Raw genomic sequence first — 57019 nt, forward strand, 5'->3', positions numbered from 1 at the left:
TTCTCCACAGGTTTTCCTTTGCCTCTGTTTCCCGTTCCATAACGTTTACCGGAACGTAACTTAAAATCTGTCAATTTGACAGGCAAGTCTAAAAGCCCGGTTTTGCGGAAAGAGGTATGGGGTCCGGCAGTCTGTTTTAGAGATGGAGCGCTGACGTATTGAGCCGGATGGTTTCAGAGGTGTTGCCTCTTTTCAGCGGCGCAAGGCCGCCAGGCCCTGGATGAAAAGGATGGCCGCAGAGCAGCCGAAGACCATGGAGGGCAGGAATTGAAGCATATACAGCGGATCTGTGGAACCGTTCCCGTAGGAGGGGAAGATAAAGGCCAGAATCAACGCGATCAGGGACAGCCCCCACGCCAGCCATGATGCAGCGGGAATCCGGCCTCCGGGGGCCGCGGGTGGCAGCTGCGGCAGACGTTCCTGCCGGATGCCGCGCTCGTCAGTATCGCGTCCGGAGAAGGACGGCCGCTTTTTCTTGACGGGAGGCAGGGAGGACTGCGTTTTCATGGCGTTTTCCGGTTTGCGGCCGGATAGTGAAGAGGGGGCTTCCCCGAAGGGAAGCCCCGTTGTGACGTGAATCAGAACGCCGCACGCCGTGCAGCGCATGCCGGTTTTGGCGTTCAGCCCGGCCGGGTAGGTGTACCCGTGGCCGCATTGGGAGCATGTGGCGGATTCTCTCATGGTCTGGCTCGGATAGATGTTAGTCGTCCAAGGGGAGCAGATCCTCCCGGTCAGCCTTGGTTTCGGGTCTCTGGCGGATTTCCTCAAGCTTGGCTTTCATCTGCTCGCAAATGTCCGGATGCCGGGCGGCTACGTTGTCAAGTTCCTTCGGGTCTTTTTCCAGGTCAAAGAGGCTTCCTCCTTCCGGGGACTTGCTCATTTTCGCGGAGGCCCCGTTGATGCCGTCGCGGATGGCAACGCCGGCGGGAATGAACTTCCATTTGCCGTGGCGGATCGCCAACGCTTTGCCGGTGCTGTTGATGACGTGGTAGTCACGGCCCTTGGCGGATTTGCCCAGAAGGGCGGGCATCACGTTTTCAGAGTCACGGAAGGAATTGGCCTTGCCGGGGGCCAGCAGTTGTTCCAGGGAAGCTCCCAGATCCATCTGGTTGAGCAGGGCTTTGCTTGTGGTTCCGGGGGAGACCACGCCGGGCCATTTGACGATGAACGGAATACGGGAACCTCCTTCCAGAATGCTGTATTTGCCTGCGCGGAAGGGGCCGGCGGGGGAATGGGCGGCATTGTCCCGGACGGCGAAATCCCTGTAGCCGTCATCCAGCACGGGGCCGTTGTCGCTGGAGAAGATCACCAGGGCGTCTTTTTCCAGACCGGCCTGTTGCAGAGCGTCCGTGATGCGGCGCACGCAGTCGTCCAGTTCCACGGTCACGTCACCGCGCACGCCGTGCCGGCTTTTGCCTACAAAGCGTTTTTCCGGGCAGCGCGGCACGTGGATGTCATGCGTGGCGAACATCAGGAAAAACGGTTCCTTGGCTTTGGCGCTCTTCTGGATGTATTCAATGGCTTTATCCGTAATTACATCGGCGTTTTCCTCATCCTTCCACAAGGCGCTTTTGCCTCCCTTCATGAAGCCGATGCGTCCAATTCCGTTGATAATGGCCTGATTATGCCCGTGGCTCCACATGAGTTTGAGCTGGTCCTTATTGTCCTTGCCATTGGGAAGCCCGGGGAAGTTGTGCTTGTAGGATACTTCAATGGGGTCGTTCGGGTCCAGATTGCGGACATTGCCGTTTTCCAGAATCACGCAGGGAACGCGGTCGCCCGTAGCGGCGAAGATAAAGCTTTCGTCAAATCCGATTTCGTTCGGGCTGGGAGAGATATGCCTGTTCCAGTCAATTTTCTTCCCCTTTTCCCCCAGGCCCAGGTGCCATTTGCCCACCATGTAGGTTTTGTAGCCGTGGGATTGGAGCATCCTGGGCAGGGTGGGTTTCTTGGTATCGATAATGAGGGCGGCGTCTCCCGGCAGGATGCCCGTGCCTTCCTTGCGCCACGGGTATTCCCCGGTGAACAGGGCATAGCGGGAAGGGGTGCAGACGGATGTGGTGGAATAGGCGTCCGTGAAGCGGCAGCCCTGCTCGGCAAGCCTGTCGATAGAGGGGGTGGGAATCCCTTTGGCTCCATAGCAGCCTACGTCTCCGTAGCCAAGGTCGTCAGCGTAAATCATGACGATGGCCCTGGGAGGCTTGACCTTGGGCGTGACTGCGGCCGGGCAGGCCGCCGCCGCTGCCAGGGCAAGCATCAGGTGTAATGCGGGTTTATTCATGTTGCCAGGTGTGTGTGATGATATTTTCTGGAAAAGACGATTGGAAGGATGCGGCTGTTCAGGCGCGGGCCGGACTTTCGGGATTGTCCGGAGGCTGTTCGCCGGGCTGTTCCGGCGGAAGCACGGGTTCCGTCATGGGGCGCATGCTGGCATTCTGCCAGATGTACCGCTTGTAGAGGACCTTGATGGCTGCCGTCAGGGGGACAGCCAGCAGGGCGCCGACCAGGCCGCCCAGAATGAGCGTCCAGATCAGCACGGAAAACATGACCGTGAGCGGGTGGAGTTCTACGGAATCCCCCACGATTTTCGGCTGAATGACCCATCCGTCAAATTGGTTGACGGCCAGGAAGATGCCGGAAACAATCAGCACGTGCTGGAAATCTCCCCATGTGAACCAGGCCAGCAGCACCGCAGGGATAAAGGCGGTGATAATGCCCAGGTAGGGAACAATGCCCAGCACGCAGACCGCGGCGCCGATGGTGATGGCGTATGGCAGACCGAGCAGTTTCAGGCAGATGGCGATCAGAATGCCTTCAATGATGCTCACCAGCATCTGTCCGCGGAAGAAGGAAATCAGGTAGCCGTTGATTTCCTCCATGGTCTCCACCACGTCTTTTCTGAATTTGGAGACTTTCAGGGGCAGGATGCTGGGCCATTTTTCTTTGATTTTGTCCGCCTCCAGCAGAAAATAAAAAGCGAAGATAGGCGTGATCAGGATACTGACCATGATTCCTATGGTGCTGTACAGGGCTCGCCCTCCGGAAGTGAGCCAGCTCATCAGCTTGTCCTGGTAAAAGGAGGAGTTGATGGTCATGTAGGCTCCCAGTTTTTCCCGGGCGGTCCGGGCGTTTCTCAGGTCATGGATTTCCGCCTCCGTATAATGGCTGGTATTCAGTTCCCGCAGACTGGTTCTGTAAACACTGTCAATGGTGCGGGAAATGAAAGGTATTTCAATGGTGGAGTCAATTAGTTCGGAGGTTTTGTTCCATAGCTCCATCCGGTTGTCGATCAGTTCGTCCGTTTGCCTGATCAGGGGAGGAAGAATCGTGGCTCCAAAGCCTACCAGGACAGCCAGAGCCGCAAACATGACCGTGACTACGGCCCAGGAGCGGGAGAATCTGAAATGCACCAGCCAGGAAACGATGGGTTCCAGCAGATACGCCACGACGGCGGCAATCAGGATGGGCAGGAGCACCGGTTCCAGGAACCCCAGAACTTCCACTACTTCAAAAATGACGAAAGCCGCGATGCACAGCATCACCAGAATGGAGGCGCCTGTCAGGGCATGCCAGCAGGTTTTTTTCTGGAAGGGGGAAGGAATGGCGGGGACGGCGGAAGGCTGGGTATTCTGGTGTTGCGTGTTGTTCATGCCGGTGTGGAGAAAGGGCTGGTTGGCTGGTCTGGCTCAGGCAGCGGAGGCTTTGTCCGTTTTCCCGTCAGGTGCGGGAGCGGCTTCATCCGGAGTTTCTCCGGCAGTAGCCGGGGGCTGCTGGCCGTCTGCGGGTGGCTGGGTTTGTTCTTTTTTTTCCTGCTGCCTGACGTGTTTTTCGAATTCCTGTTCCGTAATGGCCTGGGGCGTGGGGTAATAGTCCCCTGCGGGGGGGGCGGCCGGAACTTCCCATTGGATGCGCACCAGCCTGTTCCTGCGCTGGACCACCACGCTGGCCTGGGCCCCCCGCTGGGTGGTAACGTATTCTACGAGGTCCGGATAGGGATTCTTTCTTCCATTAATGGAAATAAGCACGTCCCCCGTTCTGAGGCCGGCGTCCCATGCGGGCGACCATTCAGCCACGTAAGCTTTCATGGGGCCGTTCCCGTTGCGGTCCTGGATGAAGGTTCCTCCCATCAGGTTGAAGGAGGCGGGGGCGGGCATCCGGTGGCTGGTGGAGCTGAAATAAAGGGCGTTCCCCGGGCCGTCCAGCCAGAACTGGCGTGCGGCCAGAGCGCCGTAGCCCAGGATAATGTCGATGTCATCGGGGATACCCATTACTTCCGGGTTGGCGAAGCTTTCGCAGAGCAGGATGTTTTTTAATTCCAGGGGGCCCAGCTGAAAGGAGCTTACATGCATGCATTCATGGGCGTAAAAGCCGCCGGCGGCGGGGCTGTAGCCGGAATAGACGCTGACGAACGCGTCCGGGTAGGCCTGCTTAATGGCGTTCCAGCGTTTTTTGGAGATATAGACGGCGTGGGGGGCTCCCGTATCCAGAATGATGCGTCTTCCGTGCTTGTCCGCGATTTGCGGGTAGTCGGACCCGGGGATCAGGGAAAGCTTGTTCCAGTTTTTTATCCTGGAGGGAAGTTTATTGAAAAAACGGTGGGAGCGTTTGGGGTAGTTGATGTTCCACACATATTTCCGTATGCATTCCCAGCCCAGCAAACCGTCATACGGAGCCTGGTCCGCCATCACCACATCCTGTTTCCGGGAAATGGGTTCTTCGTCATCTTTCAGGGAAACGGGCACGTTGGCCGTGCGCATGGCTCCCCTGCCGCGAAGGCGGGCGCCGATGGATTCCACTGCGGGGGAGAAAAGCAGGGACGTCTGGACTGCTCCCGTGTCCACGCCCATCATTAATTGCGTTCCGGAACTCCACGCCAGCGCCACGGGGGTGCCGTCCAGGGGATTGGCCGCGTCAATGGGCGGGGAACTGCTGTCCTGGATAGGCCGGTGCGATACGCAGGAAACGCACAGCATGGTTGCCAGAAGCATGATGGAGGAACGGAACATAAAGTATTCCGTTCATAACAAACGGACCAGAAGCTGGCAAGGTTTCCTTCCTGCTTACAGGGCTTTTTGACGGCATCAGCATGTGAAATCTGCCGCCAGCCGGAGAGCATCCCGTGCAAAAGCCATGATATTCAGGATGCGGGCGCGTGCGTTTTTTAAGGTTTTGTAACATGGCTGGGCGTTTTTCCGTCTGCGGCGTCTGGTGTTTCAGCTCCTGCGGAGGTGCGGCCGCCTTCGTTTTCCCATGCTTTCCCTGAGGGAGGTTCTGAAGCCGGCGCGTTCCCAAAAATCTTGATTTTCACAGGGAGCCGTATAGGGTAGCGGCGAGCCGCTATGACCGCCCCTACGTTTGAAGATGCCGTGAGCCGTATTGTACGGAAGGATCCCCGTTTTGCGGAACGGGCGTATTCCTTTCTGAAAGATGCGCTGGATTTTACCATGCAGCGTGTTGAAGAGCGGGAAAACGGCTCTCAGAGGCATGTCAGCGGACAGGAACTGCTGGAAGGGTTCCGGGATTACGCTCTCGCCCAGTTCGGGCCTATGGCTTCCACCGTGATGAAGGAATGGGGGATTAGGAACGGAAAGAATGTGGGGGAAATGGTTTTTTTACTGATTGAGGAAGACGTTTTTTCCAAACAGCCGGAGGACTCTCTGGATGATTTCAAGGGGTTCATGAATTTCCGCAGAGCTTTTGAAGAGCCTTATGAATTTCAGGACCAGCCCAGTTAAACCGCCCGATACCGCCATGAACAAGGAACCCTATGTACGCTGGCCCGCTGAATGGGAGCCCCAGGATGCTGTCTGGCTGTCCTGGCCCCACCGCAGGGATTTGTGGCAAGGAGGGCTGGATGAATTGCAGAGGACTTATGGGAGCGTGGCCGCTGCCATTGTCCCGCATGCCCTTGTGTGCGTGAATGCCGCGGCGCCCCTTCATCCCGGCATCAGGCGGGCGATGCAGGCTGCCGGAGTGCGGGAGGAGCAATTCCGCCTGTTCGACCACCCGACCAACGACGTGTGGTGCCGGGACCACGGCCCCGTTTTCGTTCAGGATGTGAAGGACGGTTCCCTGATGCTGGCGGATTGGCAATTTAATGCATGGGGCGGCAAATTTGCTCCGTGGGATCTGGACAACGGAGTTCCCTCCCTGATTGGAGCGGCGCTGGGGCTTCCCTTGCGCAGTTCTTCCATGATTCTGGAAGGGGGGGCGATTGAGGGCAATGGGGACGGCTTGCTGGTGACGACGGAGTCCGTGCTGCTGAATCCCAACCGCAATCCGGATTGGAGCCGGGCCATGATTGAAGAGGAATTGAGGCGCATGCTGGGCGTCAGAGCCGTTTTCTGGCTCGGTTCCGGTATTGAAGGGGATGATACGGACGGCCACATTGACGACATGGTGCGTTTTGTGTGCCGGGATGCCGTAGTTTCCATTGTGGAGACGGATTCTTCCTCTCCCCATTACCGCGCTCTGGCGGAGAATAATGAACGCCTTCAGGATTTGAGATGCGTGGACGGCTCCGGCGTGGAGGTGATCCCCCTGCCGATGCCGGACCCCCTCCATGCGGAGGACTGGCGGCTGGACCAGCTCCCTGCCAGTTACGCCAATTTCCTCATTGTGAATGAGGCCGTCATTGTTCCCGTATTCAACCAGCCCCGGAATGACGATCGTGCCCTGGGCATTCTGCGTGAGTGTTTCAGCGGAAAACAGGTAATAGGGGTGGATGCCCGCAAGCTGGTGCTGGAAGGCGGCGCCATCCACTGCATCACCCAGCAGCAGCCCCGGCCGGGGAAGGAGGGACTGTGAGCGGAGGGGAAGGAATAACGGTGGATGTGATGCTGCCGATGGAAAAGGCCGGCAGCGAGCGCGCGCGCCGCGCCGCCGTGGCGCGGAAGCTGGGTATTTCCCCCTCCCGTATCAGGGATTTGCGGCTGGTGAAGGAATCCATTGACTCCCGGCAGAAAAAAATTCTCTTCCAGCTTCGCCTGCTGGTCGGGGTGGATGAACAGCTGCCGCCGGAACGTCTTCCTTCCCGGGACTATCCGCCCGTCCGTCCCGGCTCCCCTGTGGCGCTGATCATCGGGTTCGGACCGGCCGGAATGTTCGCCGCGCTCCGCTGTTTGGAGCTGGGCATAAAGCCTGTGGTGCTGGAACGGGGAAAGGACGTTTCTTCCCGCCGGTTTGACCTGGCTCCCATCCTGCGCCGCGGCACGGTGATGGAGGATTCCAATTACTGTTTTGGAGAGGGAGGGGCAGGCACGTTTTCCGACGGAAAGCTGTTTACGCGCGCGACCAAGAGAGGCCCCGTGCGGGAGGTTTACGAGATTTTTGTAGCCCACGGGGCGCCGCGGGAAATTTTAACGGACGCTCATCCGCATATCGGCTCCAACCTGCTGCCCAATGTCGTCAAAGCCATCAGGGAATCTATCCTTCGCGCGGGCGGGGAAGTTCATTTCAATACCCGTGTAGAGCATCTGCTCCGTTCCGCGGACGGTCGCCGCATACGCGGCGTGGCCTGTGCGGATGGCCGGGAATTCGCGGCGGATTCCGTTTTGCTGGCTACCGGGCACAGTGCGCGGGACGTGTACCGCATGATGCTGGCGGAGGGGCTGGCTCTGGAACAGAAATCCTTTGCCGTGGGGGTACGCATTGAGCACCCCCAGGCGTTTGTGGACGCGCGTCAGTACCACCTGAATCCGGAGCAGAAGCGTCCGGAGCAGCTTCCGGCGGCCCGTTATTCCGTGACGACCACCATTCAGGACCGCGGCGTCCACTCCTTCTGCATGTGCCCCGGCGGGTTCATCGTTCCCGCCGCCACGGAAAACGATGAGGTGGTGGTCAACGGCATGTCTCTGGCCCGGAGGGATTCCCCATTTGCCAATGCCGGTTTTGTAGTCAGCGTGCATCCGGAAGATACGGAACCGTTTTGCAGGGAACACGGAGCGCTGGCGGGCGTGGCGTATCAGAAGGCGCTGGAGACGGCTTCCTGCCGTGCCGGAGGAGGCATGCAGAAAGCCCCGGCCCAGAAGGTGGAGGATTTTCTGAAAGGGCGCGTTTCTTCTTCCCTGCTGCCTACCAGCTATCACCCCGGCATTGTATCCCATCCCCTTCATGAATTGCTCCCGGAAGGGATTGTCTGGCGCATGCGGGAGGGGCTGCGGCAGTTTGACCGTAAATGGCGGGGATTTGCCGGAGCTTCCGCCCAGCTCATTGGCTGTGAGACGCGCACCAGCTCCCCCGTGCGCATTCCAAGGGACCCTGCCACGCTGGAGCATCCCGGTCTGGAGGGACTGTACCCATGCGGCGAAGGGGCGGGTTACGCCGGAGGCATTGTTTCCGCCGCCCTGGATGGACGCCGTTGTGCGGAAGCCGTGGCGCAGCAGGCAGCCCGCTAGGTTTTTCCCAAGCGGTCGGCAGTCATCAGTGCGGTGCAGGTTTTCTGCTTTTCCGGATAGATGTACGCGCCTGCGTCCCCCCCCCTCTGTATTATACCGGAACCGGATCATCAGGCCGGGAAATGGAAGCCGGCTCGTTTTTTCCGGGAGGGAAGAATATTGTTGACCATGCGTAAAAGATTTCTGTAACGTGTTTTCATGTTAAATCTGTTCCGGTGGGGAATCCTTTCTGCGTTTTTGATGACGCTTTCCGGCATGTCCCAGGATATTGCGGCGCCCTCCATGGCTAATGTGGATTTGGAAATGGAGGAAGGGAAAAAAGTGGCGGCGTACAGGGAGGCTATAGCCAGACACTTGCAGCTGGGTATTATCTGGACGTGCATTGTGGAGTTGGAGGAAAAGGACAATCGTGCAGTGCTGGTGGCCACGCTCAAGTATATTCAATCTCCCGAATGGATTGGGATGCTGGATAAATGCCCTTCCGATTACCGTGCCATGCATCTGAAGATGATTAGGGAGTTCAGGAAATTGCTGGAACGGGTGGAAAAGGAGAAAATGACTGCGGATGAAATACTGAACGCTTACGGGGAGTGCGGAGGCCAATACATGAAGATGGGGGGAAGTATTCTGGAAAAATACCGGCTGGAGAATTGTTCCGTACAGTTTTCTTCATTCCTGATGCGGGAAACGGAAGGATTGGGTGAAGTGGAAAGGCTGAAGGCTCTTCACCGGATCAGGAAGGATATCCTCTCCGGAAAACTGAAGATTCCCGGAGAGGATGAAGGGACGGGGGAAGCCGGAATGGAGGAATGACAAGGATGCCGGGCCGGTTCCCCGGAACGGTTCCGTAACTCCGGCGTTTTCTTCTTCCTGTTTTTCATTTCCAACCGGGGCTCTTCATTTTTTTGCAGGTTAAGTCTTGCCAGGGCAGGGGGCTTGGGGTCATAATCCGCAAGTTTCACAACAGCACATACAGCCATGAAAGTCATCGTCATCTACGGCAGCCCGAATGATAAGCCCTTTATGGAACCGGCCCGCGAGTATTTTGCTCAGGAGAACGTTCCTTATGAAGAAACCGTTCTGTCCGCCCACCGCGACCTTCCGGAGCTGATTAGGTTTCTGGGGGATCTGGAAGCCAGCGGAGAAAAGGCGGTTATTCTGGCTGTGGCCGGCCTGTCCGCCGCCCTTCCCGGCGTGGTGGTGATGAGCTGTTCCCTCCCGGTTATCGGCGTGCCGGTTCCCGGAGGCCCCCTGAACGGTATTGACGCCCTGCTGGCGATTGCCCAGTGCCCCGGCGGCGTGCCCTGCACCACGGTTGGCCTGCATAAGAAAACCCCCGTCAATGCCGCCATGGCCGCCCACCGCATTTTAAAGCTGGCGGGGCTGTAACGTGAACTTTTTTCCCTATCCGGCAGATGACTCCTCCTTCACAGGAAATCGTATTGGACGGTCCGGGAATTTCCCGTGCTCTTGAGCGCATGGCCCACGGCATTGTGGCCCGTTTTCCAGGAGAACCCCTCGCCATCGTCGGCCTGCTCAGCCAGGGGGACGTGATTGCCCGGCGTCTGGTGGACAAGGTCAAGAAGCTGGGTGTGGAAGCCCAGTACGGCTCTATTGATATTTCCCTGTACCGGGATGATATCTTCAAGCTGGAAGCCCGGCCCTCCCTCCGTTCCTCCAATTTGCCGTTTTCCACGGATGACATGAGGGTGGTGCTGGTGGACGACGTCCTTTATACGGGACGCACCATACGTGCGGCCCTGAACGCCCTCTTCGACTACGGCCGTCCGGCCCGCATTGAGCTGGCGTGCCTGATTGACCGCGGCGGCCGGGAAGTTCCCATCCAGCCGGATTACACGGGACATGTGCTGGACCATGCCGGAGCCAAGGTCATCGTAAGCATGAAGGAGTCCGACGGCGAGGACTGCGTAGTCATTCCCTCCCACTGAAAATTTTTCAATTCATTCTCCATTTCCCATGAATCCCCGCAAGGATCTTCTTAATATCTCCTCATTGACTGATGAGGAAATTCATACGCTGCTGGATTCGGCCGGCCCGATGAAAGAGCTCTTTACCAAAAGCGTCAAAAAGGTGCCCGCTCTGAAAGGCAAGTCCGTCCTGACGCTTTTTTATGAACCCAGCACCCGTACCCGTTCCTCCTTCGAAGTAGCGGCGGAACGCCTGTCTGCGGACGTGACCAATTTCACGGTGTCCACCTCTTCCGTGGTGAAAGGGGAATCCGTACAGGACACGATCGCCACGCTCCAGGCCATGAAAGTGGATTATGTGATCGTGCGCCATTACAACAGCGGCTTGCCGAACGTGATTGCGCGCCATACCTGCGCCAGTGTGGTGAACGCCGGAGACGGAGCGCATGCCCATCCTTCCCAGGCTCTGCTGGATTCCTTTACCATCCGGGAGGTGTTTCCGGAGGTGAGGGGAAAGCGCGTTCTGATTGTGGGGGACATCCTGCATTCCCGCGTGGCACGTTCCACCTCCCTGCTGATGAAGAGGCTGGGGATGGAAGTGGCCTTCCTGGGGCCGGGTTCCCTGGTGCCGCGCACCGAACATTCCGGCATTCCCCGCTTTTCCGATTTCAATGAGGCGTTTGCCTGGAAACCGGACGTAATTTACCTGCTGCGCGTTCAAAAGGAGCGGCAGGACGCCCCCTTCTTCCCCAGCGCCCGGGAGTACAACAAGATTTACGGCGTTACGGAAGAACGCCTGAAGCGCATTTCCGGTGAAGGGCTGTATATCATGCATCCGGGGCCGGTCAACCGCGGCGTGGAAATCTGTGACCTGGCGATGGACTACGAGCGCTGCCTGATCAACCGCCAGGTGGAAAACGGCATCGCCTGCCGCATGTCCATCCTTTACCATCTCACTCCGCAAACCCAGCACTGATTGTTCATGAAAACTTCCGTACTTATTCGCAATGCCCGGCTGACGGACGGTTCCGCCCCGGCGGATCTTCTGGTTTCCGGGGGAGTGATTACAGCCAAAGCTCCTGCCGGAACGCTTCTGGAAAGCGCCGCGGAAAAGACGCTGGACGCTTCCGGAAAGCTTGTTCTGCCCGGCCTGTTTGACATCCATGCCCATTTGTGCCAGCCCGGCCGGGAGGACAAGGAGCGTGTGGCTACGGCTACTGCCGCCGCCCTGCATGGCGGGGTGACCGGATTGATGGCGATGCCGGATACCGAACCCGTGATGGACAATGCCGCCCAGATTACCACGTTCATGGAAATATGCCGGACGGATGCTCTGGTGGAGGTGATCCCCTCCGGGTGCCTGACTAAGGGGGACGGCGGGGAAGAGCAGGCCTCCTATGATTCCCTGCGGGCCAAGGGCGTCCGTTTCATTACGGACGGGGACCGCGCGCCGGACAACATGCTTCTGCTGTACCGCGCCATGCAGTACGCCAGCAATCTGAACCTCACTTTCGCCCTGCGCGGAGACGTGCCGTCCCTGACGGCCAGGGCGGCCATGCACCCGGGCACTACCTCCTACCGTCTGGGCTTGATGGGTTCCCCCTCCTGTGCGGAGGAAATAGGGCTGGAAACCATCATCCGCCTTTCCGTGGATACGGGCAACTCCCTGCATGTGCAGACCGTCTCTACGGCCGGCAGCGTGGATATCCTGCGCCGGTGCAAGCCGAAAACCGCCGGGCTGAGCGCGGAAGCGGCGCTTCACCATCTCCTGTTCACGCATGAGGACGTGGGCCGGTACGATACCTGCTACAAAACGTTGCCGCCCCTGCGCGACCAGTCGGATGTGGATGCCCTGATTGCCGCCGTGAATGACGGCACCATTGACTGCATCGTCTCCGATCACACGCCCTGCACGCCGTTTTCCAAACTTCAGGATTTCATTGTCGCCCCGCAGGGCATGATTGCGCTGGATACGTTCCTGCCCGCTATTTACCAGTATCTGGTGGAACCTGGAAAGATGTCCTGGCGGACGGTGGTGCGCGCCTGCAGCGACTCTCCCCGCAGGCTGATGGGGCTGGCCCCCGTCTCTCTGGAAGAGGGGGCTCCGGCCAATCTGGTGGTGTTTGACCCGGAAGGAGAAACGCCCGTCACGGATGAAACGCTCCGCAGCCGCGCCCGCAACACCCCATTCCTGGGCAAAACCCTGAAGGGGAAGGTGGATGCCGTAGTGCTCGGAGAACAGCTCCACTGCTTCTGATGAGAGCGTGATGGAGAAAGGCCGGCAATTATTAATGATTAACCGTCAGCTTCCGCTTGCAGCCCGTCGCCCGCGTCAGCACGTGTTATCCGGACAAATTTGGCGTGCCGCGCCAGAGCGGCCTGGTTCCGGGCGCGCGGGCGCGGCTGGTATTTGAGCCTCCGTTCCGTCATCCGGACGCCGTTCGCGGGCTGGAAGGGTTTTCCCATCTGTGGCTGGTCTGGGTGTTCAGTGAAAACGTGAATAAGGGGTGGAGCCCTACGGTCCGGCCGCCGCGGCTGGGGGGCAATGTGCGCATGGGCGTGTTCGCCACGCGTGCGCCGTTCCGCCCCAATCCCATCGGATTGTCTGCCGTCAGGCTGGAAAAAGTGGAACTGCATCCTCTGGACGGGCCGGTATTGCATCTTTCCGGCGTGGATTTGGTGGATGACACCCCCATTCTGGACATCAAACCCTATGTTCCTCTGGCGGACTGCATCCCGGGGGCGTCGGAAGGGTTTACGGCCGTCCCCTATGAACGGCTGGACGTGGAAATCCCCGATTCTTTTGGCAGTTCCATGTCTCCGGAAGAGAGAGTTGCGCTGGAAGATACGCTGTCCCTGGATCCCCGCCCCCAGTATCAGGACGATCCGGAACGGGTTTACGGCCTTTTGTTCTCTGGCTGGGAGGTGAAGTTCAGGGTAGAGGAAAAGCGGCTGCGCGTATTGTCCCTGGAAAGAAGGTGACATGGTTCCGGCTTTCTTAATTCTCTCCGAAGGAGGAGCCGGATGAAGTGGGAGCCGGGAAATGCCTGGCCGCTCATGCGAAAGACGAATGCTTACTTTCGCAGCCTCTCCCGGATGGGCTGCGCCGGAGCTTGCCTTCGGAGCCGGAGGGGAGTATGTTCCTGTTTGGACCCTGGGAGTAACGCCGGGCCTTTTAAGGGAATGAATGATTACCGGCAGATAACCGAAGCTTTTCAGGAAAACTTTCGTAATTACGGAGAATTGGGCGCATCCGTTTCTGTCTGGCAGGAGGGAAGGGAGATTGTTTCCCTGCATTCCGGGTTTGCCGCAGCGGATGAAACGCGTCCGTGGACGGAACATTCGCTGGTGCCTGTTTACTCCGCCACCAAGGGAGCCGCATCCGCCGCCCTTCTGCTGGCCCTGCACCAGCAGGGAGCCTCGCCGCAGATGAGCATGGGGGAACTGTGGCCGGAATTCCCGCTTCCTTATGCATCCATTGCGCAGATGATGTCCCATCAATGCGGTTTGGCGGCCTTTTCCCGGACGGCAAACGTGTTTGACCATGAGGATTGCGCGCGCGCCCTGGAGGAAACCGTTCCGGCGTGGCAGCCGCCGGAGCACGGTTATCATCCGCATACTTACGGGGTGATGCTTGATGAACTCATGCTCCGGCTGACCGGGGAACGCCTGTGGCGTTACTGGGAGGAATACATCCGCAAACCGTTGAATCTGGACTTTTACATCAGGTTGCCGGAATCCGAATGGAACCGCGTGGCGACGCTGTATCCCGGCAAGATGGACATGTCCAACATGGGGACGCCGTTTTATCTGGAATACATGAACAAGGGCACGCCCGTACACCGTGCGTTCAATACTCTGATAGGGCTGAACAGTGTGCGGCAGATGAACGCGCCGGAAGCGTGGGTGTCCGGAGTTCCGGCCTTCGGCGGCGTGGCTTCCGCCCGCGGCATGGCGCAGTTCTACCAGGCCTGCCTGGGGCTGGATGAACTCCGGGTATTCCCGTCCGCCGTGCGCGGCTGGATGCGGAACGTCGTCATTGACGGGCCGGACCTGACGCTGAAAACGCCCACCGCCTTTTCCTGCGGTTTCATGCACGATCCCGCAGATCCCGCCACGGGCCGCAAGCTGCGCCATCTGTTCGGTTCCGGCGGTTTCGGGCATGCCGGGGCGGGCGGTTCCCATGCCTTTGCTGATCCGGCTTACGGTCTTTCCTTCGGCTACGCGATGAACCGCATGGACCTGAATGTGCTGCCCGGCGTGAAAACCCGGAACCTGATCAGCGCAGTCATGAAAGAAGTGGCTGAAGAGTGTTCTTAACCTGAACCCTGGCTATCTGTTCAAATCCCCTCGGAAGTTTCCGGATAGTTTATTCGTTCCTACTCTTACGGTCTTTTTTAATCTGAATGTGAAGGGCGCGAAAGAATGATTCTTCAGTCATTTCCTTGCTACCCTATCCCCTGTTGAAAAATCAGGGTTCCGTTTACCGGGGATGGCGACCCCGACCCTTTGGAGGGAGCTGCCGGTTACCACCCTCCGCCCAGAGCGCGCGCGAGCTGCACCACGGCCTTGCGGATGTTCTGTTTCATGGTGACCAGGGATTCTTCCGAGCTGAGCCAGGAACGCTGGGCGGTGATCACGTTCAGGAAGTCCGTCTCGCCGTTGATGTACAGGGTGCGGGAGAGCTGGAACGCTTCTCTGTTGGCGTTGTTTTCCTTGTGCAGGTATTGCATCTGGGAAGTATAGCTGCCATAGGCGATCAGGGCGTCCTCCACTTCGGAGACGGCGGTGATGAGCGTTTTACGGTAAGTTTCCGCAGCTTGTTCCGCCGCGGCTTTCTGGGCGCGTACCGTGGCTCTCAGGGCTCCTCCCCGGAACAGGGGCTGGAGCAGATTCCCCCCCAGGGACCACGCGTTATTGTTTTCCCTGAAAAGCTGGCCGAAATCTCCGCCGCGGCTGGAAAGGGAACCCGTCAGGCTGAAGCGCGGGTACAGATCCGCTACGGCTACGCCCACGTTGGCGACGGCCGCGTGCAGGTCCGCTTCAGCGGCGATAACGTCGGGCCTGCGCCGCAGGAGTTCGGAGGGGAGGCCTACCGGAACGACGGGCGTTTTTTCAAAGACGGAAGCCTTGGGCAGCGTCAGTTCCACACGGGAATTGTAGGTGCCCAGCAGCACGGCGAGCTGGTTTTTAGCAGAGGCCACCTGTGCTTCCAGCGCGGGGATGCGGCTTTCCGTGGAGGCGACGGTAGAGGTGGCCTGCTCCACATCCAGGCGGGGAGCGAATTCCGTTTTGTATCGTTTTTCCGCAATGGTGAGGGTGCTGCGTTGGATTTCCAGTTGTTCCCGGGCGATGCGGAGCTGTTCACAGGCGGTAATCCAGTCAAAGTAGGCCGTAGCGACGTCCGCCAGCAGGGCCGTGCGCACGGCCCCTGCGGAAGCTTCCGTGGACATGAGGGAGGCGCGGGAGGCTTCAATGGAACGCCGGTTGCCGCCAAAGAGGTCCAGCTCCCAGGAGGTGGATGCTCCCAGGGAGAAATTCTGGGAAGAGGAGCTGCGGAAACCTCTGTCCGGAGACAGGCTCCATCCGGCGCTGGCGTCTGCGGCGGGAAGCAGGGAGGCCTGGGAGACGCGGAGCTTTTCCCTGGCTTCCCGGATGCGGAGCAGGGCCACGGTCATGTCCGGATTGTTGTTGAGGGAAGCGGAGACCAGGCGGTTAAGCTGGGGGTCTCCAAAGATATTCCACCAGGAACGCAAATCTTTATCCGAACTGTGGGGGGGCCTGTTCGCTTCCCACGTGGCGGGGAGGTCATTGGACGGCGTCCGGAAATCCGGGCCCACCATGCAGGAGCCAAGGAAACAGGCGGCCAGAAGGGGGAGGTGCTTGAACGTGGATGACATGGGAAAAGAAGGAGTAAGGAGTTATTCGTGTCTCAGGGCGTCAATGGGGTCCATCTTGGACGCCTTCCAGGAGGGGTACCATCCGAAGGCCAGGCCGATGAACACGGAGACGCCTACAGCCAGAGCCATGGCTTCCGGGGAGGAGGCGGTGGCCCAGTTCATGGTGCGGCTGACGATGATGGAGATAGCCTTGCCGAGCATGATGCCCAGCGCGCCGCCTACCACGCAGAGCAGAACCGCTTCCAGCAGGAACTGGCGCATGATATCCTGCGGACGGGCGCCCACCGCCATGCGCAGGCCAATTTCCTTGGTCCGTTCCGTGACGGAAACGAGCATGATATTCATGATGCCGACGCCGCCGACGACCAGAGAGATCATGGCCACGATCATCAGCAGATTGGTCATTACTTCCGTGGTGCTGCTCATGGCGCGGGACATTTCCGCCATGTCCCATACCCGGAAATCGTCCAGCTGGCCGTCCTTGAGGTTGTGCTTGGCGCGGATCACTTCCGTAATCTGGTCAATCGCCTCGGAGGACCGTTCCGGGTCTGAAATTTGCGCCATGATGAAGTCAATGTTGTTGAAGCGCCGCGGATGGGGAGCGTCCGTGTAGGGCTGGTCCGTAGTTTCCGTGTAATAATCCACGGAATTGGCGGTGTATTTATCCGCCCGGTTGAAGGTGGTGGCGCTTTTGCCGGAGGAAGCGGTGGCGGAACCGCCGCCCAGACCCTGGAGGCGGTAACGGATGCTCGTCCACGGGAGGATGATGGAGTCGTCCTGGTCGCGTCCCATCATATTGGCCCCTTTTTTCTGAAGGATGCCGATGACTTTGAACATGACATTTTTGATGCGGATATCCTTGCCCAGCGGGTCTTCCTCCCCGAAGAGTTCCTTGGCCACCGTCTGGCCGATGACGCATACGCGCCTGGCCTGTTCCACATCTTCCTCGGAGAAGGGCTGGCCCCGCGCCATGTCATACCAGCTTTTGATTTTCAGGTATTCCACGGAACCGCCCTCTACAGTTTCCGGGCTCCAGTTCTTGTTGCCGTAAATGACCTGGCCGCTGGCGCGCACCACAGGCGTAGCCCGCAGAACCATGGGGCAGTCCTTCGCGATGGCTTCGCAGTCCGCGTTGGTCAGGGAGGCCCGTCCGCCCGCGCCGGTATTGACTCCGCTTTTGGAGATGGCTCCGGGGCGGATATTCAGCGTATCCGCCCCCATAGAGGCAATGGTATTTTTAATTTGAAGCGTGGAGCCCTGGCCGATTTCCACCATGGCGATTACTGCGGCAATGCCGATGATGATGCCCAGGATGGTGAGGGCCGCGCGCATGGGATTGCGCACCAGGGCCCTGATGCAGGTTTTAAGGAGAGGAAGGAATTTCATACGTCGTCCTTGCTAAGCATATCGGAAATCCCTTCGCAGATAAGACCGTCCGCCATGTTGACGGCCCTGTCCGTGAAGGCGGCTATTTTGGGGTCGTGCGTCACCAGGATGACTGTGATTCCCTGTTGGCGGTTCAGGTCCTTAAACATGTGCAGCACTTCCTTGGAGGTAGTGGAGTCCAGGTTTCCCGTTGGTTCGTCCGCCAGCAGGATGCTGGGGTTGTTGATGAGGGAACGGGCAATGGCTACGCGCTGCTGCTGCCCGCCGGAAAGCTGGGCCGGGGTGTGGTCCATGCGGTCGGAAAGCCCTACCAAATTCAGCAATTCCACGGAACGTTCGCGCATGGCTTTCATGCTGAGGGCAGGGTGGGCATATACGGCAGGCATCATCACGTTTTCCAGGGCCGTGGTACGGGAGAGCAGGTTAAAGTTCTGGAAGACGAATCCGATGCGCTTGTTCCGGAGGGTAGCGCGCTCTGCGGCGTTGAATTTGGCGACGTCTTCCCCGGCAATATAGTAATGGCCTGAGGTCGGGCGGTCCAGACAGCCCAGGATATTCATCAGGGTGGATTTTCCTGAACCGGAAGCCCCCGTGAGGGAGACGAATTCCCCTTCATTGATATCCAGAGTGATGCCCTTGAGCACTTGAAGGTCTATTTCTCCCAGGTGGTATACCTTGGTTATGTCACGTAAGCGGATCACGTTGCTGTAATGCTTGATGCGGTAAAAAAAGAGTAATTAAGCGGTCGAATGAAGACGGTTCCCCGGGTTAGGGAGGCGGGGGAGGGCCGCCGTTGCCAGCCGGGGCGGGCGTCTTCGTGTTGCCTGTGCTTGGCTTGCGGCGCGGGGGCATCTTGGGCGCGAACGGATTTTCCCCGCCGGCGGAGGCGGAAGAGCCGTCTTCCGAACTGTCGGAGCGGTTCAATATCTGCGCTGTGGAAACGATTTTCATTCCTTCCCGGAGCGTTTCTCCCGCAATGGCCGTCAGCATGCCGTTGCTTTCCCCTTTGGTGACCAGGTGGGGATAAAGAAGATTGTCCCGCAATTCCCAAACCACGGCTTTTTTCTTCTGACCGTCCCGGACGGGAGCGGCTAGTTCCGGCTGCATCCGGTCAAAAGCCGCTTTTTGTTCAGCGCTGACCAGTTCTGTTTCCGGGCGGAAGCGGAGGGCCGCATTGGAAACGAGGAAGGCGTTTCGTATGTCTTCCACCACGAATTGGACATTTGCCGTCAGATAAGGGATAAGAAGCTTGTCCGGATTGGGAACATCAATGTCCACGATGTAAGTGACTACATTGGACGTCATGGTTGCGTCCAGCCGTATCTTGTCCACCGTTCCCTTGAATTTGCGGCAGGCGAAAGCGTCTACGGTGAACAGTACCTCCTGCCCCTTGCGAATGCTGCCGATGTCCGCCTCGTTCACGGCAGCCCAGATTTTCAGCTTGGAAAGGTCTGTAGCGATGTAAAACAGGCTGGAGGCGCTCATGCTGGAAACCACCGTTTGGCCTATGTTGACCAGGCGTTTGACCACGACGCCGTCCACGGGGGACTTGATGGTGGTGTATTCCAGGTTGCGCATTTCCTTTTTCAGCGCGGCTTCCGCCTGTTTCAGGGAGGCTTCCGCTTCCTGCAGGGAGGCTTCCGCCACGGCTACGTTGGCGCGGGCGGTTTCTTCATCCGCAATATACTGGTCATAGCTGGATTTGGACAGGGCATCCCCCGGCCCCAGTTTTTCCGCGCGTTCCCGGTCCAGTCTGGCCTGCTGGTGCTTGGCTTTGGCCTGCTGAATGTCCGCCTTGGCGCGGGCGATGCCGGCAATGGCCTGCGCTTTGGAGGCTTCCGCCCTCTGAACGTCCAGCTGTACGGGAAGTTTGTCGATTTCCGCGAGTATTTGACCGGCCTTTACAGGGCTGGAATAATCCACCACCTTGCCGTTCAGGTCCTTGCCGAACTCCATGATGATTCCGCTGACCTGGGCGCCCACGTCTACCAGTTCATCAGGCTCCGTGACGCCAGTCGCTTCAATGGTGATCATCAGGTCTCCCTTTTCAAGGGGCTCTGTCTGATAGTCCACCTGGATGGCTTCATTTCCTTTCCACTGTTCCCAGGCAAACCAGAGGCCTCCGAGAACGGCAATGACAATGATGAGTTTGATGAATCCCTTCACGACTATATTATACTTCGCAATAATGAAAAAGTTGCACGGATGTTAAAAACTTTTCCGCAACAGAGCGTGATCCTATCATGATTTCCGGAAATGTCTAAGGGATTATTATGTTTGTTAACAGTTGCTGTTTATTAACTAATAATATTGCGTTCTTTGCCCTTTTTCTTTCTCGTCCAGTGAGACGGAAAGAACGGGAATGGAAGCTCCCGAAATATCTGAAGGAGGCAGTTGTCTCCGCCCGCATTCAATCTTGAGACATGGCTTCTTTGTGTCTGCAAATGCTGCAGAGTGAAAAGAGCGGGAAAAGGCGGTTAAATCTGACGACCGGGAGTATTGCGCCAAAGGGGGGAGAATCCCGGCTGTTTTGCAGAGAAAAAGGAAAGACACCGCTGCACCGTCTCTGGCTGTGAGCCACGTTCCCGTGCCTCAATAGAGCGGGGACTTCCGCCGCTGTTTTGACTTTTCCGATATAGGACGTAGTCAGCCCTGCGTCGGGGCTGCCCCCATTAGGTTGTAATATCGGTCCGGGCCACTTTGCCAGGCAATGACGAGTGCAGCAGCCACCGCCTTGTATACCTCATGGAGGAAAATGTTCCAAGGTGTTTTTGCAATCTTTTCAGACATGGGCGGGGACTTTTCCTCGGAACGGCTGATTTTGAAGGGAATGCGCTTTCAGCGGTGTTTTTCCAGCCATTCCGTTAACACAAGGCGGTCCGCAGGCGCCCAGGGCAGTTCTTCCAGCGTACTGCGGGAGAAGAACCCCAGGTTTTCATGTTCCAGGGGGCGGGGCAGGGAGCAATGTTCCAGACGGCACAGAAAGGGGATGAGGCGGATAACGCGTTTAGGCTCCTGGTGCCGTACAGGGGTGAGCCTGCGGACGGGGACAACGGCGCATCCCAGTTCTTCCCGTATTTCCCGTATGACGGCATTCCGGGCGTTTTCTCCGGGTTCCACTTTCCCGCCCGGGAATTCGTAAAGAAGCCCGTTGGACTGCCCCGTTTTCTTTTTAGCGCCCAGAAGGAGGGGGCCCCGGGCGGTGGGCAGTTCAATCAGGGCGCAGCAGACGTCCAGCGTGTTCATGGCTCGTGAAAATCCAGGGTATGCAGGTTGATGGTGCGGGTTTCCGTATCCAGAACGCCGAAGCCGATGTGCCCGGTTCTGCCCTGGAGTTCTCCGGGATTGGCCAGCAGGCAGCTGCCGTATTTTTCGCTCACGGCCTGGTGGGTGTGGCCGTACAGGGCGACGTCGGCGCCTCCGCTGCGCGCTTCCCGCAGGGCGTATTTGGGGTAATGGGAAAGGGAAAATTTCATGCCGTACCGGGTGATAAGGGCATGTTCCGGATGCAGGCGCGCCGCCGGGGAACCGGCGGCCATCCGCCGCATGATTTCCACATCATAGTCATTGTTGCCCGGAACGGCGTCCAGAGGAAAATCCTCCGTCAGTTCAATCAGGCGCCGGAAACTCTCCGGGGTGGTGCAGTCGCCCAGGAAGATGAAATGCCCGCAGCCCAGCAGGCGCATCCGGTGCATGGCTGGTTCCAGATGGTCTGTGCGGTCGTGCAAGTCGGAAAAAATGCCTATCTTCATCTTTTTTCAGCAATTCATGGCATGAATGGGCCATGCCTTCAATTCATCCGGCAGGGAAAGTGGGAGCGGATGGCCTCCCTCCTTGCGCAGCAGACAGGTGAAACCGCCCGCTCCTGCTCCGTGAAAGGGCATGAGCCGGTAGCAGGCTTCCTGCGTCAGGGAGGAACGGAAATGTTCCAGCTCCGGCACGGTTACGGTGTGAAGGTCCGGATGGCGCTTCAGCAGGTACAGGACATTGCGTTCATTTTCCTCCGGAGCGTAGGTGCATGTAGTGTACAGCAGGAAGCCGCCGGGAGCCAGACACCGGAGGGCGGCCAGCAAAATGCCCCGCTGCCGCTTGGCGTTGCCTCCGGTGACGGAGGAATTGAAACAGCCGGGGTTGGGAATTCCTTTAGCCAGCAGGGACTGCCCGCTGCACGGGGCATCCGCCAGGATGAGATCGAAACAGCCGGGGGCCAGTTCCGCCCACTGGTCCGGGCGCAGGCGCTGGGTGTACAAATTGGTGAAGCCGCAGCGAAGCAGGTTATGGCGTAGAATGCCCAGGCGCTTCGGATGCACCTCATTGGAAACATGCTCCTGAGGAGATACCCGCGTTTGCGCCAGAATGCTTTTTCCTCCCGGCGCCGCGCACATGTCCAGGCAGCGTCCCGGACGAAACGGAAGATGCGCCAGAGGGGCCGTTTCCCAGACGGACGAGAGATCCAGCGGATAGTAATAGCCGCATTCGTAATCCGGCAGGGAGCCGGGTTTGGTTTCTGTCTCTCCCGGCGGGAGCTCCAGAATGGAGGAATGCCCCCATTCCTGCGGCGTGTTTTTTGCCGGCAGGGGCGGCTGGTAGCCTTCCGGAGCCTTCGGTGTAATGACCAGCGCGCTTCTGGAACGGTTCCCGGCCTGCATGGCGTCCAGAAAATCCCGTTCCTGTTCCGCCGTCAATTCCAGTTTGCGGGCGAGTTTGAGTATTTGGGATGAAGACACGAGATCAGGCCCGGAATGTTTCTCCGAAGTGGGTGTTGAGGGCCAGATGGGCGGCCCCCAGGATACCCGCTTCCGTACCGAACTGGGCGGAAAGGATTTCAAGATATTCCACCAGAGGGGCGGCGAGCTGGGCTTTCATGATTTCCTGAAGGGGCTGGAAAAGCAGGGTTCTGGCCTTGGCCACGCCCCCGCCGATGATGATGGCTTCCGGATTCAGGAGATAGCAGCAATTCATCAGGGCGCAGGAGAGTTTTACGGCCAGGTCCCGCCATACTTGTTCAGCCACTTCATCACCCGCCAACGCGGCCCGTTCCAAAGCGATGGGGTTGCAGTCCACAATGGCCTTGTCAATGCCGTGGCTGGCGTAAAGCGTGCGGGCATCCGCAGCTATTTCCCGGTTGCCCACATAATCCTCCAGGGAGCCGCGGTTGCCGTAATGGCCCAGGCGCCCCCGGTAGTCGATGCTCGTCTGCCCCAGCTCCCCGGCGGAGCAGGTAGCCCCGCGCAGAAGTTCTCCGTTCACGATCAGGCCGCTGCCGACGCCGGTGCCGAGGGTCAGGCAGACCAGATGCCTTTTTCCTTTTCCGGCGCCCAGCTTCCATTCCGCATAAGCCATGCAGTTGGCGTCGTTTTCCACGTATACGGGCAGTCCGCAGGCCGCCTGGAGCATGTCCTTTACCGGAACGTTGTTCCAGCCGGGAACGTTGGTAAGCGTGTAAACGGTCCCCTGGTAAAAATTGACGAACCCCGGCATTCCCATGCCGATGGCCTGCACTTCCGGGTGGTTCAGCCGCAGCATATTCACGAACTGGGCTATGGCTTCAATCAGTTGATCGGGATTGCCGTATTCCTGAGTGGCTATCGAAGGAGCGTGGGCGATTACTTCCGCGCCCTTGACGACCCCCATTTTGATGGAGGTGCCTCCGAAGTCAATGCCGATGGAGGGAATGGTTGAAGCTGTCATATAATGCCAATATAGAATTTTACCGGGCATTGAAAAGGTTAAAAGAGGTATGTTTCCCCTAAAATCCCGACAGGGGAATAACGGGTGCGGGAAGGGGAAAAATGACTTGTTTCACAGCTGAATTTTCTTGAATGAACATTTGGGCGTTTGTAATGTCTCATAGTCTAGTCAGCGGGGCTGGTTCCGCCCTCTGTTCGTGAAATATTGTCAACCTCAGCCCATAGAGATACCTCCTATGCCTACTCCCAAGAAAACCAATAGCAAGACCGTCGCCAAGGAAGTTCCGGATCCCAAGAAAAAGACCTGCGGGAAGTCCGGTTGCAAGACCGCTGTAGACCTGGAGGCTCCCGCCAAGAAGAAGTGCTGCAGGAAAAAGGCGTCTGAGCCGGAAAAAGCCGCCAGCCCCGCCAAGAGCAACGCCTCCGCCGCGGTTGAGGTGGAAAAAAAGCCGGCGCCGAAAACGGTCAAAAAAGCTCCGGTTAAAAAAATCGCTTCCGCTCCCGTTGCCCCGGTTCCGACTCCCGCAAAAAATGAATTGACGGACGAACAGGCGGAAGCCATTGCCGCCGCCAAGGCGGAACTGGCCGCCAATCCTGAATGGGAGCCCTTCGTGCAGATGCAGCGCCAGCATCTGATGGACTTGCGCGACAGGGCTTTGGACAGCATGAGCGGCGTGGCCCGCGACACTCTTCGGAATCATCCGGAAGGCAGTGAGGCTTCCGGCTCCGGGGAGCACCAGGCGGATGCCGGCAGCGACGCCTATGACCGTGATTTTGCGCTCAGCCTGCTTTCCAAGGAGCAGGACGGCCTGTATGAAATCGAACAGGCGCTTGCCCGCATTGACAACGGAACATATGGCATCTGCGAAATGTCATACAAAGTCATTCCCATTCTGCGCCTGGAGGCCATCCCTTTTGCGCGGCTTACTGTGGAATGCCAGGCCCAGTGGGAAAAGGAAAAAGGCCAGAATGCCAGGTTCCGCCCCAGAGTGGCCCTGGGCTTTGCGGGAGGACAAAATGATGTAGATTTATCTGTTTCTCTTGACGATGACGAAGAATAGTGTATAAATCCTCCCCCGTAACACATTTTCATCATGCCAAGAGACATCATCATCCTCGAATGCACCGAGGCCAAAGCCGAAGGAAAGCCTACGTCCCGCTACGTCACCACGCGCAATAAAAAAAGCCTGCGTACTCCCGGCCGCCTGGAAAAGATTAAGTACAATCCTTTCCTGAAGCGTCGCACGCTTCATCGTGAAATGCGCTAACCGCGTTCGGCTTATCGATTATTTTCATTATTATGTCCACTGAACCCAAGACTGTAGAACGCCGTATTCGTTTCCGCACGTGCAATCGTCAGATGCCGCGCCGTCGTCTCGACATCCCGATGGATCAGGTCAACCTGCTCAACCCTGATTTCCTGTCCAAGTTCACCTCTGAAACCGGCAAAATTCTTCCCCGCCGTGTGACTGGGCTGTCCGCTAAAATGCACCGCAAGGTAACCCGTGAAATCAAGCGGGCCCGTTCCATCAACCTTCTGCCGTAACAAGCCCCAAGGAAAATCTCTTTCGGTAGAATTGTCTTTGCAGGCGGGAGTTTGTCCGGTAACAGGGCAGACTCCCGCTTTATTTCCACCCATCATTCTCTTTCCCCATGCAGGAACTGAAAGATACCCAGTCCGAGGCGGATACGCGCAATATTTCCATTGACCGGGTGGGCGTTAAAGGGCTGCGCTTCCCCATCCAGATACAGGACAAGCTCAACCGCATCCAGTCCACCGTGGCGACGGTTTCTCTGGCGGTGGATTTGCCGGAAGAATTCAAGGGCACCCATATGAGCCGTTTTGTGGAGGCGTTGCACCAGCATGGCCCCTTGCTGGATGTGCATACGGCCCTGGCTATTCCGCGGGAACTGCTTCGCCGCCTGTCCGCCCGCCGTTCCCATGTGGAAATGGAATTCCCGTTTTTCCGCTCCAAAAAGGCTCCTGTGACCGGAATTGAAGGGCTTATGGATTACGTCGTCCGGTTTGAGATGGAGGCGGAAGCGAACAACAAACTGGCTGATTTCAAACTGACAGTCATCGTCCCCGTGACGACGCTCTGCCCTTGCTCCAAAGCTATGAGTTCCTACGGAGCCCACAACCAGCGCGGGCTGGTCACTTATTCCGTGCGTTTTGCCTCCAGGCCCGTCTGGATTGAAGACCTGATTGACCTGGTGGAATCCTGCGCGAGCTGTTCCCTGTTCAGCGTGCTGAAAAGGCCGGATGAAAAATGGGTGACGGAAAAGGCTTACGAAAACCCTGTCTTTGTGGAAGACCTGGTGCGCAACGTGGCGTTGAAAACGCAGAGTCATTCCGCCTTCAGCTGGTACCGGGTGGAAGCGGAAAATTTTGAATCCATTCATAACCACCAGGCATACGCCGTCATTGAACGCGATCTGCGTTCCTGAACCATTTCCGCGCCGGATTTATGAACGATAACTGGTGGGCCATTGCCTCTCTCATCCTCTCCCTGGCTTTCACAGGGCTGGGATGGCGCCTGCTGGCTTCCGGACAACGGTTTTTATATGCCCATCTTTGGATGGCGTGCCTCTTTGTTCTCCAGACAGGGGCGCTATGCGTCAAAGCGTACCAAACGGGAATGTGCCCCATCCGCGGCGCTTCGGAGGTGCTTTTCTTTCTTTCCTGGAGCATCAACCTCTTTTATCTGATGCTGGGACGTGCTTACCGAATGTCCGTGCTTGGCATCTTTACGGCTCCGGCTATTGCCGTGCTGACGGCTCTCTCTCTGCTGATAGGCCGTGCCGGCGCGGACGTGCAGGGCACGCATGACTTCTGGGTGACGGCGCACGTGGGCATAGCCATGATGTCCTACGGAGCCGGCGGCCTGGCTGCTGCTGCGGGAGCGGCGTTCTGCATACAGAATGAATGTCTCAAAAGCCGCCGGATTCCCGGTACCTGCCGTATGCTCCCTCCCATCCGTACACTGGAAGCCAGCATGAAGCGCCTGATTCTTGTGGCATTCCTCCTTCTTCTGCTCGGGGAATGGCTCGGATGGCGGGGGCATCTCCCCATCAATGCAGCCAAGACCTCCATTGTCTCTCTTCTCACGGCAGGCTACAGCGTCCTGCTGTGGTTTATTTACCGCCGCGGCATGCCAGGACGGATGTTGGCGTGCTGTTGCGTGGTCCTCTTTATTGCATCCATGAGCATTTTCCTGGTAAGCTGATGAGAATGGTTTGTTTAGGCTTGAATCACCGGACCGCCCCTGTGGAAATACGGGAGCGGTTTGCCGTGCCGGCCCATAAGCTCCGGGAGGAGGGAAGGCGCATCCGCTCCCTTCCTGAAGTGGATCAGTGCGTTGTGCTTTCCACATGCAACCGCATGGAAATCTACTATTGGTCCAACGCTCCGGAAAATGCGCAGGAGCATATTCTGTCCCATTTCCTGGGAGACGGACGCGGGGAACTGGATATGGCTTCCTATTTTTACAGCCATCAGGGAGAAGAGGCTTTAGGGCATCTGTGTCGCGTGTTGAGCGGCCTGGATTCCATGGTGTTGGGGGAAACGGAAATTTTCGGCCAGGTAAAAACGGCCTACCAGACGGCTTTGGATGCCGGAGTAACTGCGGCCTGCGCCAACAAGACCTTTCAGAAAGCCTTCACGATCGGTAAAAAAGTGCGGACGGAAAGCCAGATTCATGCCGGGGCTACCTCCGTGGGATCTGTGGCTGTGGAGCTGGCGGAACAAATTTTCGGAGACCTTTCCGGCACCCGCGTCCTTATTCTGGGGGCGGGCGAGATGAGCCGCGTTACGGGGCGCGCCCTGCATGCCCGGGGCGCTGAGGGCATTTATGTGGCCAACCGCTCTTTTGACCGTGCGGTGGAGCTGGCGGGCATGATCGGCGGCCAGGCTATCCGGTATGACGTGTGGGGAAACTATCTCAGGGATATTGACGTGGTGGTGGCCGCCACCGCTGCCCCCCACTGCATCATCACCCGGGAAACGCTGCTGCCTTTGCGCGCCTCCCGTAAATACCGCTCCCTCTTTTTGATTGATATTTCCGTGCCGCGCAACATCTCTCCAGACGTGGCGGATATTGAGGAAGTGTATCTCTACGACATTGACACCCTCACCCAGCTGGCGGATGAAGCCAAGCGCAGCCGGGAGCAGGAGGTCTCCCGGTGCGAGGCCATCATCCGTGACAGCATTTCCAGATATTTTCCGGATTCCGCTCTTTATGACCAGTAAAAATACCCTCATCATCGGCACCCGCGGGAGCGCCCTGGCCCTGGCCCAGGCGGACATGGTCCGTGCTGCCCTTTCCCTCCGTTACCCGGAACTGGACGTGCGCCGTGAAATCATCCATACCATCGGCGATCGCCGCACGGATGTCCCTCTGGCGGATGTGGCCCGCGTTTCCGGCATGGTGGACAAGGGAATCTTCATTAAGGAACTGGAAACCGCTCTCCGGTCTGGCCGCATTGACGTCGCGGTGCACAGCCTTAAGGATGTGCCGAGCGAGCTTGCTTCCGGCTTCACGCTGGCCGCCGTTCTGCCCCGTGCCGCCGTGGAGGATGTGCTCATTACGAAGGAACCGGAATGGAACGGTTCAGGAACACTGGCTACCGGAAGCGTGCGCCGCCGCCTGATGGCGCGCACGTACTGGGGCTCCGGCCTGAGATTTGAAAACCTGAGGGGGAATGTGCCCACGCGTTTGGGAAAACTGGTGGAACAACCCGGTTGGGATGCCGTGATTCTGGCCAGGGCCGGTTTGGAGCGCCTGGGGCTGTACGCTCCGGAAACCCTTGTGGAGGGAAGAAAACTTTACATGCGTTCCTTGCCGGTGGAAGTTTTTATTCCTGCCGTGGGGCAGGGCATTGTTGGAATGGAATGCCGTTCCTCGGACAGGGAGACGGAGGAAATGCTGAAAGGAATCAATGATCCGGAAGCTTTTGCCTGTGCGCTGGCGGAACGGGCTTTCCTGGTGCGTCTGGGTGCGAACTGTTCTACGCCTGTGGGTGTTTACGCCCATCTGGATGGAGAGGAACTGGTTTTGCGGGCCGCGTATTATGCTCCGGGCAGGGAAGAGCCTTTCGCCGTTGTGGTGCGCGGAGACCGGAAAGCTCCTGAAGCGCTTGGCCTTCAGGCTTTTGAAGAATTGGGCCTGCGTTGATGGCAAAAGCCTGCCTCTTGTTCCGGGTACGGAGAAAGATAAAAAAAGGATCCGGACTCCGGTCCGGATCCTGAATCAGGCGGAAAACTCGCGGACATTAATGTTTTTCCTTGGAGCCTGAGCTTTTATCGCTCATAAACTGCCCGGTTGAAGCATCGCGTTTAACGCGCCGCCCGGTTTTGCTGGTGGTGGTCACAGAGCGTTTTTTGGAACTGCCCTTGTGACTTCCGCCCATGTGGGAACTGCTGGCCATGTTGTATTCACCTCCTTTCCATTTTCTTCGCTTATTCATGAACGAGAGAAGAAAGCCTGCCCTATCATAGGTTCCCGTGACAGCATTTGGATCTTGCGGATGGAGCTTGTGCAAAAGATGCTTCTGCTTATGAAGCGGACCGCTGCAGAAGGTAATCTCTCAAAGCCGCAGCTTCATTGTGCTCCGTATTTTTGGCGGAGTACAGCAGCGTAACCTTCCCTTTCCGCGCCAGCCGTAGCAGATGGGAAACGGCTTCTCCGTTCTCATCCAGCTCTTCGTCGTACTTTTTGCGGAATGCGTCCCATTTGACTGGATCATGGGCAAACCACTGACGGAGCGCCGTGGATGGAGCGATGTTCTTCAGCCACTCGTCCCAGGAAGCTTTTTCCTTGGAAATGCCGCGGGGCCAGAGTCGGTCCACCAGAACGCGGTAGCCGTCTCCGGGGGCCTTTGGGTCATAAATTCGTTTGATGGTTATGTTCATGCAAAAAGATTTGATAAAGGAATAGAGCCGGGAAAGTTTTTTTCTGTTGAGCCGCGTCGGGACATGCGCCTTACGGGGCAGCAAACAAAGGCGGTCTGCGGTTGGGGGGAAAGAAATAAACAATTCTGTTCCGGAGAGGCGGCCGCTTCCGGCGGAAGATAGCTGAAGCCGCTTAAAATTCCGGCGTAACGTCTGTACGGCCTTGCTGCGCCGACTGTCGGCTTTCCGTCTTTCTAGCTGCAGTCCGCTCTGTGTTCCGTGGACAAATAAGCTGACATGGAATCCGGTAAAAGAGAGACCGGACAAGACGGGGAAAACTGCTGTGTTCTTCTGTATGGAACGGTTTTCTTGAAAAAAGGGAGATAACGGTATCTGTTCATGGTTCCCTTTCGCCGGTTTACCGGAATGCTATTGCCGCCAGGAGGTGTCCGGGACCGCTCCGCGTGACTGAAGCGTCATGATGAGCATCTTGAGCTCATTGAGGCGCGAGTAGTGTTGTTTTCTGGCTTCGGGGTCCAGAGCCCCGTAATACAGCCACTGATTTGTTTGAGCGGACATCAGGCGTTGGGCCGTCATGGCCATGGACAGGGCGCGTCCGGGGGACTGGGCCGCAATGGCCGTACTCCAGGAATACAGCATATTATTGTAAATGGTGGTCCAGGCGAACATGCGGTCATCAAACCTGCCGGGGCTCTCTACGTACGGGCGGAGCAGTTGTTCCGCTTCCGTAAGGCGTCCCTGGAGGATATAAAGGAGGCTTTTGGCCGCCGTCAGACCGTGGTTCCCGGGGCTCAGGAGTTCCGCTTTTTCTTCCTGATATTCCAATGCTTTGAGCTGAACTGGGCTTGGGAGGGGAGAACTGCCTGCGGCATGCAGAATGTTGCGCCGCACCAAATCCGGATCCAGACTGCGGGAGGCGGCCTCTTCCAGCATGGGAAGCCGTTTGCTGGAGGAAGCCGGAACGGCTTGAAGAGAGTTTTTCCAGACCGGAAAAGCCAGAAACGCATAACACAGGGCCAATATGGCCAGAAGCAGTGCGGCGGACGCTTGAAGCCAGCGTCCGGCCCGGCGCGAAGCTTTCACCCTGGAAAGAGGGGCTGTGCAGGTAATGCCGCCGCATAGGGCGCTGGCTCCAAGCAAGGCAGGGTTATGCCAGATGAATTCCCCATAGGCATGGAAAGCGGCGATGCACAATACGCAGAACGCCGCCGGCCCCAGGGGATTGGACCGTTGATGTTCTCCCGACAATTTCAGAACGCTCCGGAGCCCGGAAATGAGGAACAGAGCCAGCAGAGCCAGCATTAGCCCCAGCCCGGCATAACCGTAGTCGCAGGCGGCTTGCGCATATTCGTGGTGGGCGAAATTGGGGAGGTTGGCTCCGGAGAAAAACTCCGTGGAAAGATTGGTGAACATCCGGCTGCCGTGCCCGAACAGCGGAGACTGGTCCGCCAGCGCCCAGGCCAGTTTGGACAGATCCAGCCGGTTGCCGAAGGAAAACGTATCCAGGAGGACTGCCAGCCTGCCTGCCCCGCGGGACAAATCCAACACGGCGTAGGACGTCCCCAGGAGGAGCAGGATAATAAACAGGATGGACGCCGTGTAAAATTTTCTGTTATTGCGGAAAACGCTGGAGGTATAAATAAAGAAGCACAGGGTTACGCCTGCCAGGGCGTTTGGGAAGGCGGACCGCGAGCCGCACGTGAAGGAAACGAGGATGAGCGCCAATCCCGTGAACAGGCGGATGCCCCATTTTCTGGCGGAAGCCATGCTGTATGCGCAAAGGAAAAAACCGGTGACGGACAGGAAATGGGCGGAAAAATTTTTGTATCCGAACAATCCGATGTTGTGGATTTCCGTGCCGAACAGGGAATAATCCGGTCTGAACCAGGAGGCTTCCGTTCCCGTTATGTTCTGATACCCCCACAACAGGGCATTCAGCAGCCCCAATGACGCAGCCAGTACGGGAAGAATGCTCTTTTCCCCGTTTCCGGCTCCGGCATACGTTCCCGCCGCGAACATGACGACGGCCGTGGCGATGAGGCCCAGATCCGCGACGCTCTCATAATAAAACCAGGGGGAAAACCATGCCCGGACAAGGAAATAGCCGCCTCCCAGCCCCAGGGCCAGCCAGCCCAGTAGTCCGGGGCTGGGAATCTTGTATCCCCGGAAAATACAGAAGCAGAACAGCAGAAGGGCTGCCGCCAGAAAGCAGGCGGGAAGGAAAAGGGTGTGCCATTCCCCGCCTGCCGCCGTCGTTGTCAGGAAGATGTAAAAAAGGGCCAGCAGGCCCGCCAGAATTTTCCCGGTGGCAGTTTCAGCGATGCGCGGAGTGGGGGAGGTACTGGGGGGAGAGTCTGGCATGGCTGGGAATTTATCTGGAAGACTGCAGTATAAACGCGGGAAACTTCCTTGCCAAGAGCAAGCTCCCTGTTGTGTGCAGGAGGGGACGTCCGAATGATAGAGTACTTGTCGGTCAGGGTAAATTAACCCGCCGTTGGCTGCATATTTTCCGTTTGCCGCAAAATCTTGCAACGCTTCAGCCTGTTTCCCGGAAAGTAAAGTTCCTTATGCCTGTATGCCGAATTTGCGTTTAATCTCCGGGATGGAATAATTCACCAGCGTGGGCTTGCCGCCCGGGGTGCAGTACGGCACTTCGCAGGCAAGCAAATCCTTCAGGATGGCAGGGGCCCGGTGAGGGGAAATGCGCTCCCTCCAGGCGGATTTTCTGGCAAATTCCCCAATGAAGGTTTCATAAGCCATACGTTTGGCATTCCGGCTGAATTCGGACTGGGTGAGACGGTCCACCAGCTCCAGGAGAAAAGCGCGTACGTTTTCCAATTCCAGCAGGGCTGGGATAGATTCTATTCTGATGGTATTCTGGCCAAAGGGCGTAACGGCCATGCCGGCCTGGTCAAAATGAGGGGCGAACTGCCGGATGACGGCAAAATCCCGCGGGTCCAGATCCAGCACCACCGGATCCAGAAGCTGCTGGGACGGCATGGGGGCTTCCCGGCGTGCGCGCAGCCGTTCAAAAATGATGCGTTCCCGGGCCGCCTTGGGATGCATCAGAACCAGGCCTTCCGGCGTTTCAAACAGGGCGAATTGCTGGCGGAGTGTTCCCAGATAGGAAAATCCGGCGGAGGCATCCCTTTCCGGAGCTGCGTTTTCATGGGCGTTTCGTGCTGTTTCTTCATCCTCCTGACGGTGAAAATCCAGTTTCCCCTGGGTGGCGGGAACCTGTTTCAGGGGAATGACCCGGAGGGCGGGGGGAGGGACAGGCCCATGGGATTGTCTGGCAGAGGAGGAAAGCGGCGGTTGGGCGGCGGAAGAAGCAGGGGCCGGTCTGGCGGCCGCCGGGAAAGCAGAACCTGGGTTGGTGGAACGGGCGGGTATTTCCCCATGCGGCGCGGTGGTAGAAGGGGCAGGAAGAGTTCTCTCCGGTTCCGGCGCGGCGGCAGCGTGGATTTCCTGCCGGGCGTGCTTTTGAAGAGTGTTGGCTATAGCTTCCACAATGGTATTGACCACGTCTGCGGAACGGCGGAATCTCACCTCCTTCTTGGCGGGGTGCACATTGACGTCCACCAGAGCGGGTTCCACCTCCATATACAGAAAGAGCGCCGGATGCAGTCCGGTGGGGAAGCCTCCATAGCCGTCCCGAATGGCCCGGTTAATGAGCTGATCCTCCACGGGGCGCGTGTTCATAAAGACGTACTGCCCTTTTCTGGTGCGTCTGGCTTCGGAAAGAGGAAGCAGGAATCCCGTGATGGAAATACCGGGGCCGATGGTTGTTTCTATCGGAATCAGGGCCGCTGCTGTAGAGGCGTCCGTCAGTGCGGAAATGCGGACGCGCAGATCCGCTGTGGCGGGAAGGTCGAAAACAAGCTGGTCGTCCCGCTTATAGGCAAATCGTACTTGGGGATAAGCCAGGGCATGCAGGCGTATCTGGTGCTCCACATGGGAGGCTTCCGTTTCTGCGGATTTGAGGAACTTGCGGCGCGCTGGAGTATTGTAAAACAAGTCGGCCACCTCAATGGCGGTGCCGGGAGAGACGCCTGAGCTTCTCGGTTCGTGCTCCAGGCCCCCGTCAATGCGTATTTCCCAGCCTTCCAGCTCCTGCTGCTGCCTGGTACAGAGTTTGAAGCGGGAAACGCTGGCAATGCTGGGCAGAGCCTCTCCGCGGAATCCCAGATGGGTGATTTCAAAAAGCTCCTCCAGGGAAGAAAGTTTGCTGGTGGCATGTCGTTTGGTGCATAGTTCGGCGTCTGCCCGTGACATGCCGCTGCCGTCGTCCGTCACCTTGATCATGCCCACGCCTCCGCGGCGTATCTCCACCCGCACGAATTTGGCGCCTGCATCCAGGCTGTTTTCCACCAGTTCCTTCACAACGGAGGCGGGGCGCTCCACTACTTCTCCTGCCGCTACTTGGCTGGCAAGAGTGGGAGACATGACGTGGATGGATGGCATGGCGATGACGGATTGGAAAAGACTGTTCCAAAAAGCGGAACCCCTAGCCGCCGGCGACGATGGAGACAATTTCCACCCGGTCGCCGGGAGAAACCGTCGCTTGGGAAAAATCCTGCGGCAGGAGCGCGGCCCCGTTGTGTTCCACGACAACGGGGTTGCCGTTCATGTTCAAAAGTTCCAGAAGCCGGGAGACGGAACAGGGTTCCGCCAGTTCGTACGGGGTTCCGTTCAGCATAATATCGTTCTGGGCTGCCATGACGGAAGCTACTGTACCACAACAGAAGAAAAAATCCAGAAACATCCCGTGGGGATGGCGTAAAAAAGATTCCGAATCAAGGCGGAAAGAAAAGAAAACTGGCATCGCGTACGGGACTCGAACCCGTGTTGCCCGCGTGAAAGGCGGGAGTCCTAGACCGCTAGACGAACGCGACTTGAACCGGTTTTGACAACATCTTGGAGGCGGGAGCGGGACTCGAACCCGCGAATTTCTTTCCTTCATCTTCCTCCTTCGCTTTTCCTGTTTCCGTCATCTACGGCTACGGTCTCCGCGTGATTTTCCTGCCTCGTGTTCCTTTCTTGTATTTCCGGTATAAGAAACCCCCGCCTGCCGTTAGGCAGACGGGGCCGTATCTCTGATTTCCTGCTATGCGTTTCTGCGGGTGAAGTTATTCATCATCCCCTTTCTCCTGTGACGGAGAGGGAGGATGAGGCATATCATTGTTGCCGCGGGCTGCTTTTCTGGCTTCCCAGCGCGCTTTCAGAGCCTTGGAAGCGTCAGCGTTGAGCTGGGACATTTCAGCCTCATTCAACTTTCCGTCCTTGTCGGCGTCATACTTTTCTTCAATCAGGATCCATCCGGCAGCCATGATTGGCGCGCGGTTGGGATCAAGCTGGGGGCGAGGTCCGTTCGGACGGTTGCCGCGGGGGCCCCGGTTGCCGTCTTCACGGCGTCCTTCACCGCCTCTGCGGCCTTCCGGTCCTCTGGGAGCGCGGGGGCCTTCAGCTCTGGGGCCACCCGGACGCCTCGGACCGCCCATTTTGGGCATTCCCGGTCCTTTGGGGCCGCCGGGAACGGCATGGTGCGGGCCGGGCTGGCCGTGATGGGGGGGCATGGCCAGCAATTCCTCCGGGGAAAGCTTTCCGTCGCCGTCTTTGTCAAATTTTTTGATCATGTCGGCGGCGTGGGCTTCCTGGCGGGCTTTCATTTCTTCCATGCGTCTGGCTGCTTCCGGGTGGTTTTTGGCCCAATCTTCCCGCATGGCTTTCTTTTCCTCGTCGGAAAGCTTTCCGTCTCCATCCTTATCGTACTTCTTAAGCATTTCGGCTTTCCTGGCTTCCTGGCGGGCTTTCATTTCTTCCATGCGTTTGGCCGCTTCCGGGTGGTCCTTAAGCCATTCTTCCTGCATAGCTTTTCTTTCCTCCTTGGAAAGCTTTCCGTCCCCGTCCTTGTCGAACTTCTTCAGAATGGCGGCTTTCCTGGCTTCCTGGGCCTTCTTGACGTCGGCCTGCAGAACGGCTATTTCCTCGTCGGAAAGCTTCCCGTCCTTGTCGGCGTCATATTTGGCCAATACCAGTTCTTCTCCGACAATCATGATGCCGGGGTCGATTCTCTTCATCTGGACCCGTTTTGGCCCCTGGCGGTCCCTGCCCCCGGCGTGATGGCGGTGGCCACCCCTTCTTTCCGGGGGGGCCTGCATTTCAGGTGCATCGGAAGGAGCCCCCGGAGCGGGAGGCGGCGGTGCGTCCTGGGCGAACGCGGAGCATGCGGCGAAAGCCGCGGCGATAATCATTTGCTTGCTCATATTTTTGAATGGTGAGGTTTGATGCGTTTCGGAAAGGGGCGTGCGCTGTGTGTCTCAAACAGGCGGAAACGTCTCCCTTTGCTAAAAGGAACCCCCGGAATTCATTCCAGTTGCAAAATAAAAAGGAGAATGCGTTGCAGAGGGGCTGCGTTACCGTTCTTATCACACCTTTTTTCTTTCAGGGTGAAGAAGGTGGAAGTTATTGATGATGAATGAAATCAATAAAAAAGGCCGTGGCCGGGCAGGGGTGCGCGCCGCCCGTGTCATAGCGGAAAAAATTATTCGCCGGAAATAAAACGGATGTAGGCCAGCCACCATTGGCTGCCGCCCAGCAGCCAGATCAGAGCGGCGCTGAGAAGAGCGGGGCCAAAGGGGAGGTTTCTGCCGAATCCCATGCGTGAGGCGGCAGCCTGTACAATCCCCAGCAGGGAGCCGAGGAAAAGGCAGAACAGGGCGCCCTGCCAGCCGCCCGCGCAGCCGGCCATCATCAGAATCCAGGCGTCGCCTGAGCCCATGGCTTCCCTGCTGGCATGAACATCCGTCAGATTTCCCTCCACGCTCTCCAGCTCTTCCAAAAGAAAAACGTCTCCGTTTTCCATTTCTATCCTGTCGTGCCGCAGCGTGACGGAGCAGGGAGGGTGCGTTTTCCCGTCAATGGTGACGGAGCCTCCGGAAAGAACAGCCTTGTCCGTAGACCGGTGGAAAAGCATGGACCAGTCGTGAGGCTGGCCGTTGATGATAAGCTGGAGTTCCTCCTGCTCGGATTCCGGCTCCCTTAAGTGCCACGGGGCGGGAACGTCAAAATGTTGCTTCCAGGTGCCGAACAGAAACTTCCCCAATTCAATCACCAGCCTGATGACTGCATACCCGGCCGCTCCTCCCAGCACGGATGCCGTGAAAGCGTCCGTCCAGGTCATGATATGGTTGTCCGGCAGGAGGAAAGGGTAAAGGGCGCAGGCCCCCGTTCCGGCCAGAGCGCCTGTCAAGGCCTGGGAGCGGAAGACAATCAGGTGTTCCGCGTCAATAAACATGATGACGATGGCGATGGCGGTCCACAGGCAGAGCAGGGCGGTGGCCCCCAGGGAAAAGTCCGCGTATTTCCAGCCGATAGCCGCGAAGAGCAGGGCCGTGAGCAGCTCCACAAAGCAATAGCGGAAGCTGATGCGCGTTCTGCAGCAGGCGGATTTACCCCGGAGAGCCAGCCAGCTCAGAACCGGAATATTCAGGAACCAGGGAATGGGTTTTCCGCATTCCGGGCAGAAGGAACGCGCCGGATCGTTGACGGAGACACCCCGCGGCATACGGTAGATAACCACGTTCAGGAAGGAGCCTATGCAGGCCCCCATCAGGCCGAAAACCACGGGAATCACCCATGCGGGAAAGGCGTCAGTCATGGGAAGGCGGGGAATAGGTCCGGCTGGGCGTCTGGTTGATGCGGTCAATCAGCAGTCTCAGCCTGCCGTAATTGCCGCGTTTGATGGGGAAGACAAGCCGGGGCAGGCGGTCCAGGTGCGGTTCGTCCGCTTCATCCGGCAGGGGGCCGCTCTGAACCATTTTCCCCCCGGGCAGAATCAGGTCTGAAAAGTCCCGTTCCAGATGTTCCATCCACTGGGCGGGAAGCTGCGCGTTCAGGCGGATGACGATGGAATCTCCGACAAAACGGTAGGAGTGGAAAATCCTGTAAAAACGGTCGATGTGCTCCATGGCTTCCGCCGGATTTTTAGTGACATGGATGAGATGGAGATCGTCTTCGGAAATCAGTCCGGAGTCCACCAGTTCCACGCGTATGAAGGCCAGCCAGTTCAGCCAGAAGGTTTTGCCGGGGGAATCCAGAAGGACGATCGGGTAAATGGTTGCTTTTCCAGTCTGGATCAGGGTGAGTGTTTCAAACACCTCGTCCATGGTTCCGAAGCCTCCGGGGAATGCCACCATGGCGTCGCTTTCCGCCACGAAATTCAGTTTTCTGACAAAGAAGTAATAAAAATTGATGAGTTTGTCGCTGTGGGCCACCACATGGTTGGAGGTCTGTTCATACGGCAGGGTGATGTTCAGGCCGAAGGAGCGTTGTTCTCCCGCCCCTTCATTGGCCGCCTGCATGATGCCCGGGCCGCCCCCGGTAATGACCATGTAGCCGTGTTCGCTGGCCTCTTTGGCGAATTCCCTTGCGGTTTCATACGCCGGTTCGTCGTTCCTGATGCGCGCGGAGCCGAAGACGGAAATCTTGCGGATGTGGCGGTACGGGGCGAAAACGCAGTTGGCGCGGTACATCTCCCGCCCGGAACGGATCAGGACGGTAAAGTCATGGTCCGAGGCGGCGGACTGGGCCATGTTGATTCCCGTTTTGATATACTCCTGGAGGTAGCGGGGATCGTGCCTGGTGGAGGCTGTTTCGGAAAGCTTTTTAACGGCGTTTTCCAGAGTCTGGTAGCTGGAGTCCATGGACATGGAGGAGGGGCGTTTCTTGTCTTCTCCTGTAAAATCCCTGTTGTCCAAAAAATCAGGATGCTTCATGAGTTGGTATGATAGGTTTGCCTTACTATGCCAGATGACGCGCGTTAAGTCACAGAAAATTTGCCGGCGGGCATGAAAAGAGTTGATTGTTGAAAACAGATCGTTACATTGCTCCCCGCACGGGCGTTCCCAGAACATGCCGTTGGTCCTTCAGGCGCATTGGCCGCCATGTCCGTGCTGAGGGGAAACCCGGTACATTACATATGATTATGTCGGAAAACGAAACCACTACTGCAGAAGAAACCGCCGTTACCACGCTGGCCCGTTTTGAGGTTCCCAGCCGTCTGGAAAAAATTGAAGATCCGAATGATGCGAATCATCTGACCTTTGTGGCGGAACCGTTTGAAAACGGTTACGGCCATACGCTTGGCAACTCCCTGCGCCGCGTTCTTCTGGGTTCTCTTGAAGGCGCCGCCATTACCTCCGTCCGCATCGCCGGCGCGCAGCATGAATTTTCCTCCCTGCCCGGTGTGGTGGAAGACGTGACGGAAATCGTGCTGAACCTGAAAAAAGTCAAATTCAAGCATAACGGCAAGGAACCGCGCCTGCTCTCTCTGCGCGTGCATAAGCAGGGCGTCGTGACTGCTGCCGATATTGCCGACGATACCGTTTACCAGGTGGTCAATCCCGATCAAATCATTTGCACTCTGGACCAGGACACCATGTTTGAATGCGAATTCCAGGTTCGCGTGGGCCGCGGTTTTTCCACCGGCGATGAAAACAAGGTGCCGGATATGCCCATCGGCGTGATTCCGATCGACTCCATTTTCTCCCCTGTTACCCGCGTGAAGTATTCTGTGCAGAATACCCGTGTGGGACAGATGACTGACTACGACAAGCTGATCCTTGAAGTCTGGACGGACGGCCGCATCGCCCCCGCAGACGCCATGCTCCAGGCTTCCGCCATTCTGCGCCATCACCTGGACGTCTTCGTCAACTATGACGACAAGCAGGTCAACTTTGAAGAAGCTCCTTCCGCCGTCCAGGACGAAGAAACGGCCCGCCTGCGCAAGTTGCTCAACATGAGCGTCAACGAAATCGAGCTTTCCGTGCGCGCCGCCAACTGCCTCAACAATGCCAACATCACGACCGTTGGCCAGCTCGCCATGAAGAGCGAAAGCGAAATGCTCAAGTACCGCAATTTCGGCAAAAAATCCCTCAACGAAATCAAGGACAAATTGCTGGAACTGGGCCTTTCCCTGGGCGTTCAGGTGGATCCCTCCCTGCTTACCGGCCCCGTGCCGCAGGCCAAGCCGCGCCTGGGTCTGGAAGAGGAAAGCCCCGTGGGCCTGGCAGACCTGATTGCCGCCAACATCGAAGACGACGACGACTAAATCTCACAAAACCAACACACATAGAAAAATATCATCATGAGACACGGTGTAAAAACCTCCAAGCTTCAGCGCAACGCTTCCCATCGCAGGGCTCTGCTCGCCAACCAGGCATGCAGCCTTATCCTCAACGGACGCATCACCACCACCCTGGCCAAGGCCAAGGCTCTGCGCCCCTATGTGGAAAAGCTGATTACTCTTGCCAAGCGCGGTGACGTGCATTCCCGCCGCCTGGCCACCGCCACCATTCATAATACGACTGCCGTTAAGCGTCTGTTTGATGAAATCGCGCCTCTCTGCGCGGAGCGCAAGGGCGGCTATACCCGCATCGTCAAGCTGGGTCAGCGTCTGACTGATTCCGCTCTCGTGGCCATGATCGAAATTATCGATCTGCCCCGTGAGGCGGCCGAAAAGGAAGAAGCTCCCGCCACCACGGAAGCTACCGCCTAAGCCGCGCTTCTGGAACGTCCTGTTAATACCCCCGCTCCGGCCTTTGATGAGGCTGGAGCGGTTTTTTATTGGGAATAAGGGAGTTATGGTGATAATATCGCTCTTGCTTCTTTCCTGCCGGAACGTTATAATCCAACTTTAACTATGGACGCAGTATTATTGTTTTCCGGACAAGGTGCCCAGAAAGTAGGCATGGGCAAAGATTTGTATGACCAGTATCCCGCCGCCAAAGCCCTGATTGAACAGGCGGACAAGGCGCTTGGTGAATCCCTTTCCGCCATCATGTTTGAAGGCCCCGGTGAAGAACTGACGCGTACCTGCAACTGCCAGCCCGCCCTCTACGTTCATGGCCTGGCCTGCCTGGCTGTCCTGAAGGAGCTCGTTCCCTCCCTGAATCCCGTGGCAGCCGCCGGCCTTTCCCTGGGGGAATTCACGGCTCATGCCGCTGCCGGGACCTATTCTTTTGAAGAAGGCCTCCGCCTTGTCCAGAAGCGCGGCGCGTTTATGGAGGAAGCATGCAACGCCACGAAAGGCACCATGGCCGCCATGATCGGCGGCACGGATGAAAACGTCATTAAGCTGGCGCAGGAATGTGACGTGGACGTCGCCAATTTCAATTGCCCCGGCCAGACAGTCGTTTCCGGTACGGAGGAAGGGGTGGCCAAGGCTGTAGCAGGGGCGAAGGCCGCCGGCTGCAAGATTGCCAAGAAGCTCAATGTGGCGGGCGCCTACCATTCCCGTTTGATGCACAGCGCGATGGTAAAGCTGGCGGAAGAGCTCAAGAATATTTCCTTCGGTACGCCGTCCATGCCTGTTTACTGCAATTATGAAGCCCGGGTAGTAGAAGGTCCGGATGACATCCGCAGCATGCTGGAACACCAGGTATGCGGATCCGTGCGCTGGACGGCTTCCATGCAGAAGCTGGTGGACCAGGGCCACCGCCTTTTCATTGAACTGGGGCCGGGCAAAACGCTGGCCGGCATGATGGCTCGCATCTGCAAGGAGGCTACGGTCATTTCCATTGAAGACGTGCCCAGTTTGGAAGCCGCTGTTGCGGAGCTGAATAAATAATTTCCCTGAATAAGGAGTTTCAAGCCGCCGGCTCGTTACGGAGCCGGCGGTTTTTTATTGGGGCGTTATAGCGGGGTTTTGCCAAATAAGAAATATCCCATGGAACAGGGGAAATGCCTGTCGCCGTGTCAGCGCTCCTGCTCCTGCGCGGGCATTTCCTTGACGCCACCGGTGAGAAGGGGCATGTACATCAGCATTTTTCCCCATGAAAAACGCAATGGCGGGCACGAACAGCGTTTTCAACGCGATAATGGTATCATGAAGTACGCAGGGAAGCCATTCTCCCTGCATCAGGCATGAAAGGAATTCCGTCAAGAAACAAGGCGTTATGAAATAAAGATTCCTGATTTCTAAAGAAGTTCCTTCAGAGAGCGGATGATACTGGTCGCCAGGGAAAGATCCGCCTGCGCCGTCACCCTGTTTGGAACGGAGATGACTGGCATTCCTGCGCGGTATGCGGCTGTAGTGCCGTTCTGGGAGTCTTCCAGCACCAGGCATTCGGCCGGAGATTTGCCCAGGTTTTCCGCGGCTTTCAGGAACAGGGCCGGATCCGGTTTGACGGGGAGGCCGTCGTCGCGGCACACGACGGTTTGAAAACAGGATATGATGCCCAACCTGTTCAGCCAGCCGTCCACCCAGCGGTGGGAAGAGCTGGAGGCCACCCCCATAGGCGTTCCCGCTTCCGCCAGGTTCCGGATGAGTTCTCCGGCGCCGGGCAGGAGGCCGGCGTGTTCCAGATCCCGGACGATTTCCTCTTGGCGGCGGCTGTTGACGGTTTCCCAGTCGAAAGTGCGCCCCGTCAATTTCTCCAGATGTTCTCCGGGGTTCCAGTGGGTGTAGCCGCTGCCCAGGCACTGGTTGAACAAGTCCAGGGGAAGAGGGTGACCGCAGGACGCGAAAACCCGTTCCCAGGAAGAATAAATGGCATATTCCGTATCCACCAGCAATCCGTCAAAATCAAAAATAACGGCGTGTGCTTGCCGGAGCAGTGCGCGGGCTTTTAGAACGGCTTCCCGGGAACCGGCAAAATGATCAGGAAGGGTCATGGACGGGAGTCTTTTTCAAGCTTCTCAATATTTCCGAGAAGCTTCTGTGGGCCAGCTTGGTTTGAAAAAGGCGGATGGCGATGATGGTATAAATGATGTTGGGCATCCATGCTCCCAGCCAGGTGGGGAGGTAGCCTGCGGAGGCCAGGGTGGGGAAAAACTCATACAGGAACAGCATGGCTGCCGCCAGGAACAGCGCAATGCCGATGCCGGACATGGCGGAGCGTCTCTGGAACGTGATGGCGGAGGGAATGGCAATAAACGTCAGGATGATGCAGGAAAATATGCGGGCTATCCTGACGTGCCATTCCGTTTGCAGGCTTCTGAGATACCTGGCGTTTGTCGTTCCGGACTTGATGAGTTCCTGGAGAGCCGGAGTTCCCTGTGTATCCACGCGGACGTTGGGAGAGATCAGCTGCCAGGGCGTTTCGGGGTAACGTTCTGTCAGCGTTTGGTATTCCTGCCCGGCAAAAACGGGAACATCATGAAGCTGGCGGGGTTCCTCCTGGGAATAATTCCTTTTGATGGCCTGTCGGAAGGTCCATGTTCTGGAGACCGGATTCCAGGTGGCTTCATCGGCAAACAGCTCGTACTTCATCTTTCCGGGGGCGCTGAACTGTTCCACCCGCACCTGCCGGAACGGATCGCCGGGAGAATCAATTCCGGGAGGATTGCCCAGATACCAGATGCGGGATTCCGCATCATTTTTGTAAATGGAGCTCTGGGAAGCATGGTTGTTTTTGTTCTGGCTCAGGGAGGAGAACATCAGTTTCCTGTACAGGGCGGAGTTGGGCGCCCAGTGAAACCCGAAAATGCCGAAGTAGATGGAGGCAAAGACGGCGCCGATGATGATGGGGGAGTTGATTCGGAGCAGGGACCGTCCGGATTGCAGCATGCCGGTGATTTCTGAGGATGAGGAAAGCTTGGTAAGCGCCCATAGCGTACCTAGGAGAAGGGTATAAGGCAGAATCAGGTTCAGGATCATGGGCAATTGGCTCAGATAGAAGCGAAACGTGCCCGTGAGGGGGGAGTCCAGGTTCATCAGATCGCCCACATTGTCCGCAAAATCTCCGATAATGTAAATCAGCGTCAGGATGGCCGTGCACATGGTGAAAGCCGTGAACCAGGTGCGCGCCACATACTTGTCCAGGATGCTCGAACGGTTGTACAGGAACATCCCCAGCGCGGGGAGAAAGCAACCCAGAAGGATGAGCCAGGGCCGCAGGAGCTGGGAGAGGGGATATTCGGACGGCGTACCGGGAATTTCCCATTGCATCTGGGACCATTCCCGGGGCATCAGGAACCAGGCCGCCGTTCCTCCCAGCGCAAGCAGGAGGAGAAACGCGGACCATTGGCGGAAATGTCGGGCCTGGATTGCCATGAAAAGAGAGGGTAGGGCAAGAATGCCAGATCGGGAGCGGGAAATAAAGCGTTATTTGGCCTCCGGACAGGGATCAGGGGCTGCCGGAAGCGCGTATCCGTGTTTGATGCGTGAATCTCAGTATACGGTTCCGCTTCTTGAGGGACGGAAAGTCATGCGGGAGATGTTCCGCGTGATAGAAGTTGACTGTTGTCAACGTAAACTGGATGAGGTAAAATCTTTCTGACAACTGTTTCCCGGCAACAGTCTTTCCATGTTCAAACGTCTTGTTCAATTGTTTCTCCTGCTTTTTCTGGCTGCTGTGGGCGTTCTGGCGTGGTTTGCGTGGTACGTTTCCACTCCCCTGCTCATTCCCGTGGGAGGGGAGGAACCCGCTTCTTCGCCCGTCGCGGATTCCCTGGTGATGGAACCGGTTGAAGCCGTTTCAGCTGATGGCACGTCTGTTGAAGGTTATCTGGTGCGACCGGGCCGTCCGGAGGCTCTGTCCCCGCGACAGAGCCGTGTGCGGGATACTCTGAAACTGCGCGGGAAAATGCCGCATCTGGAGGCGAAACCGGAGCTGGTTGTGATAGCCTCCTCCTGGAACGAGGGGGTGGAAAGTTCCCTGCCTCTGGCGGAAGGGCTGGCCGGAGCCGGTTATACGAGCCTGATATGGAATCCGCGCGGAAAGAACAATACCCGTAAATTCTGCACGTACGGATTAAGGGAATATGCGGATGTAACGGCGCTTCTGGACGCCGTATCCAGGAAGCAGGGCGGATTGCCCCCCGTGGCCGCCGTGGGGCAGGGATTTGGCGCGGCCGTGCTGTTGAAAGCCGCGTCTGAAGATCCCCGCATCCGCTGCATGGTCAGCATGGACTGTTTTCCTTCCCTGAAAACCGTGGCTGTCCGGGAGATGGAGCAGGATTGGGGCAAGCCTCTGTGCTATGCCGCTTACTGGCTGCTGGATGCCGGGGTGGATTGGCGTGCGGGTTTCAGCACGTTTGACGTGGCCCCCGTGGATGACGCCCTGAAATTGGATTATCCGGTCATGGTGGTTTGTACGAACCAATACTTTTTCTCCACGCTGGAAGATTGCCTGAGCATTTACGATTCCCTGAAGAATGAGAAAAAACAGCTTTATGAATCCATCCGGGAAGGGGAACCGTATGGCACCCGGGAACGGACTTTCCTGCATTCCATTGAAGGAAAGAAGGGGGAAAAATTTGAAAAGGTCTATAAGGTCAACGTTTATGCGGGGGATGACGAGCTGCAGGCTGGCATTGCGGAATGGATTCATGAGAATACGCGCATGCCCATGCCCAGGGTGTTGCCCCATGAGTCTTACAGTGCGCCTGTTACGGGTACCGCTCCTTCCGGTTCATGAACTGTTCCTTTCCTTTTGCCGATGATCCCGTGAGTGCGAACCAGGACAACAACCGAGAACTTCGCGAAAACCGCCGCAGGCGCAGCCGTTTTATTCTGCCCGCGCCGAGACATCTGGCCGCTGTGGCGGTAGGGGCTCTCCTTGCCGCCGTGCTGGTGCATTACCTGGGGTTTATCATTCTGAGCTGGTTTGACCTGGGCATTCATGTGCACAAAGCCCCCGCTGTCCAGGAGGACAGAAAGCCTCTGCCTGAAAAAATAGTTCTGAAGGCGGACGACCGTCCCGCTCCGGATGTGGCGGAAGCCGTTGAAAAACCGGATATCGAGCAACTTGAGGAGATTCCCCCGGAATTGCCGGATTTAGAGGATATGCTTCCGGAACAGGTGGTGATTGCTCCGGGGGAAACCAGCTTTTCCGCGGATCAGGTGAGCCCTTCCCCCCCGGAATCCCTGACTCCGAAAATGCCGCAGGTGGACATGAAAGCCGTCGCGAAGGGGTTGCCCGAACCTTCCCCGCCTGAGATGCTGAAAGCTTCCGCCAGTCCGGTTACAATCAAGACGGTGGAACCGGACATGGTGAATCCGGATGAATGGTATAACAATAAGCTCAAAGGGGCGGGCGGGCAGGATGATTCCCATTTGCCGGATGGGAGCAAATCTCTTTCCCAGCTCATGGCCCAGTCCTCCTTGGGCAAGGACAGCGGGTACAGCAGGCTGGGAGCGGATCTTCTTTTTGAATACAACAAGGCGGTGATGAAAAATTCCGCCCGGCTGAGCATGCTTCAGCTTGCGGGGCTGATGATGAAAAATCCGGATACGATTTTCATTGTGGAAGGTCATACGGACAGCTTTGGTTCCGAGGAATATAATGCCGTGCTTTCCCTGATGCGCGCTAATGCCGTCCGCCAATGGCTGAAGGATAACGGCATAGCCCTGACGCGCCCGAATGGTGAATGCAGGTTGTACATACGCGCTTGCGGCGCTTCCCGCCCCGTCGTATCCATCAGGGGGGACCGGGATGCCCAGGCCGCCAACCGGAGGGTGGAAATCCACATGCGCAAGCCGGGAGAGGAAATACCCGCCGGGAGCCTGCCCCTCACGCATGCGGTGGATATGAACACCCCTGTCGCCCGCCAAGTGCGGGCCGGCGCGGGTTCCCGCTCCGGAATCCCCGCTTCCCCGGCGGAAAGGAAAGAGCCTCCCGCCGTGCGGCCATCTTCTGCAGCTCCGGAACGCCGGGAAAATCCTGTGCCGCGTCAGGAAATAATTCCTGACGCGGCACCCATTCCGGAAATGATTCCTTCGGCAGAGCCTGTGGAAGAACGCATCCCTTCGGCAGAGCCGGTAGAGGATGATATCCCGCTGGCCGAACCCGTCGTGCGTGCGGGGAGCCGCGGCTTAGTGAAGGGAGGGGCCGGACGGAGATGGATTTGATGCGTTTTCTGCCGGTCCGGGCGCTGCCGAAACCCGGACGGCTCCGGTATCTTTTCTCCTTTGATTTTGACGATACTCTGTTTACTCCTGGCGGCCCTGCGGAAGAAAGGAGCATTTTTTTCAGAACCATGCGCGTGCTCCGCGCGCAGTACGGCGTACTCTGGGGTGTTAATACGGGGCGCGACCCTGTTTATCTGAGAGAAGGTCTGGCGGATATGTTCCGGGATAATGCGGAAGCGTTTGCTCCGGATTTTACGGTGACGATGGAACGGAATGTGCACCTGGCGGATGCGGAAGGCAGGCTGATGCCCGGTGTTATGTGGAATGATGCCTGCGCAGTTGCTCATGACGACTTGTTCACCCGTTACGGCGGCGTCCTGGAATCATTGATGAACCAGCTGGAAGGCCGGTTTTCCGGGCTGGGACTCCGCAGGCAGGACAATGACGCCTTTTCCCTGGTGGTGAATGATGCCTGCGGCCTGGATGAAGTTTCCTGCGTTATTCAGAATGCGGTTGGTCCGTATAAGGAAATTGTCACGCAAAGGGCAGGCCCCTACCTTCGTTTCAGCCATCGTGATTACAATAAGGGAACATCCCTTTCCTTTGTTGCTTCCCGGTTTGGCGTTCCGTCCGCCCATATCGCCATTTTCGGCGACGGGCACAATGATCTGGACGCCATGCGGCACTTGCCGGAGGCATTCCGGTGCTGCCCTTCCAATGCGGCGCAGGAAGTGAAGGATATGGTTGCCCGCGGCCATGGGTACATTAGCCCGGAACCGCGCACCCGGGGCGTTCTGGACGGACTGGCGCATGGTGTGTTTCCCTATTTCGGGATGAAGGCGGTGGTTCCGCGGGAGGATATTTGAAAACCGGCTTTCAACATGTTTCTTTCATCAGGGCGCTCCCGGAAGAGGAAGAATCGTATTGACAGGGAATGCCTGCAATGCGGAAATGAGAAAGATTCGTTTCCACTCCCGATTGCATGAACACTCCATCTTTTTCCCGTAGCATTTCCAGAGGTTCCGCCGTAGGCTGGTTTTTAGTGGTGCTGCTGGTTTGCGGCGCCGGCGCCGGATATTATCTTTACCAGGATGACCTGGCAAAAAGAAAAGCAGCCCAGGAATTGACCGCTGAGCGTAAATTAAAGGAGAAGAAGGCCAGGGAAGCCGCGGAAAAACAGCGGATAAAACGGGAACGGGAAATCAGGGAGAGGAAGGAAAAGGAACGGCTGGCGGCCCAGAAGGCTTATGGGGAAGCGCAGGAAGAGAAAGCGCGGCAGGCTGCGGAAGCGGCCCGGAAACATCAGGAGCAGGCCGAACGCGAAGAGCGGGAAAAAAAGAGGAGGGAGGAGCTGGAACGGCGCGAACGTGAGGAAGAGGCCCGCAGACAGGAGGAAGATATTCCTGCGGAGGAAGAGCCGGAACCGGAAGGGCGTTTCCCTCAACCCGTGAAAAACCGGATGCCGGAGCTTTCCGTTTATTCGATTCCTTGCAGGGATGAAATCCAGACGGAAAAAGATAAGCCGCTGGAAACATGGTCCTGGGACAAGGCGGAGAAAATGGAGGGAATGGAGGAATTTCCCACAGGTTCTTCTCCGTGGGAAAAAGGGAAAGACGCCGGGCGCATGCAGGCGCTTCTGGGAAAATGCCGGGAATGGAATGACGCCAAGCTTGCCTCGCTGAAGGCGTGCCCGGCGGCGAAGGATTTTCCCGGCGTCCCGGAGGATGGAGCTCAGACGGTCAGGAGGACGGTGGAGATAGATTCCAATATTGGGGGCTGGCATAGTACGGGGCTGTATGCGCCGCCCGGGGCGGAAATTTCGTGTTCCCTGTCCGGCGCTCCCAAAGACGGTTCGATCAGCATCCGCATAGGATGCCATACGGACAGCCTTCATAAGCTGGATGAATGGAAAAGAGTGCCGGAAATAACCATGCAGGTTCCGGCTGGCCGGGGGCGCGTGAAAATGGTGAATCCGATGGGCGGCCTTGTTTATGTGAATGTAGGCCAGCGTCCCAGACGGGGGAAGGTCTTCAAGGTCCAGATTTCCGGAGCCGTGCCGTCGCCTCTGTTCGTAATGGGGAAGACCACTCCGGAACAATGGGCCGAACAACTGGAAAATACCAAGGCTCCGTGGGGGGAAATACGCATGCCCCGGCTTATTGTCACGATGCCCGTGGAACAGCTGAAACAGTGTCCGGAGGTTCAGAAGACGGCGGAGTTTCTGCAAAAAAACATGGCTCTTCAGGACTGGATTATGGGCTGGGATACCAAGCCGGACCGTCTGCATCATCCGATGCGTTTTGTCGTGGACAGGCAGATATCCGCCGGGGCCGGGCATTCCGGTTATCCCGCCATGGCTACGAAGGACTGGACGAATTCCATCGCCGCCGGTTCCATCATCCATTCCGGAAGCTGGGGCTTGTGGCATGAACTGGGGCATAACCATCAATCCCCTCCCTTCACGATGGAAGGCCAGACGGAGGTATCCGTCAACATATTCTCCATGGTGTGTGAAGTGATGGGGACTGGAAAAGACTTTGAATCCTGCTGGGGCGGCGGCATGGGGCCGTACGGCATGAGCGCGGAAATGAAAAAATATTTTTCTGGCACCCAGACTTACAATGAGGCGCCCAACAAGGTGCAGCTCTTCTTCTGGGTGGAGCTGATGTACCATCTGGGATTTGACGCCTTCCGCCGGGTGGCTCTTCAATTCCATGACAAGCCGTACGACAACGGTGAGTTGAGCGATGAAAAGAAATGGGAATGGGTCATGAACGCTTTTTCCAGGGTCACGGGAAAGAACATGGGGCCTTTCTTTAAGGTGTGGCGTACGCCGGTTTCCGAACGCGCCGCAGGCAGGATGAAAGACCTTCCCGTCTGGCTGCCCTCCAGGGATTATCCGGCCTGTTATACCGCAGAGGAATAAGAAGATCCCGGGACAGGGACGTTGCCGCACTCGTCTCTGGACGGTTCCGCCGGCTGGGGCTAGGATGGCGGAGCTGATGAGATGGCTGAATGACTGGCTGGGCTTCTTCAAGCCCCTTCAGGTGCGGAACCTGCAAATATTCTGGTCGGGGCAGGCCTCCGCCCTGATTGGAATGTGGTTGCAGGTGACGGCCATGGGCATTCTTGTGTATGATATTTCCGGCGGCTCCGCCACGGCAGTGGGGCTGTTGGCAGCTTTGAACGCCCTCCCTTTCTTTCTGGGCGGCATGCTGCTGGCCGGGCTGGGGGACCGTTTTGACCGGAGAAAACTTCTCATAGCCGTGCAGTGTGTCCAGTGGCTGGTGGCGGCAGCCCTGTTTTTGTTGACTGTGCTGGATATGCTTCAGTTGTGGCACCTGTACGCCGCCGGGCTGGTGATGGGCGTCAATCAGACGGTGGGTTTTCCCACGCAGCAGGCTTTTGTGGGCGACCTGATACCGCGCCGGCAATTACAGGAGGCCGTGGGCATGTATTCTCTGGTGTTTAATACGTGCCGGGCCATAGGGCCGGCGCTTGCCGGCTACATCATTGCGGAATGGGGCGCCGGAACCGCCTTTGGCGGCAACGTGGCGGCAAGTCTTCCGCTGGTTGGCTGCCTGGTTGCCTTAAAGGGACGCGTAGCGGATACCTCCGCTCCCAGAAAGCAGCGCGGCGCAGGAAGGAAAGCATCCGGCCTCAAGGCGGTGCTTGCCACGCGCAGCCTGCTCTTTATCATGATCAGCGCTCTGATTCAGAATATCTGCGGGCAATCCCTCTATCAGATTGTTCCGGCATTGATGCATGGAAATCCCAGGCATACCGGCCTCATTCTGGGAGCGGTCGGAGCCGGGGCCATGGCGAGCATCCTCTTTGTCCTGCCGTTTGCTCGCAAAAGCGACAGGGTGGGGGCCAAACTTTCCTCAGGTACCCTGTGGATGGGATGCGCGCTGTGCGTGGCCGGCGTCATCCCGGTGGTGGAAGTGCAGGCCCTCTGTTTCTTTTTTGCCGGGCTGGCCACTTCTTCCCTCTTCGTTACTTCTTCATCCGCCGTGCAGCTTTTGTCTCCCCCGGAACGCAAGTCGGCTATTCTGGGGTTGTTCAGCATCGTCACCATCGGAGTGCAGCCGCTGGCGGCCATGGGCTGGGGGGCTGTGGTGGATGCCTGGGGTGTCCAGACGACGATTGTCCTGGCGGGTGGGCTGGAAGCCTTGTTTTCCATTTGGATGTTGAGCGTTCCATTTTGGCGCCATTTCAAATTTTCTCCGGATGATTGTCCGGAGGCGACATAACGCCTTTTCTCCATTTGCGGCAGGGGAGGAAAAACGCCGGTCCGCATTCTGCGGGGAAAGGGGGCGCATGGGAGGCTTTTTCCCGTGGAAATTCCGGAATGCGGCCGGATGAGGGAAGAGGAAGCAGGTTACAGAAACGTCAGGCGCCGGTTGTTAGCTGTCCGTTTTTGCTTCGTGTTCGGAATAGCTGATGCCCAGCATGCAGATATCGTCGGCTTGATTGGTGCAGCCGGTGAATTTGGCTACGCAGGTAAGGGCCTGATGAACGAAATCCTTGGTGCTGTGAGGGGAGGAATTGTTGAAATAGTCAATCAGCCTTTCTACGCCCATTTCTTCCCCGTCCTGGTTGGCGGCTTCTGTCAGACCGTCCGTGTACATCAGGATGCGTGACCCCGCCAGAAGCGAAAACTGGGCATTATGGTATGTGGCGTCATCCAGCAGTCCCAGGGCGATTCCTCTGGGCAGCGGCATTTTGCGGGCGACCCCGTCCGGCCCCAGAATAATGGGATGCGGATGACCGGCTGTGGAGGCTGTCATGACCCCGGTTTCCAGATCCAGGTAAATATAAACGGCGGAGGCGAACATGGTGGTGTTCGCCCGTTGCAGGATTTTGGCGAGCTGGTGGTTGAGGGAAGTAAGGAAAGCCGCCGGATTATCCGCCAGGTGGGACAACTGTTCCATCAGGCCGCGGAGCATGGAGGCGATCAGGGCGGCGCGGATGCCGTGGCCCATCACGTCGCAAACGATGGCGCCAACGCCGGAATTGCCTACGGGAAAAGCATCGAACCAGTCTCCTGCAACCCCCTCCGAAGGAGTGAAAATATGGTGAAAATCCGCATGGCGGGTCAGGCCGTGTTCCGTATGGGAGCGGGAGGGAATCTCGTAGGGAAGCAGGGCGAACTGGATTTCCCTGGCCAAATCTATCTCCTTTTCCAGAGTTCTGTTGCGTTCCTCCAGAATGCGGGCCGTTTCCGTGGCCTTGATTTCTGTCTTCACCAGTTTGGTGACATCGCTGGAAATACCCACAATTCCCTTTAGCTCTCCGTTGCGTCCATACCACGGGAACTTGCTGTTCTGGCTCCAGGAATCATCCTTGTGCAGCCATGTTTCATGATGAAGGCGGGCGCGGATGGGGCGTCCGGTAACCATGATGTCTATTTCCTCCTTGCGGGAAATATCGGACATCGTCTGGTCAAAAAAGTAATCGTCCGTTCGTCCGGTCAGGTCTGCCGGCGTCGGTACGCCCAGCTTATTGGCTGTGGCGGTATTCGCCAGGACGAAACGTGATTCCCGGTTCTTGAAATAGATGCTGTCGGGAATGTGTTCAATCAGAGTATGAAACAGGTCCCTGTCCTCCGCAGCGCGCAGTTCCGCCGTTTTCCGCCGGGTTATATTGACCCATACGCCCACCAGCATAACGGGCCGGCGCTGCTTGTCCCTGCGGGCGAGGCCGTTGACGCGAACCCAGCTCCAGCTTTTGGAGTTCAGCTTCTTCATCCGGATTTCAATGCGCATGGGCACATGAGTGTGGCCATCCAGGTAACGGCGCACTTCCTGGGAAAAAAAGGCCTGGTCTTCCTCATGTATGGTAAGCTCCGGCTGGGTGAAAATATTGGGAGCTTTCTCCTTGCGGCTGGCCCCCATCATGGTCAGGCAGCGGTCCGTGTAATGGATGACGCCCGTTTTAATATTCCAGATGTAGAATCCTTCTTCCGCCGCCGCCAGGGCCATCTTGATTTTGTCCCAGGTAAAAACTCTCTGGGCGGAATGTCTGTTGCGTGAGGACGGCATTTCAGTTGCCGTTAATCTAACGATAAAACCGCTGTCTTGGCAAGAGGCAAAATAAAGGAATCCTTTCTGAAAGGAGGGCCGGCCGGCAGGTTTTGAGATGAACTCCTATTTTTCTTTTTCCTTTTCCTGGGATTGAAGAAATTGCAGTTCTTTCTTTAAAGCGCTTCCTACGCGGTGCTTTGCCAGATACACCTGGGCAATCGTGACTCCGAGCTGCCGGCGGACCTTGGCCGCGTCCCACTCCCGCAGGACATAATAGTCAAAAATCTGGAACTGCTTTGGCGACACTTTTGCCTTGACGCGTTCCAGAGCCGCCTGAAGAAGGTTATTCTGCCATTCCCGTTCCCATACCTGGTCAAAATTATTCTTCCCTTCATCCGGAATTTTGTCAATGGGGTGTTCCAACGTGCCCGGGGCATCCGGATTCATCAGCATGGCCGTGTCCTTTTTCCTTTTGCGGAACTGGTCGTTGATGCGCCAGCGGGTCATGTTCCAGAGCCAGAGTTTGAAGGAGCCCTGTTCCGGTTTGTAAATATTTTTCCTGCTTTGCTTGGCGATGGAAAGAATGGTTTCCTGTACCACGTCCCAGGCCTCGTCTTCCCTCAATCCGGCCTTGAGGGCGACGGAATAGATAAGGCGCCAATACGTCCGGTAAAATTCATCCCAGGTGCGCTGGTCTTCCCAGTTTTCCAAACGCGCGATCAGGCTTTTTCTGGTATGTTCCGCGTATTGGGAAAGTGTCTGCTCGTCAGGCTGGGATTCGTTATGGGGTTGCAATGGGGACACATTCATGGTTTATCATGAACTACGGATGGAAGTGAAGCGAAAGCCGAGTAATAGGCCGGAAAATTCTGTACGGTCCGGCTTGTTCATTCACTACGTCCGCCATGGAGAAAATCTTTCAGGGAAACGGACATGATCAGGAAAACGTCAAAACGCAGGGGAACCTCCGTCATCGCGGCCCTGGTTGCGTTGTGCGCGGTGGTGGGGTACGGTTTGACGGAGTGGGCTCCGCTGGATAATGAACCGCAGGCGGTTCCCGGCCGACAGAGGGAAGGGCGGCAGACGGTTCGGGAGAAGGTGGAAATTCCCGACAAGGGGGAGCCCGTTCGTCTGCTGACCATGAATGCCGGCAACTACTTTGTTCCTGAAGACCCCAGGAGAAGCAATTTTCAGGTAAAATACAAACCTGTGGAAGCCCGTGAAGCCGTGGCGGAGCTGGTTCGTCAATCGGGGGCGGAAATCGTGGGGCTGTGTGAAATGGGCGGGGAGGCTGCCGTTCGTGACTTGCAAATGCGGCTGAAGAGAAAAGGAGTTCATTTGCCGTACAAAGTTCTTGTCATGCGGGATGGGGAAGACCGTGGTTTGGCCCTTCTTTCCAAATACCGCATCGCGGATAACCGTTCCGTAGCGGACATGCCTGTATCCGGAGAGACGAAACGGAAAAAGACGATGCTGCGGGGCATTCTGGACGCCACGGTCAGCATGCCGGACGGACGGCTGTTCCGCCTGGTGGGCATTCATTTGAAATCGCGCCTCAGCCGTGACGGTTCCGCTGAGGACACGCGGAGAAGGGAAGCCTACGCCCTGCGGGACTACCTGAATGAAGCTCTTGCCTCTCAGGACGGCATGCCTCTGCTTCTGTACGGAGATTTTAATGACGGCCCGTCAGACAGCGCCGTGCAGGTCATCCAGGGACCAGTTAAAACGGAATATCGCCTGAACCGTTTGAAGCCCAGGGATTCCCGCGGGGAGACCTGGACCATTTACTATGAAGACGGAGATACCTACCATTCTTTCGACCATCTTTTCCTGAACAATACGCTGAAGAAGCGTCTTGGCCGCAAGCCCCCCATGGGCATTCTTGACTCTCCCTCCTCCTTCCAGGCCAGCGACCACCGCGGCGTGTGGGTGGAATTAAAGTAGATAAAAATTATTTATTATAAATAAGATGTTCGATGAATATTTGTTAGATTTTGTATTTGATGAAATTAGTATTTTTTATGATAATAAAAAATCATTTCCATAGGGATTTTTTGGTTCTATCCCTTGGTATGATTAGTATAAATAATTGATAACTATTGATTATCCTTCACATTTAGAAAATTAAAAAAATATTATGATCAGCTTAGACTCAAAAATTTTTATAAAAAAATATAGCGATGCCATTTTAGAAGGGGATGCTGCAATATTTGCGGGAGCAGGTTTATCTCGTCCATCGGGATATGTTAGTTGGAAGGAACTTTTAAGAGAAATAGCAAAAGATGTACGCCTAGATATAGATAAGGAAAATGATTTAATATCAGTAGCTCAGTTTTATAAAAATGAGATGGAGAGTAGAGCTGATTTAAATTGTAAAATAATTTCCGAGTTTACAAAAGGAGCGAAGAAAAATCCAACTATGGATATACTTTCAAATCTCCCAATAAATACTTACTGGACAACTAATTATGATAAAATAATTGAATCAACATTAGAAAATAAAGCTAAGAAAAAAGTAGATGTAAAAATAACTCAAGAAAATCTTGCAGAAAATAAGCCGAACAGAGACGTTATTGTATATAAATTTCATGGTGATGTAAGCCAGCCATCTCAGGCTATATTAACAAAAGATGATTTTGAACTTTTTCCTCGCACTCATCAACTTTTTATTTCTTCATTACAAGGAGATTTAATTTCAAAAACATTTCTCTTTATAGGATACAGTTTGAACGATCCTAACCTAATGCAGATTTTAAGCCAAATAAGAATACTTTTGGGAGAAAACAAGAGAACACATTATTGCATTTTTTCAGAATTAAATAGCAAGGATTTTCCTTCACAGTCTGATTTTTTATATGGAAAAGTAAAGCAAGAATTGGTTATAAAAGATTTAAAGAGATATGGAATACAGAGTATTCTTATAAATAAATATAGCGACATACCTGAACTTCTGAATCGTATAAAGGAACGTATAAACCAGAAGAATATATTCATATCTGGATCTTTTGATCAACCAACACAAGAGGAGGATAATTATTTATATGATTTTTGCAAATGTTTATCAATTTCATTAATAAAAAATAATTATAAAATTTTTACTGGATTAGGTAGAAAATTAGGTAAATATTTAACAGGTCATGCTGTAAGTTATTTAATTAGAAATGGCGAAAGACATCTAGAAAAGTATTTACAAATGCTCCCTTTTAATACAAATTTTTCTCCTTCTCAAAAGAGAAAACATAGAATGAGGATGATAGAACGTTGTAGAGCCGTTATTTTCATTTTTGGAAAAGGTGAAAAATATGACGAAAATGTTGATTCAAAAGGTGTTAGAGAAGAATTCGAAATAGCAAAAGAACTAAATAAAATTATTATACCTATAGGTTCTACTGGTTTTGAATCCAAAAGAATTTGGGAAGAAATCAATAATAATCGAGATAAATATTATTATTTAGAACGATATCTACAATCTTTAAATTCAGAAAAAAATCCGAAAATTATTTGTAAAACAATTATTTCTATTTTACAAGATATTGATTATTAATAATGATAAAAATAATACATCGCTCCATGATCTGAAGCTCTCTGTTATCTAATTTTATAGACAATTTTGTATATGATATAAGTCTATCAAAAATACATTCTATAAATTTAGGAATTTTTTGTAGACAGTGATATTTTATATAAAAATATATTGAAAAAAGAGTTGCTATTTTTGCATTTAAATTATTTTTATCTATTTTTCTATAAAATTCAACCATTGTTTTGAAATAAGAATCATCAAAATATTCATCCAAATCATTTTTATGAGATTGTAAATTAATATTATCTATTAAGTCACCAAGTATTTTGCATACTATTTGATGGCAAGTTGATAATGTACCTGTTCTTTTAGTAACTTCTCTATATTTTAATTTTTTTATCCATCTATATCTGTGCGGAAGAAGGTTTGGATTAATATTATAAAATATTGGAAATATAGTTATATTGTTGTTGTTTCTCTGATAGTAAATGAGATCTAGCTCCTTATTTGCCATTTTACTAGAAGAAAAATTGTCTGATAATATAACAACAGCATACTTTGTTTTCAAAATTCCGTTTTTAAAATTGCTTTCATATAAATCATCTCCTAATAATGTTTCATGGTAATCATACCATATATTCATTCCATAATTTTTTAGATGATGCATCATTGACTGAACTACCGTCTTTCTATCCTTACCAGAGAAACATAAAAAAATTTGTGGGGGAATATAATCCATAATCAATAGTTATCATTCTTTATTATAGAACGGAATTATATAGAATAGTCTTGTTGCAAGATTTTCAGAATATTCTGGCTATTGATATTCAGAAAATTGTTCCGACAACAAAGTCGGAAAGATCAACAAAACAAGACTAAAGTGAATAATTTAGTTATAGAATTATCTGCATATTTTTTCTTGGGTGAAAATCCTGAAGAATGGATCTTTGTTTGGCAGCACTGACGTGGGTGTAAATTTGGGTAGTGGCGAGGGAGCTGTGGCCGAGGATGGTTTGAATGTATTTTATGTCTACACCTTCTTCCAGAAGGAGAGTTGCAAAGGTATGGCGAAAGGTGTGTGGCGTTACGGGCTTGAGGATGCCGGATTTTAGGGCCAGTTTTTTGATCATGATTCTTACTGACTGGGAGGATAGATTGCGGCCTAGGCGGTTGATGAAAAAGAATGCGTTCTGCCCGGAAGAAGAAAGGCAAAGACGCTGATATTCCCGGAGAGCGTTCAAAATAGCGTCTTGGCATAGTTGAATAACACGTTCCTTGCCTCCTTTTCCATATACCTTGATGAAGCCGTGATGGAGGTTCACGGAAGCAAGACGCAAAGCGCATAGTTCGGATACCCGGATTCCTGTGCCGAACAGAAGTTCCACTACGGCAATGTTACGGACT

55 protein-coding genes and 1 tRNA gene (2 of these 56 only partly in view) are annotated in these 57019 nt (G+C 56.0%); 27 read left to right on the top strand and 29 right to left on the bottom strand.

Annotation, left to right across the window (positions count from 1 at the left end; translation table 11 throughout):
- From CI070_RS10145 to CI070_RS10165, 5 genes are all read right to left on the bottom strand, one after another.
- Positions 1–40: the 5' portion of a ferrous iron transporter B gene (locus CI070_RS10145; protein ID WP_094135673.1), read on the bottom strand. It extends 1211 nt beyond the left edge of the window; only the first 40 of its 1251 coding nucleotides appear in the window; it begins with the start codon at positions 38–40; the stop codon falls past the left edge of the window.
- Positions 41–192: 152 nt separating this feature from the next.
- Entirely contained in the window at positions 193–681 is a 489-nt protein-coding gene (locus tag CI070_RS10150; RefSeq protein ID WP_094135675.1) for a hypothetical protein, read from the bottom strand.
- A 19-nt stretch (positions 682–700) separates the two neighbouring features.
- Positions 701–2281, bottom strand: coding sequence for a sulfatase family protein (locus CI070_RS10155; protein ID WP_094135677.1), 1581 nt, complete (start codon positions 2279–2281; stop codon positions 701–703).
- 58 nt (positions 2282–2339) lie between these two features.
- On the bottom strand, positions 2340–3650 hold the full coding sequence (locus tag CI070_RS10160) for an AI-2E family transporter (protein WP_094135679.1): 1311 nt from the start codon (positions 3648–3650) through the stop codon (positions 2340–2342).
- Positions 3651–3686: 36 nt separating this feature from the next.
- Positions 3687–4988, bottom strand: a complete 1302-nt coding sequence (locus tag CI070_RS10165; RefSeq protein WP_143247168.1) for a PDZ domain-containing protein — start codon at positions 4986–4988, stop codon at positions 3687–3689.
- 351 nt (positions 4989–5339) lie between these two features.
- On the opposite strand from CI070_RS10165, the gene CI070_RS10170 reads away from it, so the two are divergent.
- The 10 genes from CI070_RS10170 to CI070_RS10215 all read left to right on the top strand — a co-directional run bounded on the left by CI070_RS10170 (position 5340) and on the right by CI070_RS10215 (position 14644).
- Positions 5340–5735: a Minf_1886 family protein gene (locus CI070_RS10170; protein WP_094135683.1), complete on the top strand. Its 396-nt coding sequence runs from the start codon at positions 5340–5342 to the stop codon at positions 5733–5735.
- Positions 5736–5751: 16 nt separating this feature from the next.
- Positions 5752–6807: an agmatine deiminase family protein gene (locus tag CI070_RS10175; RefSeq protein ID WP_094135875.1), complete on the top strand. Its 1056-nt coding sequence runs from the start codon at positions 5752–5754 to the stop codon at positions 6805–6807.
- A 29-nt stretch (positions 6808–6836) separates the two neighbouring features.
- Positions 6837–8396 carry an FAD-dependent oxidoreductase gene (locus CI070_RS10180; protein WP_179218330.1) on the top strand — a complete coding sequence of 520 codons (1560 nt, stop codon included), beginning with the start codon at positions 6837–6839 and terminating at the stop codon, positions 8394–8396.
- Between the two features lie 255 nt (positions 8397–8651).
- The gene (locus tag CI070_RS10185) at positions 8652–9209 is read left to right on the top strand and encodes a hypothetical protein (RefSeq protein WP_094153292.1); all 558 of its coding nucleotides are present in this window, start codon (positions 8652–8654) and stop codon (positions 9207–9209) included.
- A 165-nt stretch (positions 9210–9374) separates the two neighbouring features.
- Positions 9375–9785, top strand: a complete 411-nt coding sequence (locus CI070_RS10190) for an AIR carboxylase family protein (RefSeq protein ID WP_012419174.1) — start codon at positions 9375–9377, stop codon at positions 9783–9785.
- 26 nt (positions 9786–9811) lie between these two features.
- Complete coding sequence (gene pyrR, locus CI070_RS10195; RefSeq protein WP_094135688.1) at positions 9812–10345, top strand: bifunctional pyr operon transcriptional regulator/uracil phosphoribosyltransferase PyrR; 534 nt, start codon at positions 9812–9814, stop codon at positions 10343–10345.
- A gap of 28 nt (positions 10346–10373) precedes the next feature.
- On the top strand, positions 10374–11300 hold the full coding sequence (locus CI070_RS10200; protein ID WP_094135690.1) for an aspartate carbamoyltransferase catalytic subunit: 927 nt from the start codon (positions 10374–10376) through the stop codon (positions 11298–11300).
- A gap of 6 nt (positions 11301–11306) precedes the next feature.
- Positions 11307–12581 (top strand): dihydroorotase, encoded by a 1275-nt coding sequence (locus tag CI070_RS10205; RefSeq protein ID WP_143245533.1) that lies wholly within the window; start codon positions 11307–11309, stop codon positions 12579–12581.
- A 56-nt stretch (positions 12582–12637) separates the two neighbouring features.
- Entirely contained in the window at positions 12638–13306 is a 669-nt protein-coding gene (tsaA, locus tag CI070_RS10210; protein WP_094135694.1) for a tRNA (N6-threonylcarbamoyladenosine(37)-N6)-methyltransferase TrmO, read from the top strand.
- Positions 13307–13507: 201 nt separating this feature from the next.
- The gene (locus tag CI070_RS10215; RefSeq protein ID WP_179218316.1) at positions 13508–14644 is read left to right on the top strand and encodes a serine hydrolase domain-containing protein; all 1137 of its coding nucleotides are present in this window, start codon (positions 13508–13510) and stop codon (positions 14642–14644) included.
- A 206-nt stretch (positions 14645–14850) separates the two neighbouring features.
- Here the strand turns inward: CI070_RS10215 and CI070_RS10220 are convergent, their stop codons facing one another.
- From CI070_RS10220 to CI070_RS10255, 9 genes are all read right to left on the bottom strand, one after another.
- Positions 14851–16224: an efflux transporter outer membrane subunit gene (locus CI070_RS10220; RefSeq protein WP_094135698.1), complete on the bottom strand. Its 1374-nt coding sequence runs from the start codon at positions 16222–16224 to the stop codon at positions 14851–14853.
- A 21-nt stretch (positions 16225–16245) separates the two neighbouring features.
- The gene (locus tag CI070_RS10225) at positions 16246–17610 is read right to left on the bottom strand and encodes an ABC transporter permease (protein ID WP_094135699.1); all 1365 of its coding nucleotides are present in this window, start codon (positions 17608–17610) and stop codon (positions 16246–16248) included.
- The gene (locus CI070_RS10230; protein ID WP_094135701.1) at positions 17607–18311 is read right to left on the bottom strand and encodes an ABC transporter ATP-binding protein; all 705 of its coding nucleotides are present in this window, start codon (positions 18309–18311) and stop codon (positions 17607–17609) included. Before CI070_RS10230 ends, CI070_RS10225 begins: the two co-directional genes overlap by 4 nt.
- A 67-nt stretch (positions 18312–18378) precedes the next feature.
- The gene (locus CI070_RS10235) at positions 18379–19776 is read right to left on the bottom strand and encodes an efflux RND transporter periplasmic adaptor subunit (RefSeq protein ID WP_094135703.1); all 1398 of its coding nucleotides are present in this window, start codon (positions 19774–19776) and stop codon (positions 18379–18381) included.
- Positions 19777–20256: 480 nt separating this feature from the next.
- A complete protein-coding gene (locus tag CI070_RS13645) occupies positions 20257–20400 on the bottom strand; it encodes a hypothetical protein (protein ID WP_179219373.1) in 144 nt (47 codons plus the stop codon).
- 48 nt (positions 20401–20448) lie between these two features.
- Entirely contained in the window at positions 20449–20856 is a 408-nt protein-coding gene (locus CI070_RS10240; protein ID WP_094135705.1) for an NUDIX domain-containing protein, read from the bottom strand.
- Positions 20853–21362, bottom strand: a complete 510-nt coding sequence (locus tag CI070_RS10245) for a metallophosphoesterase family protein (protein ID WP_094135707.1) — start codon at positions 21360–21362, stop codon at positions 20853–20855. The genes CI070_RS10240 and CI070_RS10245 overlap by 4 nt, the downstream gene beginning before the upstream one ends.
- A 6-nt stretch (positions 21363–21368) precedes the next feature.
- The gene (locus CI070_RS10250; RefSeq protein WP_094135709.1) at positions 21369–22337 is read right to left on the bottom strand and encodes an RsmB/NOP family class I SAM-dependent RNA methyltransferase; all 969 of its coding nucleotides are present in this window, start codon (positions 22335–22337) and stop codon (positions 21369–21371) included.
- 4 nt (positions 22338–22341) lie between these two features.
- Complete coding sequence (locus CI070_RS10255) at positions 22342–23301, bottom strand: ROK family protein (protein ID WP_094135876.1); 960 nt, start codon at positions 23299–23301, stop codon at positions 22342–22344.
- A 235-nt stretch (positions 23302–23536) separates the two neighbouring features.
- On the opposite strand from CI070_RS10255, the gene CI070_RS14230 reads away from it, so the two are divergent.
- From CI070_RS14230 to hemC, 7 genes are all read left to right on the top strand, one after another.
- Positions 23537–24361 (top strand): TraR/DksA family transcriptional regulator, encoded by an 825-nt coding sequence (locus tag CI070_RS14230; RefSeq protein ID WP_094135711.1) that lies wholly within the window; start codon positions 23537–23539, stop codon positions 24359–24361.
- Between the two features lie 33 nt (positions 24362–24394).
- A complete protein-coding gene (gene rpmG, locus CI070_RS10265) occupies positions 24395–24568 on the top strand; it encodes a 50S ribosomal protein L33 (RefSeq protein WP_012419155.1) in 174 nt (57 codons plus the stop codon).
- Between the two features lie 32 nt (positions 24569–24600).
- The gene (gene rpsR, locus CI070_RS10270; RefSeq protein WP_012419154.1) at positions 24601–24846 is read left to right on the top strand and encodes a 30S ribosomal protein S18; all 246 of its coding nucleotides are present in this window, start codon (positions 24601–24603) and stop codon (positions 24844–24846) included.
- Positions 24847–24953: 107 nt separating this feature from the next.
- Positions 24954–25748, top strand: coding sequence for a GTP cyclohydrolase FolE2 (gene folE2 / locus CI070_RS10275; protein ID WP_094135713.1), 795 nt, complete (start codon positions 24954–24956; stop codon positions 25746–25748).
- A 20-nt stretch (positions 25749–25768) separates the two neighbouring features.
- A complete protein-coding gene (ccsA, locus tag CI070_RS10280; protein WP_094135715.1) occupies positions 25769–26527 on the top strand; it encodes a cytochrome c biogenesis protein CcsA in 759 nt (252 codons plus the stop codon).
- 20 nt (positions 26528–26547) lie between these two features.
- The gene (gene hemA, locus CI070_RS10285) at positions 26548–27549 is read left to right on the top strand and encodes a glutamyl-tRNA reductase (protein WP_256943521.1); all 1002 of its coding nucleotides are present in this window, start codon (positions 26548–26550) and stop codon (positions 27547–27549) included.
- A complete protein-coding gene (hemC, locus tag CI070_RS10290) occupies positions 27539–28474 on the top strand; it encodes a hydroxymethylbilane synthase (RefSeq protein ID WP_179218317.1) in 936 nt (311 codons plus the stop codon). Before hemA ends, hemC begins: the two co-directional genes overlap by 11 nt.
- Before the next feature lie 97 nt (positions 28475–28571).
- On the opposite strand, the gene CI070_RS10295 is transcribed toward hemC, so the two are convergent.
- The 9 genes from CI070_RS10295 to CI070_RS10335 all read right to left on the bottom strand — a co-directional run bounded on the left by CI070_RS10295 (position 28572) and on the right by CI070_RS10335 (position 37988).
- A complete protein-coding gene (locus CI070_RS10295; protein ID WP_143245534.1) occupies positions 28572–28841 on the bottom strand; it encodes a hypothetical protein in 270 nt (89 codons plus the stop codon).
- Positions 28842–28854: 13 nt separating this feature from the next.
- The gene (locus CI070_RS10300; protein ID WP_094135877.1) at positions 28855–29211 is read right to left on the bottom strand and encodes a DUF488 domain-containing protein; all 357 of its coding nucleotides are present in this window, start codon (positions 29209–29211) and stop codon (positions 28855–28857) included.
- Positions 29212–29619: 408 nt separating this feature from the next.
- A complete protein-coding gene (locus tag CI070_RS10305) occupies positions 29620–31572 on the bottom strand; it encodes an O-antigen ligase family protein (RefSeq protein WP_094135723.1) in 1953 nt (650 codons plus the stop codon).
- A gap of 204 nt (positions 31573–31776) precedes the next feature.
- Positions 31777–33675: a DNA mismatch repair endonuclease MutL gene (gene mutL, locus CI070_RS10310; protein ID WP_094135725.1), complete on the bottom strand. Its 1899-nt coding sequence runs from the start codon at positions 33673–33675 to the stop codon at positions 31777–31779.
- Between the two features lie 43 nt (positions 33676–33718).
- The gene (gene thiS, locus CI070_RS10315) at positions 33719–33931 is read right to left on the bottom strand and encodes a sulfur carrier protein ThiS (protein WP_179218318.1); all 213 of its coding nucleotides are present in this window, start codon (positions 33929–33931) and stop codon (positions 33719–33721) included.
- Between the two features lie 99 nt (positions 33932–34030).
- Positions 34031–34106 (bottom strand) — tRNA-Glu (locus CI070_RS10320).
- 234 nt (positions 34107–34340) lie between these two features.
- Positions 34341–35477 (bottom strand): EF-hand domain-containing protein, encoded by a 1137-nt coding sequence (locus CI070_RS10325; RefSeq protein ID WP_094135728.1) that lies wholly within the window; start codon positions 35475–35477, stop codon positions 34341–34343.
- A gap of 278 nt (positions 35478–35755) precedes the next feature.
- Positions 35756–36871 carry a prepilin peptidase gene (locus tag CI070_RS10330; protein ID WP_094135730.1) on the bottom strand — a complete coding sequence of 372 codons (1116 nt, stop codon included), beginning with the start codon at positions 36869–36871 and terminating at the stop codon, positions 35756–35758.
- Positions 36864–37988, bottom strand: a complete 1125-nt coding sequence (locus CI070_RS10335) for a TIGR00730 family Rossman fold protein (RefSeq protein ID WP_179218319.1) — start codon at positions 37986–37988, stop codon at positions 36864–36866. Before CI070_RS10335 ends, CI070_RS10330 begins: the two co-directional genes overlap by 8 nt.
- 209 nt (positions 37989–38197) lie before the next feature.
- Between CI070_RS10335 and CI070_RS10340 the strand changes: the two genes are divergently transcribed.
- The 3 genes from CI070_RS10340 (at position 38198) to fabD (ending at position 40840) form a co-directional block, all read left to right on the top strand.
- Positions 38198–39322, top strand: a complete 1125-nt coding sequence (locus CI070_RS10340) for a DNA-directed RNA polymerase subunit alpha (protein WP_094135878.1) — start codon at positions 38198–38200, stop codon at positions 39320–39322.
- A gap of 36 nt (positions 39323–39358) precedes the next feature.
- Positions 39359–39769, top strand: coding sequence for a 50S ribosomal protein L17 (gene rplQ / locus CI070_RS10345; RefSeq protein WP_012420542.1), 411 nt, complete (start codon positions 39359–39361; stop codon positions 39767–39769).
- A 144-nt stretch (positions 39770–39913) separates the two neighbouring features.
- On the top strand, positions 39914–40840 hold the full coding sequence (gene fabD / locus CI070_RS10350; protein ID WP_094135734.1) for an ACP S-malonyltransferase: 927 nt from the start codon (positions 39914–39916) through the stop codon (positions 40838–40840).
- A gap of 350 nt (positions 40841–41190) precedes the next feature.
- Here the strand turns inward: fabD and CI070_RS10360 are convergent, their stop codons facing one another.
- Positions 41191–41886 (bottom strand): HAD family hydrolase, encoded by a 696-nt coding sequence (locus CI070_RS10360; protein ID WP_094135738.1) that lies wholly within the window; start codon positions 41884–41886, stop codon positions 41191–41193.
- Positions 41873–43267 carry an LptF/LptG family permease gene (locus CI070_RS10365; RefSeq protein ID WP_094135740.1) on the bottom strand — a complete coding sequence of 465 codons (1395 nt, stop codon included), beginning with the start codon at positions 43265–43267 and terminating at the stop codon, positions 41873–41875. Before CI070_RS10365 ends, CI070_RS10360 begins: the two co-directional genes overlap by 14 nt.
- Positions 43268–43520: 253 nt before the next feature.
- Between CI070_RS10365 and CI070_RS10375 the strand changes: the two genes are divergently transcribed.
- From CI070_RS10375 to CI070_RS10395, 5 genes are all read left to right on the top strand, one after another.
- A complete protein-coding gene (locus CI070_RS10375; RefSeq protein ID WP_094135744.1) occupies positions 43521–44633 on the top strand; it encodes a hypothetical protein in 1113 nt (370 codons plus the stop codon).
- Between the two features lie 29 nt (positions 44634–44662).
- A complete protein-coding gene (locus CI070_RS10380) occupies positions 44663–46066 on the top strand; it encodes an OmpA family protein (protein WP_218824051.1) in 1404 nt (467 codons plus the stop codon).
- Between the two features lie 128 nt (positions 46067–46194).
- Positions 46195–46932, top strand: a complete 738-nt coding sequence (locus tag CI070_RS10385) for an HAD family hydrolase (RefSeq protein WP_179218320.1) — start codon at positions 46195–46197, stop codon at positions 46930–46932.
- 116 nt (positions 46933–47048) lie between these two features.
- The gene (locus CI070_RS10390; RefSeq protein ID WP_094135750.1) at positions 47049–48992 is read left to right on the top strand and encodes a M60 family metallopeptidase; all 1944 of its coding nucleotides are present in this window, start codon (positions 47049–47051) and stop codon (positions 48990–48992) included.
- 64 nt (positions 48993–49056) lie between these two features.
- Positions 49057–50319, top strand: a complete 1263-nt coding sequence (locus CI070_RS10395; RefSeq protein ID WP_094135751.1) for an MFS transporter — start codon at positions 49057–49059, stop codon at positions 50317–50319.
- A gap of 153 nt (positions 50320–50472) precedes the next feature.
- Here the strand turns inward: CI070_RS10395 and CI070_RS10400 are convergent, their stop codons facing one another.
- Positions 50473–52110: a SpoIIE family protein phosphatase gene (locus CI070_RS10400; protein ID WP_094135753.1), complete on the bottom strand. Its 1638-nt coding sequence runs from the start codon at positions 52108–52110 to the stop codon at positions 50473–50475.
- 105 nt (positions 52111–52215) lie between these two features.
- Positions 52216–52902, bottom strand: a complete 687-nt coding sequence (locus tag CI070_RS10405; RefSeq protein ID WP_022197496.1) for an RNA polymerase sigma factor — start codon at positions 52900–52902, stop codon at positions 52216–52218.
- A 123-nt stretch (positions 52903–53025) separates the two neighbouring features.
- On the opposite strand from CI070_RS10405, the gene CI070_RS10410 reads away from it, so the two are divergent.
- Both CI070_RS10410 and CI070_RS10415 read left to right on the top strand, forming a co-directional pair.
- On the top strand, positions 53026–54036 hold the full coding sequence (locus CI070_RS10410) for an endonuclease/exonuclease/phosphatase family protein (RefSeq protein WP_094135755.1): 1011 nt from the start codon (positions 53026–53028) through the stop codon (positions 54034–54036).
- A gap of 193 nt (positions 54037–54229) precedes the next feature.
- Entirely contained in the window at positions 54230–55636 is a 1407-nt protein-coding gene (locus CI070_RS10415) for an SIR2 family protein (RefSeq protein ID WP_094135757.1), read from the top strand.
- On the opposite strand, the gene CI070_RS10420 is transcribed toward CI070_RS10415, so the two are convergent.
- Together CI070_RS10420 and CI070_RS10425 are read right to left on the bottom strand one after the other, a co-directional pair.
- Positions 55611–56354: a toll/interleukin-1 receptor domain-containing protein gene (locus CI070_RS10420; protein WP_094135759.1), complete on the bottom strand. Its 744-nt coding sequence runs from the start codon at positions 56352–56354 to the stop codon at positions 55611–55613. The two genes, CI070_RS10415 and CI070_RS10420, sit on opposite strands and share 26 nt — an antisense overlap.
- Before the next feature lie 154 nt (positions 56355–56508).
- Positions 56509–57019, bottom strand: partial view of a tyrosine-type recombinase/integrase gene (locus CI070_RS10425; RefSeq protein WP_218823927.1) — the end only. It continues 767 nt past the right edge of the window; the window shows 511 of its 1278 coding nt (coding positions 768–1278); its start codon lies off the right edge, out of view; it ends in the stop codon at positions 56509–56511.

The sequence above is a fragment of the Akkermansia muciniphila genome (assembly GCF_900184965.1).
In the GTDB taxonomy this organism is placed as follows: Bacteria; Verrucomicrobiota; Verrucomicrobiia; order Verrucomicrobiales; family Akkermansiaceae; genus Akkermansia; species Akkermansia muciniphila_A.

What these genes read in the sequence shown, in the direction of transcription:
- CI070_RS10150 (WP_094135675.1), bottom strand. Translation starts at nt 681, where the DNA reads ATGAGAGAATCCGCCACATGCTCCCAATGCGGCCACGGGTACACCTAC.
- CI070_RS10155 (WP_094135677.1), bottom strand. Translation starts at nt 2,281, where the DNA reads ATGAATAAACCCGCATTACACCTGATGCTTGCCCTGGCAGCGGCGGCG.
- CI070_RS10160 (WP_094135679.1), bottom strand. Translation starts at nt 3,650, where the DNA reads ATGAACAACACGCAACACCAGAATACCCAGCCTTCCGCCGTCCCCGCC.
- CI070_RS10165 (WP_143247168.1), bottom strand. Translation starts at nt 4,988, where the DNA reads ATGCTTCTGGCAACCATGCTGTGCGTTTCCTGCGTATCGCACCGGCCT.
- CI070_RS10170 (WP_094135683.1), top strand. Translation starts at nt 5,340, where the DNA reads ATGACCGCCCCTACGTTTGAAGATGCCGTGAGCCGTATTGTACGGAAG.
- CI070_RS10175 (WP_094135875.1), top strand. Translation starts at nt 5,752, where the DNA reads ATGAACAAGGAACCCTATGTACGCTGGCCCGCTGAATGGGAGCCCCAG.
- CI070_RS10180 (WP_179218330.1), top strand. Translation starts at nt 6,837, where the DNA reads ATGCTGCCGATGGAAAAGGCCGGCAGCGAGCGCGCGCGCCGCGCCGCC.
- CI070_RS10185 (WP_094153292.1), top strand. Translation starts at nt 8,652, where the DNA reads ATGTCCCAGGATATTGCGGCGCCCTCCATGGCTAATGTGGATTTGGAA.
- CI070_RS10190 (WP_012419174.1), top strand. Translation starts at nt 9,375, where the DNA reads ATGAAAGTCATCGTCATCTACGGCAGCCCGAATGATAAGCCCTTTATG.
- pyrR (WP_094135688.1), top strand. Translation starts at nt 9,812, where the DNA reads ATGACTCCTCCTTCACAGGAAATCGTATTGGACGGTCCGGGAATTTCC.
- CI070_RS10200 (WP_094135690.1), top strand. Translation starts at nt 10,374, where the DNA reads ATGAATCCCCGCAAGGATCTTCTTAATATCTCCTCATTGACTGATGAG.
- CI070_RS10205 (WP_143245533.1), top strand. Translation starts at nt 11,307, where the DNA reads ATGAAAACTTCCGTACTTATTCGCAATGCCCGGCTGACGGACGGTTCC.
- CI070_RS10215 (WP_179218316.1), top strand. Translation starts at nt 13,508, where the DNA reads ATGAATGATTACCGGCAGATAACCGAAGCTTTTCAGGAAAACTTTCGT.
- CI070_RS10220 (WP_094135698.1), bottom strand. Translation starts at nt 16,224, where the DNA reads ATGTCATCCACGTTCAAGCACCTCCCCCTTCTGGCCGCCTGTTTCCTT.
- CI070_RS10225 (WP_094135699.1), bottom strand. Translation starts at nt 17,610, where the DNA reads ATGAAATTCCTTCCTCTCCTTAAAACCTGCATCAGGGCCCTGGTGCGC.
- CI070_RS13645 (WP_179219373.1), bottom strand. Translation starts at nt 20,400, where the DNA reads ATGTCTGAAAAGATTGCAAAAACACCTTGGAACATTTTCCTCCATGAG.
- CI070_RS10240 (WP_094135705.1), bottom strand. Translation starts at nt 20,856, where the DNA reads ATGAACACGCTGGACGTCTGCTGCGCCCTGATTGAACTGCCCACCGCC.
- CI070_RS10245 (WP_094135707.1), bottom strand. Translation starts at nt 21,362, where the DNA reads ATGAAGATAGGCATTTTTTCCGACTTGCACGACCGCACAGACCATCTG.
- CI070_RS10255 (WP_094135876.1), bottom strand. Translation starts at nt 23,301, where the DNA reads ATGACAGCTTCAACCATTCCCTCCATCGGCATTGACTTCGGAGGCACC.
- CI070_RS14230 (WP_094135711.1), top strand. Translation starts at nt 23,537, where the DNA reads ATGCCTACTCCCAAGAAAACCAATAGCAAGACCGTCGCCAAGGAAGTT.
- rpmG (WP_012419155.1), top strand. Translation starts at nt 24,395, where the DNA reads ATGCCAAGAGACATCATCATCCTCGAATGCACCGAGGCCAAAGCCGAA.
- rpsR (WP_012419154.1), top strand. Translation starts at nt 24,601, where the DNA reads ATGTCCACTGAACCCAAGACTGTAGAACGCCGTATTCGTTTCCGCACG.
- folE2 (WP_094135713.1), top strand. Translation starts at nt 24,954, where the DNA reads ATGCAGGAACTGAAAGATACCCAGTCCGAGGCGGATACGCGCAATATT.
- ccsA (WP_094135715.1), top strand. Translation starts at nt 25,769, where the DNA reads ATGAACGATAACTGGTGGGCCATTGCCTCTCTCATCCTCTCCCTGGCT.
- hemC (WP_179218317.1), top strand. Translation starts at nt 27,539, where the DNA reads ATGACCAGTAAAAATACCCTCATCATCGGCACCCGCGGGAGCGCCCTG.
- CI070_RS10300 (WP_094135877.1), bottom strand. Translation starts at nt 29,211, where the DNA reads ATGAACATAACCATCAAACGAATTTATGACCCAAAGGCCCCCGGAGAC.
- CI070_RS10305 (WP_094135723.1), bottom strand. Translation starts at nt 31,572, where the DNA reads ATGCCAGACTCTCCCCCCAGTACCTCCCCCACTCCGCGCATCGCTGAA.
- mutL (WP_094135725.1), bottom strand. Translation starts at nt 33,675, where the DNA reads ATGCCATCCATCCACGTCATGTCTCCCACTCTTGCCAGCCAAGTAGCG.
- thiS (WP_179218318.1), bottom strand. Translation starts at nt 33,931, where the DNA reads ATGGCAGCCCAGAACGATATTATGCTGAACGGAACCCCGTACGAACTG.
- CI070_RS10325 (WP_094135728.1), bottom strand. Translation starts at nt 35,477, where the DNA reads ATGAGCAAGCAAATGATTATCGCCGCGGCTTTCGCCGCATGCTCCGCG.
- CI070_RS10330 (WP_094135730.1), bottom strand. Translation starts at nt 36,871, where the DNA reads ATGACTGACGCCTTTCCCGCATGGGTGATTCCCGTGGTTTTCGGCCTG.
- CI070_RS10335 (WP_179218319.1), bottom strand. Translation starts at nt 37,988, where the DNA reads ATGAAGCATCCTGATTTTTTGGACAACAGGGATTTTACAGGAGAAGAC.
- CI070_RS10340 (WP_094135878.1), top strand. Translation starts at nt 38,198, where the DNA reads ATGTCGGAAAACGAAACCACTACTGCAGAAGAAACCGCCGTTACCACG.
- rplQ (WP_012420542.1), top strand. Translation starts at nt 39,359, where the DNA reads ATGAGACACGGTGTAAAAACCTCCAAGCTTCAGCGCAACGCTTCCCAT.
- fabD (WP_094135734.1), top strand. Translation starts at nt 39,914, where the DNA reads ATGGACGCAGTATTATTGTTTTCCGGACAAGGTGCCCAGAAAGTAGGC.
- CI070_RS10360 (WP_094135738.1), bottom strand. Translation starts at nt 41,886, where the DNA reads ATGACCCTTCCTGATCATTTTGCCGGTTCCCGGGAAGCCGTTCTAAAA.
- CI070_RS10365 (WP_094135740.1), bottom strand. Translation starts at nt 43,267, where the DNA reads ATGGCAATCCAGGCCCGACATTTCCGCCAATGGTCCGCGTTTCTCCTC.
- CI070_RS10375 (WP_094135744.1), top strand. Translation starts at nt 43,521, where the DNA reads ATGTTCAAACGTCTTGTTCAATTGTTTCTCCTGCTTTTTCTGGCTGCT.
- CI070_RS10385 (WP_179218320.1), top strand. Translation starts at nt 46,195, where the DNA reads ATGCGCGTGCTCCGCGCGCAGTACGGCGTACTCTGGGGTGTTAATACG.
- CI070_RS10390 (WP_094135750.1), top strand. Translation starts at nt 47,049, where the DNA reads ATGAACACTCCATCTTTTTCCCGTAGCATTTCCAGAGGTTCCGCCGTA.
- CI070_RS10395 (WP_094135751.1), top strand. Translation starts at nt 49,057, where the DNA reads ATGGCGGAGCTGATGAGATGGCTGAATGACTGGCTGGGCTTCTTCAAG.
- CI070_RS10400 (WP_094135753.1), bottom strand. Translation starts at nt 52,110, where the DNA reads ATGCCGTCCTCACGCAACAGACATTCCGCCCAGAGAGTTTTTACCTGG.
- CI070_RS10405 (WP_022197496.1), bottom strand. Translation starts at nt 52,902, where the DNA reads ATGAATGTGTCCCCATTGCAACCCCATAACGAATCCCAGCCTGACGAG.
- CI070_RS10410 (WP_094135755.1), top strand. Translation starts at nt 53,026, where the DNA reads ATGATCAGGAAAACGTCAAAACGCAGGGGAACCTCCGTCATCGCGGCC.
- CI070_RS10415 (WP_094135757.1), top strand. Translation starts at nt 54,230, where the DNA reads ATGATCAGCTTAGACTCAAAAATTTTTATAAAAAAATATAGCGATGCC.
- CI070_RS10420 (WP_094135759.1), bottom strand. Translation starts at nt 56,354, where the DNA reads ATGGATTATATTCCCCCACAAATTTTTTTATGTTTCTCTGGTAAGGAT.